This is a genomic window from Candidatus Laterigemmans baculatus (genome assembly GCF_010367455.1).
Classification (GTDB): domain Bacteria; phylum Planctomycetota; class Planctomycetia; order Pirellulales; family Pirellulaceae; genus Laterigemmans; species Laterigemmans baculatus.
In genome coordinates this window covers 1-48,553 of record NZ_WRPR01000018.1, presented here as the reverse complement: position 1 = coordinate 48,553, position 48,553 = coordinate 1, and the positions used below count along the sequence as shown (strand labels likewise).

The window sequence follows — 48,553 nt, the reverse complement described above, 5'->3', positions numbered from 1 at the left end:
TCGGCTTGCCGTTAAACGACTTGGTAGCCAACTGCTGGGCACTGCTGACTTTATGGCAATTCAGCGTGAGAAAGTGGCGCTGTCCAGCTAGGCTGGCGAGAGCCTCAACTACCGATACTCCGAAGGTGCGTTGTCATGGATGAGTCGCGCGGCGACGAGGATGAGGAGGAATTTTCGCTCGACGATCTCGGAGCCGCGTACGCTCGCGCGATGGCCGAATCGGGGATCGTTCCCGAGCCGCCTCCAGACGCCGAGGCGAGCGGTGGGGAACCGGAGTCCGAAACCGTTGCCGGGGACGATGCAGGCGAGGCCGTGCCAGCCGTCCCCGGGGCAGAGCCGGAGGAAGACGATTTAGCGATCTCGCCCGCGGCGATCGTCGAAGCGGCGCTGTTTATCGGCCACCCCGAGAATCGGCCCCTGACCGCAGCGCAAATCGCCGCGACAATGCGGGGGGTCTCCGCCGATGAGGTCGAGCAGATCGTCGACGAGCTGAATGCGGGCTATCAGCAGAACGGACACGCCTTCTGGATCGATCGCCGCGACGGCGGGCTTTGGATGGGAGTCCACGAGTCGCTTCGTTCGGTGCGAAACGCATTCTACGGAAATATCCGGGAGACGAGGCTGACTCAGGGGGCGATCGACGTGTTGGCGCTGGTCGCTTATCAACCCGGAGCGACGGCGGCCAAGATCGCCGACCAGCGGGGGAAGGACTGCGGACCGGTTCTGAACCAGCTCGTTCGCCGCGAGCTGCTGGAGATGCGCCGCGAGCCGCAGGAGCAGGGGAAGCCGATCCCCACGTTCTACCCCACCACACGGCTGCTCAATCTGCTCGGGCTGAGGAGCCTCGAAGATTTACCGCAAGTCGACGAGACCGACGTGGCACCGCGGGGTTGAGCGCCGAAGCTTTTTTCGCGGTCACACCATCAGCCGCAACGCGCTAGCGTCCGGTTTTCACCGCGTTTTCGAGAACCGGGGGCTAGCGCCCGGCGGCTGATGGATGAAAGATGAAGCGCGTTGCGATTAACGAATCCCCCACCACCCAGGATGGACCCCATGCTCAATACCGACGAAGCGCTTCAGCGGGTACTGCGATTGATGGCGATTCCCGGCAAGAGCTGCGAGGAGCAGCAGATTGCCGATGCAGTTGTCGCCGAGCTCCGCGCCGCCGGGTTGCCGAGCGAGCAGATCACCAGCGACGACGCCCATACCCGCACTCGCAAGCCGGGGGCGGTGGGGAATTTGATCGCTCGCCTTCCCGGCACTGGCGACGGCCCGACCACGCTCCTCTCGGCCCACCTCGACACGGTGCCGATCTGCGTTGGCTGTGAGCCGGTGGTCGACGGCGATTTCGTGCGTTCGGCGAACTCGGCGACGGGGCTCGGAGCGGACAACCGCGCCGGTGTGGCTGCGGTGCTGACCGCCGCGGTCGAGTTGTTGCGAAGTGGCCGGCCGCACCCGCCGTTGGTGCTGTGCTGGTTCGTGCAGGAAGAGATCGGCTTGCAAGGCTCGCGGAACATGGATCCCGCGGTGCTCGGGCCCATCGACGTCGCAATCAATTTCGACGGCGGCACGGTCGAGAAGCTGACGATCGGTGCGACCGGCGGCGAGCGGATGACGATCGAAGTCCGTGGTCGGGCCGCCCATGCGGGTGTCGCTCCGGAGAATGGAGTCAGCGCGATCACGATCGCCTCGCTCGCCATCGCGGAACTTGAGCGCGAGGGTTGGCTCGGGCGGATCGATCGCAGTGAAGGCCGCGGCACTTCGAACGTGGGAATCATCCAAGGTGGCGATGCAACGAACGTCGTCACGCCGGCGGTCCACTTGAGAGCCGAAGCGCGCAGCCACGACTCGGCGATGCGGGAGCGGATCGTGGCAAGATTTCGCGAAGCCTTCACGACTGCTGCTGCCGCCGTCTCGTCGGCCGAAGGTCACACCGGCAGCATCGAGTTCAGCTCGACTGTCGATTACGACTCGTTCCGTTTGTCCGAAGACTCGCCGTCGGTCGTCGTCGCTCGCGACGCGGTCACTGCGGTCGGTCGCACGCCCTATGCCGAAGTCGCTGGGGGTGGCCTGGACGCCAACTGGTTGTACCGCCATGGGATCGAAGCCGTTACGTTGGGATGTGGCCAGCGGAATGTGCATACGACCGACGAGCAGTTGTGCATCGCCGACTACCTCGACGCTTGCCGAATCGCCCTCCGCGTTGCTGCGGGGGAGAATAATTGAGGACTGGGAACCACGAAGGACACGAAGGTCACGAAGGAAGAGTGGAGAGTTGAACCGCGGATATTGCAGATAGCGCGGATTGTTGGTGCTCGCTCTTCCCCCTTTCATCCGCGTTCTCCGTGCTATGCGAGTTCTTTCTTTTTTTGTGCGATTCCGTGTCCTTCCGTGGCCACCATTCGTCTGCTTCGTGGGATCATTCTTTTTGAAACGAGTTTTTTTGCGGGACGGCAGCGGGCATGCGCGATGATGATGAGCTCTGCCTGTGCTTTCATGTCACGCGGCGGAAGATCCGCAATTACATCCGCATTCACCGGCCGCGGGTCGCAAGCCAGCTCAGCGAGTGTGGCGGGGCGGGGACCGGCTGTGGCTGGTGCCGCAAGATGCTCCGCAGGATGCTCGAGGAAGGTGGGGCCGAGGACGAGCGCCAGCCGGATGCGGCGATCGAGAGCTGGCCGGATGCAGAAACGTACGCGGCGGGGCGTCAGCGGCATCTGCAAGAGCGCCGCACCGGTTCGTGACTCGGTAAGCGCGTGGCGGCTGATGCCCCATCCCGACTTCGCCCCCGGGACCCGTGGCCAAAAGCGCGGCGAAACGTTAGGTTATGTGGCTGGAATTGATTCACCCAGTGCCTCCCAACGCCCGCAGCATCTATGGCCCGTCGCGTCGTCAGTCGAAAGGATCTCCGCGCCCAAGCGGAGGCCGCCGAAGCCCAGGAACAGGCCGAACCGAAGAAAAAGGCGGTCAAGAAAAAGACGACCGTTAAGCGGAAGACGAAAACCAAGGCCGCGGCCGATGTGCGGATGAAGCTCTACTGGGGCGTCTTTAGCCAGAACCTCAAACGCGTGGCGGTCTTCGAATTCGACCAGAAGGACGAAGCCGACAAGCGGGCCGAGGAACTGAGCAAGGGGGGCAAGAGCCCGCACTTCGTCCAGAAGGTCAAGGAAGAAGTCGTCGCCGAGTAAATCACCCCCCGGCGACTGGTTCAGGTCCCGCGGACGGCGCCGTACCACCGCAGATGGGCTCGGTCGCAGTAGCGAAAGCCTTGGCTCTCGCACCATTGCCGAACCCAGTCTTGCTGAGCGTCGAGCGCTTCGGGCGTGGCGGCTTGGGGCATGATCCAGACTTTCTCAGGGGGCGCGCCGAGTTCGTCGATCGCGGCCAGCACCTCCTCGGTCTCCTGCTGGCGGTCGATCACGAATTTGATCTGGTAGTCGCCCGCGCGGCTGATCAGCGACTCGATCACCTGCGGCTGCCAGCGGCGGCGATGGTGGGCTTCGATCCACCGCTCGCCGATCCGCGGATCGCGATCGGCGAACCGCTCGAGCGACGGCGCACTGCCGCTCGTCTTGGGGCTGATCGAGAGCAGATCGCAGTGGACGGGGCGATCGACGGTCGCGGCGGTTTCGATCGTCAGGTGCAGCCCAGCGTGGCGGATCGCTTGGCACAGCTCCACGACGGAGATCGGCAGCAGCGGTTCGCCGCCGGTGAGCACGACGTGCGCCGGGCCCGCCGCGGTCGCCCACTCGACGAGCTCGTCCCGCGATACCCACTGGCCATCGGGCTCCCAGGAGGCGTACGGTGTGTCGCAAAACCAACAGCGGAGGTTGCAGCCGCTGAGCCGAATGAAGCTGCTCTCGGTTCCGGTTAACGATCCTTCGCCCTGTCGACTGACAAACCGCTCACTGACCCGCAGCTGTCCCCGCCTATCGCGCAGGTCGATTGCTTGCGACAATCCCGCATCAGCCCCAGGAGTATTCACGGTGCCCAACGACCTCGACTTCAAAACCATCTTAGAAACTTTCGAAAACCCGGTGCCGGGCCGCGATTACACGATCGAGCACCACGCGCCGGAGTTCACCTCGGTCTGCCCGAAGACGGGCCAGCCCGATTACGGAACGCTCGTCTTTCGCTACGTGCCCGACCAGAAATGCGTCGAGCTGAAGAGCTTGAAGATGTATCTGCAAGCCTTTCGCAACGAAGGGATTTTCTACGAGCAGGTGACCAACCGAATCATGGATGACTTCGTCGCAGTCGTCCAGCCACGATCGGCGACCCTCGAAAGCCGCTGGACGCCGCGGGGCGGAATGCACAGCGTGATCACGGTCGCGTACCCCTAACCCGGCCCGTCCCCCGGGGCGGCAGGCTCCCGTCGCGACGTTGGATGCGTCGCGGTTCCTCACCTTTCCTCCAACCGCTTGGACCTCCGAGACATGAATTCTGCTCCATCCGTTTTGCTCTCTGGCTTTGCCGACGAATCGGCCAATGACAAGCGCGCCGAGCTGCAGTTCGCTGCGTTCGCCGCACTCGGCCTTCGCTACTACTCGATCCGCTTCATCGACGTCGGCAACGGCATTAAGAACGTGATGGCGCTCGAGGAGGGCGAGGTCGAGACGGTCAAAAAGTTGCAGTCCGATTACGGGCTCGAGGTCAGCTCGATCGGCTCGCCAATCGGCAAAGTCAAACTGCTCGACGTCGACGACGGCACGCAGAACCGTTACGTGCCGTTCGACGAATACTTGAAGAAGGATGTGGTCACCGCGTGCGACCGGGCCGAAGCCCTGGGAGCCAAGCTGATCCGCGGGTTCTCCTTCTACCACCCCCGCGACACCTCGCCCGAGGAGCACCTCGATCAGGTCGCCGATCAACTCGGCCAGATTGCCGAAGCGTGCGATGCGCGGCGACTGACGTTCGGCCTCGAGGTCGAAGCGAACCTGGTCGGCCAGTCCGGCAATTTGCTCGCCGAAATCGCTCGCCGCGTGAATCACCCGGCGATGCTGACGATCTTCGACGCGGCGAACATCGTCGTCCAAGGCTTTACGGCCGACGAGGTGTTTGGCGAATACCTGGCGATGAAACCCAGCCTCGGTTGGTTGCACATCAAGGACTACCACGACCCGTCGCCGAGCGGCCGGATCGGTCATGTCGACGAAGCATCGCTCGAACATTTTGTTCCCGCCGATGTCGGCGACTCGGGGCACGAGGCGATCCTCCGCGACTTCAAGTCGCTGATCCCGGAAATCGAACAGCGGATGTCGGCTCGCGGCGTTCCAGGGGTCTTCTTCGACCTCGAGCCGCACGTCAAAGGGGGCGGGCAGTTCGGCGGCTTCAGCGGTCCCGACGGGTTCGGCGTGGCGCTACGTGGTTTGTGCCGGACGCTCGACTATGTGGGGATCGGATACGATCTCCGCAACATGGACGACATCCGCGCGTCGCGGTGAGCCAGCGGCTGCCGTTAGACGCCATTTCATCAGCCGCCGGGCGCTAGCCCCCGGTTTCCGAAACTGCCGAGAAACCGGACGCTAGCGCGTGGCGGCTGATAGTGCGACGATCGAAGACGGTCCACGGGGCGCGACCAGCTAGCCCACGATTCTGCGATTTGGAGAGAGCTCGGCCGTGAATTTTCTCTCGCACGCGTTGCCGCATTTGGACCGACCTTACGTGGCCGCTGGAACGGCGGTCCCGGATTGGCTGTCGGTCGTCGATCGGCGCGTGCGAGCCCGCTCGGTGCTGGCGCGTCCGCTGCTCGAGGATCCCGATCCCGCGGTGCGCTGCATTGCCGAAGGGGTGATCCGCCACCACGAGGACGACCGCTGGTTCCACGCCAGCCAAGCGTTCGCCGAATTGAACCTGACGTTTGCCCTCGAGCTTCGTGGTCTGCTCGCCGGCGACGAGGGATTCCGCCCCAGTTTCTTGGGGCACATCTTGGTCGAGATCCTGCTCGACGCGGACTTGATCGCCGAGGATCGCAGCCGGGCCGATGCCTACTACGCGGCGCTCTCGGAGCTCTCTCCGGAACTCGTGCAAGCGACCGTCAATCGCTTGGCGGCGAGGCCGACCGATCGCCTGGCCGAGCTGCTGCCGCGATTCATCGCCGAGCGCTTCTTGTATGACTACGCCAGCAACGACAGACTCTTGATGCGGTTGAACCAAGTCATGCGGAGAGTGCGGTTGCCGATGTTGCCCGAGACGCTGTTGCCCTGGCTCGATTCGGCTCGGGAACGCGTGGCGAGCCGCCGTGGAGAGCTGTTGCAGCCTCCGACCGATCGAGCAGGCCTCCCCAGACCGTTCTGAATCCGCAACTGTCCTCTAGCCGCAACTGTCCCCTAGCCGCAACCGTCCTGAAGCCGCACAGGCGATTTTGCCTGTTCTCCCCTATCCTGGAAGCGAGACACCATGAAGTACGGAATGAATCTGCTGCTGTGGTCCGGAGAGCTGAACGAGTCGCTGATGCCGGTGCTCGAGCGTCTCAAGGCGATCGGGTTCGACGGGGTGGAGCTGCCGATCTTCAACCTCGACCTCGACTATGCCGACTGGGGGCGGCGGTTGGATGATCTCGGGCTGGAGCGGACCGCGGTGACGGTCCGCAACGCAGCGGACAACCCGATCTCTCCCGACGCGGCGGTGCGGGCCAAGGGGGTGGAGCTGAACCAGCGGACGCTCGATTGCTGTGCCGCCGTCGGCGCCCAAACCCTGTGCGGCCCGTTCCACTCGGCGATCGGCGAATTCACCGGGTCGGGGCGGACCGACGACGAATGGGCGTGGGGCGTCGAAAGCATGCGACAGACGGCCGAGCATGCCGGTCAGGTGGGAGTCCAGTTGGCAGTCGAGTGCCTCAATCGGTTCGAAACCTATTTCCTCAACACCCACGCCGACTCGACCCGCTTCGTCCGCGAGGTGGACCATCCGGCCTGCGGGATGATGTACGACACGTTCCACGCGAACATCGAAGAGAAGAACATTCCCGAGGCGATTCGCGCCGGCGGTGACAAGCTGGTGCACATCCACATCAGCGAGAACGATCGCAGCACGCCGGGCGAGGGGAACATCCGCTGGGATAAAAACTTCGATACGATCGCCGGGATTGGCTACGACGGCTGGCTGGTGATCGAAGCCTTCGGAATGGCCCTCCCGGAACTGGCAGCCGCCACGCGAATCTGGCGGCGGATGTTCGACAACGAGATCGATCTGGCCAAGAACGGCCTCGGTTTCATGCGTCGCCAAATCGAGATGCGCCGCCGCAACGGCTGAGCTCCACGGTCTCCGCCGGAAGCAGCCTGGCCGAAACGAGAGTCCACAAAAAAAGCCGGCCACCCAGGTTTTCACCCGAGTGGCCGGCAATATGAATCCTCCGGTCGTAGGCGGCAAAAACGGAGCCGCTGGGAGAAAAGCGTGGACCGGGCGTGCTACTGCACTAGCCACTGAGATGGTCCAGGCCTACCCGAAAAATGATCCCTCTGCCTACGGACGACCAAAGGATGTGGGCCGCGTGAAGCGTCCCACGTCTTCAAGTTTAGGCCCGCTCTCGCGGACAGCAAGGTAGTTCGGCTGCCTGCGGGGCAACGATCGAGGTTTTCTCCAAAAAAGTGGCGAAGAGTCCTCGCGTGCGACACCCGCGGTGGCCGCTTTCCTTGCTCTAAAACCCGCAATTGCTCCCGCTTCACAACACCTTTCCGCGCCATTCGACCGACCCGCTGGTTTCCCGTTTCTCGCCCCCCGCTGCCCCTCCTGCGATGGATTTAAACCGACTTTCCGAGACACTTTGCGAGGACGCGGTTCGCCGAGCGGCCGCGCTGCGAATTTCTGCTTCAAGCGTTGGTGGCGGGCAGCTGCTCGACTTCGGAATCGACGCTCCCGGAGGGCTGGCTGCCGGATGCCTCCTGGCTCGGATCTGTCTGGGGGGGCTGGCTGAGGTTCAGATCGTGCCCGAGCGGGCAGCGGACTTCGGTTCCTCGGCCGCCGTCTCGGTCGCGACCGACCACCCCTGGCTCGCTTGCCTCGGAGGCCAGTACGCGGGCTGGCCGGTCCAGGTGGGCGACTTCTTTGCCATGGGGAGCGGGCCGATGCGGATGGCCCGCGGGTGCGAGGAAGTGCTCGAAGAGTTGGGGCTGGTCGAGTCGGGGGGAAAGGCGTCGACAGCAAAAGTGGTGGGGGTCTTGGAGACCGAGAAACGGCCGACGGCCGAGGTCGTGCAGTATGTTGCCGAACAGTGTGGAGTGGCGAGCGATGCGGTCGTGCTGGCGGTTGCTCCGGTGACCTCCCTCTCTGGCGTCGTGCAGGTCGTCGCCCGCAGCCTCGAGACGGCGATGCATAAGCTGCATGCCCTCGGCGTGGACCCGCGGATCGTGCAGAGCGGTTTCGGAGTCGCACCCTTGCCTCCGCCAGCGGTCGACATGGTCGGTGGGATCGGTCGCACCAACGATGCGATTCTGTACGGTGGCCGCGTCACGTTATGGGTGGATGCGGATCAGGCGGAGATCGATCGGGTTGGGCCGAGCGTGCCGAGTGGAGCGAGCAGCGACCACGGTCGGCCGTTCGCCGAGATTTTTAAGTCCTACGACTACGATTTCTACAAGGTCGACCCCCAGCTGTTCAGTCCCGCTGTGGTGACCTTCGCCAACCTGCGGACCGGGATCAGCCGGACGTTTGGAGAGTGGGACAGCTCAGTGCTCCACTGCTCGTTCGCTCCAGCGGTTGCCGGCGCCGCCCCGAGCGGTGGAGAGTCGTCGCTGTGAGCGGCGGTCGTCGCTTGTTGGTGCTCGGCCCCGGCGAAGGCTGGCACGCCGACCGGCTTCGCAGCGCCGCCGCCCGGCGCGGCGACTCGCTCGAATTTGCTGCCTACGAGTCACTTGCCGCCGCGCTCGATCCTTCGTGTGGGCATCGGGCGAGTTGTGAGCGGGGATGGCTCGGCGATTTCGATGTGGTCCTGACGCGAACGATGCCGCCGGGGACGCTCGAGCAGATCACATTGCGGCTGAGCGTCCTGCACGCGGCGGTCGAGGAAGGCCTGCCGGTGGTCAATGAGCCGCGGGCGTTGGAGATGGCGATCGACAAATACCGCACGCTCGCCCGAGTTGCGGCGCTCGGATATCCCGTTCCCGAGACTCGCGTCGTGCAGTCGCGGCGCGAAGCGATGGAAGCGTTCTCGGCGCTTGACCGGGACGTGATCGTCAAACCGCTCTTCGGCGGCGAAGGTCGCGGCGTGATGCGGGTCCATGACCGCGAGCTAGCCTGGGTCACCTTCTCGACCCTCGAGAACCTCGGAGCGGTCCTCTACGTCCAGCGGTTCGTCCCGCCGGGTGGCGTCGACACGCGTCTGCTTGTGATCGGCGAGCAGGTCTTTGCCGTGCGGCGGACCGCCGCCGAAGGATGGAAAACCAACGTCGCGGCCGGCGCTCGGTGTGAGAAGATCGAAGTCGAAGAGTGGCATCGGCAGCTCGCCCAGCGGATCGCCGGCGACATGAGTCTGCGGATCGCTGCGGTCGATATGATCGACAGTGCGGACGGAGAGCCAAAAATCCTCGAGGTCAACGCGGTGCCAGGATGGAAAGGAGCCGAAGCGGCACTCGGCATCGATGTGGCAGAGAAGATACTGGAGGCCACGGAAGGACACGAAAAAGCACGGAAAGTTGGGGTATGTGGCTTGTTCAATAGTGAGCATCGAGTTCATTGACAGAGAATTGCAACGTTGCCGCGCGGCTGAGTCGCACGGCGCGACTGATCCCATCGGCGCTGGCGATCGCCGAGCCGGAGGGAAGGGCGCGCCCGGGGCAAGCCCGCTCGTATCGGGCGATCACTTTCGCCGAGCTCGACGACCAGACCGAGCGGATCGCCTGCGGACTGCTGCGGTGGGGAGTCGAGCCGGGGATGCGGCTCGTGTTGGCAGTTCCGTTCGGGACCGACTTCATTCGGCTGACCTTTGGCCTGCTCAAGGCGGGGATCGTGCCGGTGCTGGTCGATCCGGGGATGGGCCGCAAGAACTTGGTCCGCTGTCTCGAAGCGGCGGCTCCCGATGGCTTCGTCGCGATTCCAACCGCGCATGCGATCCGCATGGTGCTGCGGAGCAAATTCCCCCACGCCCGCTGGAATGTGACCTTCGGCCGCCGATGGTTTTGGGGCGGCGCGACGGTGGAGCAGATTTTGCAGCGCGGCGAGAACCCCGACCCACTGCCGTCGCGCAGCTCGGAGGACGATGCCGCGGTGATTTTTACGACCGGCAGCACCGGGCCGCCCAAAGGGGTGCGGTACACCCATGGCATCTTTAATCATCAGATCGACCTGATCCGCGATCGTTATCAGATTCGGCCCGGCAGCCGCGACTTGGCTTGCTTTCCGCTGTTCGGGCTGTTCGACGCCGTCATGGGCGTGACATCCATCATTCCCGATATGGATCCCACGCGCCCAGCGGATGTGAATCCCGAGCGGATTCTCGAAGCGGTCGAGCAGTGGGAGATCGATCAAGCGTTCGGATCGCCCGCCTTGTGGAACACCGTCACGCGGTGGTGCACGCGGACCGGCAATCGTCTGCCTACGCTTCGCCGAGTCCTCTCGGCCGGAGCCCCCGTGCCGCCGAGCGTGCTCTCGGCGCTGCGCGAGTGCATCCATCCGGAGGCGAATATCTATACGCCCTACGGTGCCACCGAGTCGCTGCCGATCGCCTCGATCGAATCGCGGGAAGTGCTCGACGAGACGGCGGAGGTCAGCCGCGAGGGTGGCGGGACTTGCGTGGGTACGCGTTTTCCATCGATCGAGTGGAAAGTGATCGCGATCGATGATGGCCCGCTCGCCACTCTCGACGAAGTGCGAGAAGTGCCAAGGGGAGAGATCGGGGAGTTGATGGTGACCGGACCGGTGGTGACCCGCCAGTACGTGACGCGGACCGAGCAGAACGCGCTGCACAAGGTCCGCGACGGCGACCGGATCTGGCATCGCATGGGTGACGTCGGCTATCTCGACGACCGCGACCGGTTTTGGTTTTGCGGGCGGAAAGCGCATCGCGTGCAGACCGCCGCAGGGACGCTCTACACGGTCCCCTGCGAGGCGATCTTCAACGACCATCCGGCTGTGCATCGTTCGGCACTGGTCGGCATTGGGCCGGCGCGAAATCAACAGCCCGTGCTGATCGTCGAACCCCTTCCCGAAGCGCGACCGACCACGCCGGAGGCGACCGAGCGGCTGCTCGCCGCGCTGCGAGAGCTCGCCGCAAGGCATCCTCACACGCAGTCGATCAGCGACATTCGCATCCATCCCTCCAAGCTGCCGGTCGACATCCGCCACAACAGCAAGATCTTTCGCGAGCAATTAGCCGAATGGGCGGTGGAGGGTTGAGAGGCGAGAGGCGAGAAGCGAGAGGCGAGAAGCGAGAGGCGAGCATCCTTTCTCTCGTACTCGTACTCAGCGAAGCGGTACTCGTACTCAGCGAAGCGGTACTCGTACTCAGCGAAGCGGTACTCGTACTTTCAGGGTAGGAGGCGAGTACGAGTACGAGTACGAGTACGAGTACGAGTACGAGTACGAATGGATTCTTCTCTGCTACCTGCTACCTGCTACCTGCTACCTGCTACCTGCTACCTGCTACCTGCTACCTGCTACCTGCTACCTGCTACCTGCTACCTGCTACCTGCTACTTCGACTTCCAACACTCCTCGCGCTCCGCTGGGGAGGCGGCCGGTGACATTCACTTCGGTCAACGGATAGCGGCCGGGGACCCAGCGTTGGTTGCTCTTGGTGGAAAAGATCCGCTGGGGCAAGACCAGCTCTTCGCCCGCTTTGAGTGGGCTGTCTTGGTACAGGAAGTACTGGCTGTTCAGGTCGAGCGTGAGGTTCGGAATGTCGAAGTCGGCTTTGTTGCGGACGACGATCACGTCGGTCAGCAATGCCCCTTCGCCCGAGGCGACCGGGATCGGCCGCTTGGTCACTTCGACTTCGACCGGCAGCGATTTGTCGGTCGCCGGGCCGTGCAGGATGGCGTAGCCGGTCAGCGCGATCAGCGGCAGGATGCAGGCGAGCAGCAGGGCGAGCGTCAGGCCGCGGCCGCTCAGCTTGGGTTCAGGTCGCTGCACGATTCCCTCCGCTACGGCACAACACGCGTCGCCCCTCCACCAGCAGGTCCCCGGCTGCGAATTTGCGAATCGCTTCGGGCAGCGCGCGGCATTCTTGCTCGAATACGCGAGCGGCCAACGTTTCAGGGGTGTCGTCGTCTTCGACCGGGCAGGTCCGCTGGAGGATGATCGGACCGCTGTCGTACTCGTTGTCGACGAAGTGAACCGTGCAGCCGCTGACTTTCACCCCGTAATCGAGGGCTGCCGCGTGGACTCGCCGGCCATACATCCCCGCACCACAGAAGCAGGGGATCAGCGACGGATGGATGTTGATGACGCGCTCTGTGAAATCATCCGGGATCTGCACGTGCTTTAAGAATCCGCCCATCACCACCAGGGCGACTCCCGCGGCTCGGCACGGCTCGAACATCGCCCGGCAATACTCCTCGGGCTGGCCCGCATACCGCTTCTGCTCGACGACCAGCGTCTCGATGCCCGCCTCACGGGCGAACGTCAAACCTCCGGCTGCCGGGTTGCTGCTGATCACCAACCGGAGTTCGATCGGCAACTGCCCGGCGCGCTGCAGCGCAATCAGATTCCGAAGCGTCGTGCCGCCGCCGGAAATGAAGACGGCCGTAGGGAGCATGGGGCGTTGGGAGTGGGGGTGAGGGAGGTTTTTTCGGTCCCTTCTCCCTCAAATGCTTCGCGAGAGGCTCTATCAGAAAACTACGCGGTTCCGATTTTTTGAGCCGAAGGCGCTAGCCTCGGGCCTCGCAGCCCCTGGGGGTTCCACAGCAGAACCCGCGGCTAGCGCCGTCGGCTCAGGATTTTCTGACAGATGTTCTCGCGAAGGATTCGGGGGAGAGGGGACAAATTGTTTACGGTCGTGTCGGCGTGCAGACGACTCGGATGTAGAGCTGAACGTCGTCGTCGCCGAGCGAGGCGGTCAGCGGCTCGGTCTCGGCAATCGGTTCGTACTCGAGCAAATCGGCCAGCGTCTCGTTCACGATCCGCTCGCGGTGCTCTTCCACCGCCGCACGCACTTCCTCCGAGTCGCCAACGACGGCGACTTCGATTCGGTCGGTGAATTCGCAGCCGAGCTCCTTCCGCCGATTTTGAATCGTGCGGATCAAATCCTTCGCGATTCCTTCGCGGCGGAGTTCCTCGGTGACCTCGGTGGAGAGAACGACGACCGAGTCGCGGCCTTGTGCGGCAGCCCAACCCGGGCGGGCCGAGAGACGGACTTCGACGTCCTCGCCGTCGAGTTCGAACACTTCGCCATCCACATCGAGCTCGATTTTGCTGTCTCGCTGCAGTTCGACCAGCAGACGCCCACCGTCGGCCGCTGCGAGCGCTTTTTTGACTGCCGGCATGTGGCGACCGACGCGGGGACCGAGCCGCTTGAAGTTGGGAACGACGTCGTACTGGACGTACTCCCGGCCATCGGTCGTGTAGTCGACCGCTTTGACGTTCAATTCTTCGCGGACCAGGTTGTCGTGGCGGCGCAACCACTCGGTGTGCGTATCGTCGGCGAGCACCACTTCGACGCGGGCGAGCGGCTGACGGACTTTCAGTTTGGCACTGGCTCGCGCGGCTCGTCCGAGCGAGGCGATCTCCCGCAGCACGTGCATCGCGGTCGAAAGATCCGCATCGAGGTTCGCGGTCGAAGGCTCGGGATAGTCGCAGAGGTGGACCGAATCGGGCACGGAGCTGGCGGTCGCTTCCGCATCGGCACCGCGGAACGGCGCCGTCAGGTTCTGCCACAGCGTCTCGGCCAGGAACGGAACGAACGGGGCGATCAGCTTGCTCGTCTCGAGCAGCACCTCGTAGAGGGTCCAGTAGGCATCGAGCTTGTCGGGATCATTGCGGTCGCTGGCCCAGAACCGATCGCGGCTGCGGCGGACGAACCAGTTGCTCAGCCCGTCGACCAATTCGGTGATCGCGGCACAAGCCGCATAATTGTCGTAGGCGTCCATCCGCTCGACGACCGTGCCCACCGTCCGCGCCAGTTCCGAGAGGATCCAGCGATCGATCTCGCTTCGCTCGGAAGCGGGCCGATAGGTCGCGGCGGATGCGAGCCGCTCCGGCTTCAGGTCGCCCGGGTCGCCGATGCCCGCGGTGCAGTCGAAACGATCGATCTCGGCGTAGATCGTAAAGAAGCTGAAGACGTTCCAAAGCCGCAGCAGAAACTCGGGGATCGAGTCGCGGATGGCCTGCTCGCGGTAGCGGATCTGCGTCCAAGGGGGCTGGCCGGCGAAGAAGAACCACCGCAGCGCATCGGCTCCGTACTTGTCGAAGATCTCCCGAGGCTCGCGGTAGTTCCGCTTGCTCTTGGACATCTTCGTGTTGTCCTCGCCGAGCATCAGCCCGAGCACGATGCAGTTGCGGAATGGGTGCGGATAGGAGATCGCCCCCGCTTCGGCATTCTGAGACGGCTGCGTGGCTTCCTGGAGAGCCGTTTCGGGGTCGGCCGTGCGGCCGGCGGCTTCGCCGAACAGCATCGTGCTGATCGCCAACTGGCTGTAGAACCAGCCGCGGGTCTGGTCGAGCGCTTCGCTGATGAAGTCGGCCGGGAACTGCGACTCGAAATGTTCCGCGTTCTGGTGCGGCCATCCCCACTGGGCAAAGGGCATCGACCCGGAGTCGTACCAGCAGTCGATAACTTCCGGGACCCGCCGCATGCGGGCCCCGTCGGCGAAGGGCGAGTCGTACTCGACGGCGTCGATGTACGGTTTGTGAACGCACAGATCGTCGGCGAGTTCGGGATTCGCCGCTTTGGCCTGCTCCCAAACTTCAGTCCCGCGAAGGCCCGGTTTAGCGAGCAGTTCCGCGTAGGAAGCGATCGCTTCGAACCGGCCGGTGGCCTGGCATTCCCAGACCGGCAGCGGGGTTCCCCAGTAGCGTTCGCGCGAAAGCGCCCAGTCGACGTTCGATTCGAGGAAGTTGCCGAACCGTCCGTCGCGAATGTGGGCCGGCAGCCAATTGATCTGGCTGTTGTTCTCCAGCATCGCCTGTTTGAAGGCGGTGGTGCGAATGAACCAACTTTCCCGCGGGTATTGGATCAGCGGATCCTCGTCGGCTCGCCAGCAGAACGGGTATTCGTGCAGGTACTGTTCTTGGTGGTAGAGCAGCCCGGTTTCCTTGAGGCTCCGGATCAGCGGCTTGTCGGCATCTTTGACCCACATCCCGGCGACCGCAGGGGCCTCGTCGGTGAACTTTCCGTCGGGACCCACGGCATGGAACAGGCTGGGCTGCTCGCCCTCGACGAACCGAGCTCGCTCGCGGTCGAAGACTTCGTAGTCAACTTCACCGAACGCGGGGGCTTGGTGGACCAGCCCCGTACCGCTGTCGGTGGTTACGAAATCGGCCGCGACGACTCGCCAGTAATGGTGCAGCGTCTCGCCATCGAGCGTCCGCCCGCTCGGGTCCTCGAGCCGCGTGCGGAAGTCGTCAAAGGGAGGCTGGTAGCGGAGCCCAACGAGCTCGCTGCCGCGGCAGGTTTCGAGCGGTTGGAGATCGCGCCGGGTCTTGGCCGCAAGCGACTCGACTAGTGCCGACGCGACGTAGAACTGGTCTCCGGTTTCCGCGTCGCGGCAGAGGCTGTATTCCAGCTCGGGATGGACCGCGGCGAACATGTTGCTCGGCAGAGTCCAGGGCGTGGTGGTCCAGACCAGCAAGCTGCGATCGGGCTGGTCGACCAGCGGCAACCGCACGTAGACGCTCGGGTCGGCCACTTCGCGGTAGCCCTGTCCGACTTCGCCCGCCGAGAGCGCCGTGCCTCCCTGGGCCCACCACCACACGATCTTGTGGCCGCGATAGAGCAGTCCTCGATCGAAGAGGTTTTTGAGACTCCACCACACGCTCTCGATGTAGCTTTTGTGGTAGGTCACGTAGGCCTCTTCGAGATTGACCCAGAAGCCGATCCGGCGGGTCAACTGCTCCCACTCGCGCATGTATCGCCAGACGCTCTGCTGGCAGCGCTGGATGAAAGGCTCGACGCCGTAAGCTTCGATCTCCTCCTTGCTGTGGATCCCGAGTTCCTTGCCGACCTCGACTTCGACCGGCAGTCCGTGGGTGTCCCAGCCCGCTTTCCGCTCGCAGCGGTAGCCGCGCATCGTGCGGTACCGCGGAAAGAGGTCCTTGATGGCCCGCGTCAGGCAGTGCCCTGGGTGGGGCAAGCCGTTGGCCGTGGGGGGACCCTCGAAAAAGACGAACGGAGGCGCATCGGCCCGCTGGTCGAGCGAGCGTTGGTAGACGTTGGCCTGGTCCCAGAAACGGAGGACCGCTTCCTCCTGCTCCGGGAAGTTGACGTTGGTCGAGACGGCTTTGAACATCGCGGCTAATCCTTCAGGTCGTCGTCGATGTCGTCGTCCAGGTCGTCCGCCAAGCTGTCGAGATCATCGAGCTCTTCCTCTTCTTCGTCATCCTTATCGGGACCGAGCCCGAATTCGGCGCTGATCTCATCCTCGATTTCGATTTCGTATTCGTCTTCCAGCTCTTCTTCAAAATCGTCGTCGAACTCGTCGTCAAAATCGTCCTCGTCGATCTCGTCGAACTCATCCAGATCGTCGTCGTCCTCGTCCGCGCCGGCCGGCGGATCGCCATCGCCCAATTCGCTGTCATCGTCGAACCCCGAAAGCTCTGACGAGAGCGTGCGATTGGCATCCGGATCGATCCAGCCGCCGCAAGCACCGCGGCGAGGGTCGTCGATCTCGGGGACGGGCGAGGTCCCGACCGAAGGGGAGTCGCCATGGGGCTCGGGAACGTTCCGATCCGCGGGATCGGCAACGGCACTGGAGCGATTGGCAGCGGCAGACAGGACGGCGGACATAAGAATCGTGACCGGCGGGCAGGTGGAATGCGGTACTTGAGACAAAGGGAATGAAATTCTGAGGGTGCGGTGGCAGGAGAGGGTCCGCGGAAGCTGGGGCAGTTTGCGAAAGAGATCTAGAGTTTCGCGACGTCCCCCGGTTTGTCAACGCAACGGCCGGTCGCCGGCCGAATTCTGTAGGGAGAGCGGCCGAGCGGGATTGTCGCGAGGGAGCTCTCTGGGTTACTTAGGTAAGATTCGCGGCTACCGGCCGGACGGATTATTGACACGGTGAACGGAGAATCGGTGATGGATCGCCGCGATTTCTTAAGCCTCTGCACGCTGGCCACCGCTTCAGTCGCCAGTGGCTGCGCAGGACGCCAGTACGGGCATCTGCTCTCGAGTCAGGATGTCGACATGGTCGGCAGCCATCAGGCGGGGGCGGCGGTCTGGAACCCGTTGGTCGACGAGGCCGTCGCCAAACTGCTCGGTCGCTGCGACACGGCAGCCGTGCAACCGGTGGGATTCACGCCTCACAACCCCGGCTCCCCATCGCCCGCTCTCGAAGGGCCCAGCGGCGGCCACGGCGAATTGCCACCTCCCGCGGGAGCGGTGGGGCCTGCGGCCGTCTGTTTCATCGGGCTCGAGAACAAGAGTGCCGAAGAAATGATCGACTTTAAGGAACAATTGTACGAGCGAATCGACTCCCAAGTGAATGGGGCGGCAAACTTTCGCATGATCAGCCGCCGGATGGTCGACGCCGCACTGCTCGAGACGCGGCTCCGTCCCGACTCGCTGTTCGTGCCGGCCAACCAGGCTCTGTTCTCCGCGGCCCTCGGTCGCCAGGGGAGCACGGTCGACTTCCTGCTCTACGGAAAAATCACCAGCGGCACGACCGAGCGGAACGACAGCACCCAGCGCGATTACTTGCTGACGCTCGAAATGGTCAACGTCCACACCGGCGACTACGTCAAGGAATCGGCCACGATCCGCAAAGGCTATCACAAGAGCCGCGCCGGTAAGTGGTGGAACTACGGCCCCTTCCAACAAGCGGATGGGTAGGAAGGTTTCTCTCCCTCCTACTCAGCGAAGCGGTACTCGTACTCCTACTCAGCGAAGCGGTACTCGTACTCGTACTCAGCGAAGCGGTACTCGTACTCGGTCCCCCAGCGCTGGCAGCGAGTACGAGCACGAGTACGAGTACGAGTACGAAGTGGATTGATCCGCCCCTGCAACCGCAACCTGCAACCTTCTATGCCTCGGTTCCCTCGCAATGCTGCTTGCCTTGCGGCTTGCTTGCTCGTGCTCCTCTCGGCTGGATGCCGCAGCGGATGGGCGACGCTCGAGCAGGGCCGCGGTGCGTACTACGCAGGGGATTTTCAGTCCGCGCGGACGGCGCTGACGGCGACGATCGAGCAGGACCGGAAGCTGGCCGATGTGGCTCGACTGGAGTTGGCGGTCGTCGAACTGGCCGCTGGCAATCCCCACGCCTCCGATGCACTCCTCCGCGAGTGCCGCGACGCGTTCGACCAGCGCGATCCTCCCGAGGTGGTCCCGAGCGCCGGGAGTTTGATCAGCGACGAGCGGGATATGCCGTACGATGCGGCGAGCTACGAAGACGTGATGATCCGTTCGCTGCTGAGCATCTCCAGCTTGATGAGCGACTCGGGGGACGCCGAGAGTTACGCGATGCAGGCCCAGATGCGGCAGCTGCAGTTGGCCCAGGCGGCTGAGGAACGCGGCTTGGAGAACGTGGGCGAGGTCTACCAGCCGCTGGCTTTAGCTCCCTATATCCGGGGCATGATTCGCGAGGCGACGCATCACGATTACGACGATGCGACGCGGGCTTATCAGTTGGTGGCCCAGTGGGAACCGGCGTTCGCCCCGGCCCAGTCCGATCTGCTCCGCGCCAGCCAGGGGACGCACAGTCAGCCCGGACATGGGGTGCTGTATGTCTTCGCTCTGGTCGGCCGCGGACCGCAGCGGGTCGCCGACGTGGCCGAAGCGACCGGACCGGCGCTGCTGATCGCCGACCGGCTGGTGGCGGCGACGACCCAGTACGCGATTCCTCCGACGCTCGCTCCGGTCCCAATTCCCCGCGTCGTGGTCCCCGGTTCTGCGGTGGCCGCGGTGGGAATTCAGATCCCCGGAGCCCCGCCGCTTCGGACCGCCCCGCTGACCGATGTGGGCTCTCTGGCGGTGCGGCAGATCGAGGCCGAAATGCCTTGGACGGTGGCTCGCGGCGTCGTCCGCCGGGTGGTCAAAAAGGCCATCGTGGCGACGACGGTCGATTCGGTCGGCGGCGACAACGCCGCGCTGCAGCTCGGCGGTTCGCTGCTCGGCTCGGTCTGGGAAGCGACGGAGAAGCCCGATCTGCGTTGCTGGAGCCTGTTGCCGCGGGAGATCCAGGTCCTGCGGGTCGAGCTGCCTGCGGGAAAACACCGCTTCTCAGCTGCCGCCCTCGGGGATTCGGGACTCCGCTCAGCCGTCCGCGATCCGGGAGCGGAGGCCGAGGTGGTCATTCGCGACGGGGCGAACTCTTACGTCCTGGTCGCCGCCCCCGAAGACCGCGTGACCGCGGTCGTTCTTCGCTAGCCATAGTCGCCTTTCGCTCCGCCAGAGTCGCCTTTCGCTCCGCGAAAGAAGCGGGTTCTGCGCCACTTTCGCGGAGCGGAAGGCGACTTTGCTTGCGCTACTTTCGCGGAGCGAAAGGCGACTCTGGCGACTCTAGGGCCTACATGAAATGCGCGGTTTACGCTACTTTTGCTAGCAACCAACGCCCCGCGCAGCTTAGATGGAGAGGCCGCTGGGAATATTCACTCGCGCAGGAAGCGTCACGTGCACTACGTTTACCTGGACTTCAACAGCACTTCGCCGCTCGCCCCTTCGGTCCACGAGGCGATGGAGCCGTTTTGGGCGGAGCATTTCATGCTGCCTGGCCAAAACCATGCGGGCTGCCAAGGGGTCGCCGAGGCGCTCGAGCGGGCCCGCGAGGGAGTGGCCGAACTGGTGGGCTGCGAGGCCTTTGAGATCGTCTTCACCAGTGGCGGGACCGAGGCGAACAACCTCGCCGTGCTGGGGGTGACCAACCGCTCGGCGAGCGGCCATGTGATCGTCTCGGCCCTGGAGCACGAGTCGGTCTGCAACGCGGTCGGCTCGCTGGAGCGTCGCGGCTGGCGGGTCGACGTCGCCCGAGCTGGATCCGATGGCGTCGTCGAAGCGACCGAGATCGAGCGGCTGCTCCGCGACGACACGCGGCTGGTCTGCTTGCAGGCGGCCAATCCGATCCTGGGAACGATCCAGCCGGTGCGGGAGGTCGCAGACATCTGCCACGCCCGCCAGATTCCGATCCACTGCGATGCGGTGCAGTTGTTTGGCAAGCTGCCGGTCGACGTCGGGCTGCTCCGCGCCGACACGGTCTCGGTCAGCGGCCACAAGTTCTATGGGCCCAAAGGAGCCGGAGCGCTCTTCGTCCGTCGCGGCTTTTCGCTTTCGCCGGTGATGTACGGCGAGATCCGCGAAATGGGGCTGCGGCCGGGATCGGAGAACGTCACCGGTTGGATTGGGCTCGGAGCCGCCTCGCGCTTGGCGGGCCGCTGCGCCGCCGAGGCCGCCGAGCGGATGAGCGAGTTGCGGGCTCGGTTCGTCCAGCGGCTCTGTGAGCAGATCTCGCCGCAGCCGACGATCCTTTGTGAAGCGGCCGAGCGGTTGCCGAACACCGCCACGATCGAGCTTCCCGGCGACGCCGCGCGGATCGCCCGCGTCGCTCGGCATCTGGTCCTGGCCACGCCTCGGACCGCCAAACCGGCCGACGAAATGACTCGCTGCCTCCAAGCGATCGGGCTCAGCCCCCAGCGGATCGGACGCTGCTTCCGGATCAGCCTCGGGTGGACCACCAGCCAAGAGCAAATCGACCGAGCCGCCGACCTCCTCGCCGAAGCCTGGGACACCTGCAGGGCGTAGGAAGGTTTCAGGTTTCAGGTTTCAGGTTTGAGTACTCAGTACTCAGAAGTACTCAGAGTTTGAATGGTTTCTCGGAGCCGGAGAGGGGCACGTAGCGGTAGGGCGTCTGCAGGATCAGGGCGCACATCGCGGTCGTGTAGAGCCGCCCGCCGACGCTGCCGTAGCGGTCGACGAAGTGCCACGATCCCGCCTCGTGACCCTCGGTCGCTTGGGTGGCCAGCAGATGATCGCGGAGGGTGCGTGCAAAATCCATGCGGCCAAAATGCTGGCTGTGGTGCAAGGCGAGCATCGCGTAGTAGTCGTAGTAGACGTCGGTCGGCGAAGGGCCCTTGAAGGCGATCCAGTCGAGCCCTTCGGTCATCTCCGTCTCGCCCGGCTGGTGGCCGAAGTAGAGCATCAGGACCAGGCCGATCGCGGTTGTCGAGAGTCTCGGTTCGGGCGTCTTGTAGCCGTACCGGTTGCGTTCGGGATTGGCCAGCGAGAGAACGTACTGCTTGGCTCGCGGGATCACATCGGTCGGGCTCGAGATCTCCCGCTGCTCGGCCGTTTTGAGCGCCATGATCTGCCAAGCGGTGAGGGTGATGTCGCCCGGCCCGCCCGGCTGATAACCCCAGCCCCCTTGGCGGTTCTGGGCCCACGCGGAGTACATCGTGGCACCCTCGAGCAGGTCTCGCAGGTCTTCGTCGCCGGTCAGCGCAAAGGCCTCGGCGAGTGCGAAGCTGGCGATGCCGTGCCCGTACATCGAGCCTTGGGTGGATCGCAGGTCGACGCCGTAGTCGCTCGGGAGCTGTTGACCGCGGAGAAAGTAGATCCCGCGGCGGACCGTCTCGGAATATTCGCCGGATTGGTGGGTGTGGCCGGCACCGAGAAAAGCGAGCAGCGCGAGACCCGTGGCAGCCGTTCGCGGCGTCGGGGCGTCATCGGGATTCTTGAGCGGATTCTTGCACTCGCCTTGGCAAGGCCCGTGGGGATCGTCCAAGCGGAAGGACCACCCGCCGTCGTTGTGCTGATGGGCGGCCAGCCAGCGGAGCGCGTCGTCGACCGCGGCTTCGCTTTCGAACGTCGCCGCTCCGGAGGCGACTGCCGCCGAGCGGCCTGCACCGCTACGGTCCCCCAAACGGCCACCGGCGAGGTTGACCATCAAGGACGAAGCGTCGGAGCCGCCCGAGAGGGCTCGCAGTGGCGAATCGGGGACCACCGGGTTGGGTTTGGCCGTGGGCGAGTCGACTTGCAGGGTCATCTGGTCCGGAGAGATCGCCACTTGGATCGGTTCCGCCGCGGCGGTTGCCTCATCCGCTTGCTCGAGCTCGTTCGCTTCGGACTCGAGTCGCATCAGCGGCGCGTCGCTCTCGTCGGACGTCCAGCCCAGCCGCAGCGCTTCGCCACGACCATCGCCCCCGCCGCCGACGGTCAGCATCGCCAGCAGTAGCACGACCGCCATGTGCAGGATCAGGCTGACCAGCCAAGCCGGGACGCGATCGTCGCGGAGCCAGCCCGCAGCGCGTGGCTGAGTTTCGCCCGCCGATTCCTCGCGCTCGAGCGCTGGGGCGTGAGCCGCAAGAGAAGGCGGATCGCTCGCAGGAGGAACCGCGCTTGGAGGCGTTGGCGCGGAGTCCGCAGCTGCAACGGCTGGAGGGGCTGCAACGGCTGGAGGAGGCGGAAGGTTTCCATCCGACTTCCAGCGCCGCGAGCCCGCTTCGGCGGGCAATGCGGATCGAGGCGATGGTTCGGATGGTGCGGGCATGGAGCTGCGTCGAAAAGAACACGGGTGTCCTTTCGACTATAGCTCAAGCAATCCACGGCGAGCGCGGCGGAGCCCGGAAAGCGGCGGCGGGACGGCGCTTCCTTTCTTGCTCGTACTCAGCGAAGCGGTACTCGTACTCGAAACGGCGTGATCCTGGGTCGAACCCGAGAGGGAAGCGAGTACCGCTGCGCTGAGTACGAGTACGAGTACGAGTACGAGTACGAGTACGAGTACGAGTAGGCGGGAGGCTTTTATAGCGGGAAATCGTCTTCCGCTGCCGCGTCGGCGTAGAGCGGCATGTGGCGGTAGTAGACTTCGAGGATCATGGTGGCGAACGAAGTCGAACACAGTCGGCCCCCTTCGAGCGGTCCGCGGTGGCTCTTGCTCTCGGGCCAGTGCCAGCTGCCCTGGGCGTGTCCTTCCTGAACTTGCGATTCAACCAACCAGTCGCGGAGTTCGTTGTTGTAGGATTCCCATTCGGGACCGCCGTGGTGCCGCAGGACCTGGGCGGCGTAGTAGTTGTAGTAGATGTCTTTTTCGTCGATCCCGCGGCGGGCCAGCTTCTCGACCCCCGCTTGGATCGCCGGGTGAGTCTTATCGACGCCCAGATACATCCGGCAGAGCAAGCCGATCGGCGTGCAGGAGAGGGGCCCGCTGACGGTGCTCTCATTGCTCGGCCTGACGACGTAGTGGTAATCGGCTCCGTCGGAGGCAGCTACCGAGTCGAGGAACAGATTCACTCCGGCGATCGTCCGTGGCGGGACGACGAGGTGCCCGAGGTGGCCGCTCTTCAGGGCCATCACTTGCCAACCGGTCACCGAGGTGTCGCCGGGGGTCCGCGGCGAATACCGCCATCCGCCCCCGCGGTCTTGAGCCCAAGCGATGAAGTTCAGTGACTGCTGGGCCGGGGCGAGCAGCATCGGGTCCTGAGTCATCGCGTAGGCTTCGCAGAGCGCGATCGAGGCGAGCCCATGGGCGTACATCGATCCACCCGATTCGGTGAAGTCGAGGCACAGCAGCCCTTCCTTCTGGACCCGCTTGCCGTTGGAGATCAGGAACATCAGCGCCGCGCGGACGTTGTTCTTATGAACGCCCTGCATGTGCGTCTGGCCGGCGCCCAGGAATGGCAGCACGCCGAGCGCGGTCGCACCGTTGAAGGCTCGTGCGTAGTTCGGTTTGCAGACGCCGTTGCAGCCGCCAATTCCCCGGCAGACGACGGCGTGATTGAACGTCCAAGCGCCATTAGGCAACTGGTGCACGGCGAGCCATTTGAGTGCCTTGGCCACGGCCGCTTCGCTCGCCTCGGTCCCGCCGTACCGCTTCATCAGCTTTTGCTTCATGTCCCCGGTGCGGCTCGTCAGGTCCTGCGACATTTCGGCCGAGATCGATTGCAGGAGCTGATCGGCCGGGGCGACCGAGCTGACGATGCTCGCCATTTCCGCCGGCGCGGCGATCATCGCCATGGGCTGCTCGATCTGCATCGGCTCGACCGATTCCATCGTCGCCGGGGGGGGGACCATTTCCTCCAATTCCGTCGGCTCGGTGACCTCGAGCGACCCCGGATCGACTTCGGTGAGCGTGAACTGCTCCATCTCCGGTTCGGGGGTCGTGACGTTGGCGACCGTCAAAATGTTCTGCACCGTCTTGGCGTCGGTGATCGTCATCAGCGCCAGCACCAAGATCAGCAGCATGTGCACGAGCATGCTGATGAACCAAGCGGGAACGGCCTGGAAGAGCAAGAAGTGGCGGTTGCGAGGACTCGTCTCTTCGGATGCGGCCGCCGTGGGCGGGGCCGCACCCTCGGCAAACTCCGCGGACGTGGCGGCGGTCGCAGCTGAATTGTCGTCAACCATCGCCATCGAGTGGTCAGGCTCCGAGAGAAGGGGCACTTGAGCCGCTTGCAAGGGCAGGGGAGCAACACGCACGGGCGGCTTTGGGACCGAGTATAAACCAACCGGTCGCTCTCCGTACTATCGATCATCTTCGAAATGCAAACGCACTGAAGCGGTTCGGGTACTCAAACCACGGAGTTTCGAGCCGGGCGCGGAGCGATTGCGCGGGTTAGGGTGTTGGTGCGGCCTGGATGTCTTGCAGCGTCGCGAGAAAGTGCCGCACGGCAGTCCGCACCCGATCGGTCAGCCGCACCGATTTGCTTCCCTCGGCTGGACCGACCCAACCCTCGCTCAGCTCGATCCGCAACGCCGCGGCGGCCAGGTCGGCCGGCGGCCCTTCGATCTCGATCGTGACGTATTCGGGGTTTCGCACACCCACATCGTCGACTCCCACCGGCTGCTCCGTCGTCCAGTCGTAGTGGCGTTCGTCGAGCAGCGCGTGGCGAAAGTGCCCGAGTCCCGGCGTCCCGCTCAAGTCGGTGACCGTCCCATCTTCCGGAAGGGGCGGGTCGTCTTCCAGCAGCGGACTGTCGGGCGGAAGAACCATCCGCATCGTCTCGCCGCTCTGCAGCGCAACGATTGTCTCGGGACCCCAGAACGCGCGAGTCTTTTCGAGCCGCGTCCGCCGCAGATAAACGCTGGCCGCAGCCATCACCACGGCAAAAACCAAGACGCCGATCACCAGCCAAATGCCGAGCGGCGTCAGGGCCCGCGGCCGCGGCGGCCAAGTGGACTCGGGAGCTGGCCCCGCTGCGGGAGCTGGCCCCGCTGCGGGAGCTGCCTCCGCTGCGGGGGCTGGCCCAGATGGGGGGTCTGGCCCAGATGGGGGTTGGGGAGCCTGCGGGGGCTCGGATTCAGCCATCGCGGTGCGTCGGTTTCTTGGAGGGACGAGTTCTGGGAACGAACGGGCGCCGCTGAACGGGCGCTACTGAGCGGGCGCTACTGATAAGGGGGAGTGGGGGGGAGCGAGGCGAGGTTCTTTGGTACTTTAACGCGGCAGCGACGCTCCAATGCGCGTCGCGTTGCCACCGCCCTGCTTTCTCCCCGACCGCCACCATGGTAACGAAACCCACCGCCACCGCGACTCTCGATCGACTTTGTGTGGAACTGGAGGCCGCCTCCTACCCCATCCTGATCGGCTCCGACTGGCTGCCGAGCGTCGCCGAGGAAATCCGCGCGGTCGGTGCGGACGCGAGCCATGTGATGCTGGTTTGTGACGCAGCGATCCGCGAAACCCTCTTGCCGCCGATCGCCCAGTCGCTTCACGCGGCAGGATTGCGGGTGGATCAGTGCGAAGTGCCGTCGGGCGAACCGAGCAAGTCGGTCGAGCAGCTCTCGCGGTTGTGGCAGTGGATGTTGGAATGCCGAGCCGATCGGCGAAGCGTCGTGATCGCGGTCGGGGGTGGGGTGGTCGGAGACCTCGCCGGGTTTGCAGCGGCCAGCTACCAACGCGGCATCCGGTTGGTCCAGATCCCGACGACTCTGCTGGCGCAGGTCGACAGCAGCGTCGGGGGAAAGACCGGGATCAACCTGCCGGCGGCCAAGAACATGGTGGGCGCCTTTTGGCAGCCGATGCTGGTGGCGATCGACACCCGCACGCTCGAGACGCTTCCGTCGCGCGAGTACACGAGCGGGTTAGCCGAAGTCATCAAGTACGGCGTCATCGACCGTCCCGATTTCTTCGCCTGGCTCGAGGCCAACGCCGGTGGTTTGGTGGCTCGCGACGCGGGAGTGTTGCGAGAGACGATCCGCCAGTGCTGCCAGGCAAAAGCCGATGTGGTCGCCGACGACCAACGGGAAACCAGCGGGCGACGGGCGATTCTCAACTACGGCCACACCTTCGCCCATGCCATCGAAGCTACGGCTGGTTACGGCAAATGGCTGCATGGCGAAGCGGTGGCGATCGGGATGCAGATGGCCATGACGCTCGCGGTCCAGCGGGGCATGGTTCCGGCCGAAACGCTCGAGCGGCAGCAGCGTTTGCTCGAGGCGGTCGGGCTGCCGATCCGCTGGAGCGAAGCCGACCCGGCAGCCCTCTTTGCCGCCATGCAGAGCGACAAAAAGAACGAGCACGGACGGCTCAAGCTGATCCTCCCCACGCGAATCGGAGAAGTCCGCTTCTTGGAGGGAGTCGGCGAGCAGGAAATCGAAGCAGCAATCGAGGCGTGCCGCTGAATCCGCGGGGGCATCCGTCTCTAGAGCAGAAATTTTCGCGCAGCAATATACCTGTACTCTCCCCCCGGGAGGGTCGAGCGTCAGCGAGGGGAGGGAGAGCAATCCCTCACGATAGCCCCAAGTGAAACTCACCGTTGCGGAAACCCTCCCCGCTCGTTCCTCGCGACCCTCCCGGGGGGAGGGTGCCTAGCGATTACGGCTGAACCTTCGCCCGTTCGTGGTCGAGCAGCCACCGTTTCATGGTGACGCCTCCGGGGCCGCCGTAGTGATGGAGCCGACCGCTGCTGGCGACGACTCGGTGGCAGGGGATGATCCACATCACGCGATTGGTCGCCATCGCTTGGCCGACCGCCCGAGCCGCCGCAGGACGCCCGGCCCGTTCGGCGAGCGCTCCGTAGCTGAGGGTTTGGCCAGCTGGGATCGCTCGGCAGGCTCGGTAGACTTCGCGGTAAAAAGGTGTCCAGCCGACCGGATCGATCTCGACCGTGTTGAGGGCGTCGAACTGGCCGGCGAAGTACGCGTTCAGGACCGTATCGAAGTGAGCGACCCGCTCCTCGAGCCTTTTTTCCGCTTGGGGATCGATTCCCCCCATTGCGACTTGCTGAGGGGCGTTCCATTCGATGCGAAACAGTCCTTGGGCTGTCCACTGCGACCAGAAGGAGCCGAGTGGCGTGGTATGGTAGCCCGCCGCGAGGATCGCGGCGGAGTCCGCCGGTGGTTTCGCTGTCTTCGGCATAAGCTGCTCACAGTGAAGGAGTTAGGAACGGAAGTGCGGGTCGGCCTGTGAACCCGCCGCGCGGCTCTCGGTCGTTCTGGGCGGGAGCGGCCCCGGTTGTCAATCCGTGGAAGGGGCGGTGAACGGACCGTATACTGGCGTAAAGAGTCCGACCCAGTGACTGCAAGAACTCGAATCAGCGGAGGGGATGCATGAGCGGTTACGGCACGTTCAGCGACGATTTTTACCTCAACATGAACCTCAGCACCGAGTTGGATCTGCCTCAAAACCGCGACACCGTGCTGCACTTTTTCGAGCAGATTCAGAAACGGTATCCGCGGATGGCCCACTTCTACGCCCGCGAGCGGATGGAGTATGTGCTGGAAGAGGACAAGGAGGAAGGCAATTACCGCTGGGCCTCGGTTGAGCAGAAGCGGATCAACAGCGGTCAGGTCAATCCGACCGATTTCGACGAGGCGGCCGACCAACACCGCCTGATCCTCGATCTGCTCCCCTACACGCTCTCGATCAGCAAGCTCGATTGCGAGTCGCTGAGCGTCATGTTCGGGTTTGATTATACCTATCGCGGCAACCACAACGAGTTGCTCAGCGAAGCCTTGGGAGTCATGCCCGGTTTCGACAAGTTGGCCGAAGCGGCCGGGCATCCCGTGCTCAGCTACGAGCCGTCGATCCAGTTCGCCCTCGACGAGGACTGCAAGACTCAGTGCCGGGTGAGTTTCGAAACCCGCACCAACGCCTACCACGTCCGCTCGGGCGATTACCCAGAGGACCAGTTGAGCGTCTATCTGACGGTTCGCCGCTACGAGAGCCTCGGCCCCGGGGAGTCGTATGTCAGCGAGTTCGATCGGCTGGCCGGACTCTGCCGCGATATGGTCGATGGCTACCTGATCGAAAACATTCTCCGTCCGCTGCAGCAGACGATCTCGCTCAAGTAGTTCGCCATTGACCCGGGGGGTGGCCTCGGCGTAGTTACAGCCGCATGACGCAGGTATGTCGGGCCATTCCCTTTGATCGGGCGATTCCCCGGGCTGCCCTTGCTCGGTTCGCCAGTGCCCGAGCTGCCAGTGCCCGTGGGGTGTGGATGTTCGCCATCGCGATCGCGACGGCGACCTGGAGTGGCTGTGCGCAGTGGAAGTCGGAACCGCCGCCGGAGCTCGCCCGCGGGGGGCTACCGCCGGCTCAGGTTGCAGATGAAGTGGCGATCCTCGAAGTCGCCTTCGTCCGGCTTCCCGAAGCGTCGCCGGCGCTTCCCGAGACGCCTGGTGCCGCGTCGTTCGTCGACCGCCTCGACGAAACGGTCGTGCCCGGCGAGATGCGGGAGCGGCTGGCGACGAATGGAATCCGCGTCGGTCGGCTGTTGACGATCGAGCCCGGGCAGATGGGCGAAGCTGCGCCTGCCGACGAGGCGACGCGGTTGATGGAGGAGGCGAACGTCGTCTCCGATTTTGAACAGCGTCGCCGTCGGATCAGCTGTCGCGACGGCCAGCCCTACACGTTGGCCGTGCGCCGCCCCAGCGGAGAGCGCGTCTCCACGCTGATTCGAACTTCCGAAGGCGTAGTGGGGAAGTCGCTGAGCGATCCGCAGTTTATGCTGATCCTGCGGACCCGCATGCTCGACGACGGTCGGCTCGCCGTGCGGTTGACTCCGGAGGTCCAGCACGGCGAAGTGCGACAAAACTATGTCTCGAGCGATCTTGCGATCCGGATGGAGTTTCAGCGCGACCAGTGGACGTTGCATGAGCTGATGTGCGAGGTTCCGCTCAGCGAAGGTCAGGCGATCGTCTTGATGCCGCAGAAGGAGGCGTTCGGGTTGGGCAAACAGATGTTCGTCGGCGAACGGGCGGACCTGTCCCAGGAGCGGATCGCCGTGGTCTTGCGACTGCAGCGTCGACCGCAGCACGGCCTCGGCTCGTAAATCCAAGTCAGAGCAGATGGCAAAACGGCTTTTGGTGACCGGCTACGGGGGCTTTTTGGGCTCCGAGATCACGCGCCAGTTGACGGCCCGCGGCGACTCGGTCGTGGGCTTCGGTCGCCGCGAGTACCCGCATCTGAAGGGGCTCGATGTGCGCCCGGTCGTGGGCGATATCTGTGACTACGACGCAGTGCTGCGGGCGAGCGACGGGGTCGACGCGGTGATCCATACGGCCGCCTTGGCGGGCGTGTGGGGGCCCTGGAGCGAGTACTTTGCGATCAACTTTGGTGGCACGCAGAACGTGATCCGGGCCTGCCAGCAAGCGGGCGTCCCAGTGCTGGTCTACTGCAGCAGCCCGAGCGTGACCTTTGACGGTTCGGACCAGTCGGGGATCGACGAGTCGGTGCCGTACCCTGAGCGGTGGCTGTGTCACTACCCCCACACGAAAGCTCTCGGCGAGCGGGCCGTGTTGGCCGCACACGATCCGCCGCGATTGGTTACGGCAGCCCTGCGTCCGCATCTGATCTGGGGAGCGGACGATCCCCATTTATTCCCGCGGCTGATCGCTCGGGCGCGAAGCGGTCGATTGTGGATCGTCGGCGAGGGGACGAATCGCATCGACACGGTCCACGTCCGCAACGCGGCGGCTGCCCATCTCGCCGCGGCTGATCGCTTGGCCGAGGAAGTGTCCGCAGCCGACGGCTCCGCTGCGATGAGTGCCTCGGAGCGAGGTATCTCCCCGCGGGTGGGGAGTGGATCTCTGGCTGGAGGCCGGGCCTACTTCATCACAAGCGATGAACCGGTGAACTGCTGGGACTGGATCGGCGAAATACTACGGATCGCCGATGCACCGGTGCCGACGCGGCGGATGAGTTTTGCGGCCGCTTGGCGGATCGGGCAGGTGCTCGAGACGGTTTATCGAATCAGTGGCCGCCGCAGCGAGCCGCCGATGACGCGGTTCGTCGCAGCACAGCTGGCTCGCGATCATTTCTTCGACATCACGGCGGCCAAAGAGCGGCTCGGCTACCGACCGGTCGTGAGCAATCAGGCGGGGCTCGAGGAGCTTCGCCGCCAGTGGTGAATGCTGCTTGCCAGAATACGGTTGTGGGCTTAGCTTGCTTGCAACTGCTGTTGCTCCCCTTTTGGCCTTCAAACGGATCTGATCAGAGTGCCCGCTACCGACCGCGCACGCTCGCTTCCCGACGACCAGCGGATTGTGATCACGGGAGTCGGTCTGACCGCTCCCAACGGCAACGACTGGGATAGTTTTCGCCAAGCCTTGCTCGAAGGCCGCAGCGGCGTTCAGCCCTACGAGATCCGCTACTTCGGATCGACGTTGGCGGGAATCTGCGATTTCGACACCCGCCGCTACCAGGCTCGCAAGGACATTCGCCGGGGGACCCGCGCGGGCAGCGTCGGTGTCTACGCGGCCAATGAGGCGATTCGCCATTCGGGAGTCGACTGGGAGAACGTCGATCGAGCGCGGGTCGGGATCTACGTCGGCGTCACCGAGCACGGCAACGTGGAGACCGAGAACGAGATCCACGAAATCAAGGGCTACGACTACAACACCGACTACTGGTCGCACCACCATAACCCGCGGACCGTCGCCAATAATCCGGCCGGCGAGATCGCACTTAACATGGGGATCACCGGCCCGCATTACACGATCGGGGCCGCTTGTGCCGCGGGCAACGCCGGGGTGATTCAGGGGGCCCAGATGCTTCGCCTCGGCGAATGCGATCTGGCGCTCGCCGGAGGTACCAGCGAAAGCATCCACACGTTCGGGATTTTCGCCAGTTTCCACAGCCAAGGGGCGCTGGCGACCCACAGCGATCCGGCGCGAGCGTCGCGACCCTTTGATGTCGACCGCAACGGGATCGTCGTCGCCGAAGGAGGTTGCGTGTACGTGCTCGAACGACTCAGCGATGCGCGGGCTCGCGGGGCGGAGATTTACGCCGAGTTAATCGGCTACGCGATGAACACCGATGCGACCGATTTCGTGTTGCCCAACCCCAAGCGGCAAGCGGAGTGCGTACAGTTGGCGCTTGGCCGAGCGGGGCTCGAGCCCGAGCAGATCGATATTGTCAGCACCCATGCGACCGGCACTTCTAGCGGCGACGCCCAGGAATGCACGGCTCTTCGCGAAGTCTTCGGCGACTGCAAAACGGTCCACTTCAATAACACGAAGAGCTACATCGGGCATGCGATGGGAGCCGCCGGAGCGCTCGAGCTGGCCGGCAACCTCTCGGCGTTTCGCGATCGCGTCTGCCATCCGACGATCAACGTCGATGCCCTCGATCCCGAGTGCGCTCTCCCGGGGCTGGTCCTCAACGAGCCGAAGGAGCTCAGCCGCGTCGACTACATCCTCAACAACTCGTTCGGGATGCTCGGAATCAACTCGGTCGTGATCGTCGGCCGCCCCAGCTGAGGGGGCCGGTTGCCGGCCGCTTAGACCTCCTCACCCCAACCCTCTCCCCCAAAGAGAATCGCGAAAGGGTTTGGGGGTGAAGGTCGAGCGATTGCCGCAATTCCCTTCGGGGGAGGGGGGGCTAAAAACTGCACGACCTCCGAGTGGGAACGGGTAAAATTCGCGCAACGCGTGTTTGGGTTTTGCAAACTTCCGGAACTTCGCGTGGGCCTTGGGCCATCGAACCTGAGGAAGCCGAAGGTGGCCGGTTAAAGGACAGCCGGACTTCGGTTACAACGTGGCGATGATTGACGCATCCACCCCCGGGCTAGCCGCTTCTCCGTGCGAATCCCGGCGATCCCCTTGTTTGTAGACGCTAAGGAACTCGGCCGATGAGCCCTGCCGAAATTCGTGAAGAGATTCTGGATATCCTCGCTGACATTGCTCCCGACGAGGACTTGGGAGAGCTCAAGGACGAGGTCCCGTTCCGCGAGCAGCTGGAACTCGACAGCATGGACTTCTTGGATATCGTGATGGAATTGCGGAAGCGGCACCGCGTGCAGATTCCGGAAGAGGACTACCACCATCTGGCCAGCATGCAGTCGACGGTGACGTACCTGGAACCAAAGATGAAAGACATTGTCCGCAGCTGACGTGTACGACACGATCATCATTGGCGCGGGGATGAGCGGTTTGGCCGCCGGCATCCGGTTGGCCCACTTCGATCGCCGCGTCTGCATCCTGGAACGCCATTACACGATCGGCGGTCTCAATTCGTTTTACCGCATGGGGGGCCGGGACTACGATGTCGGGCTCCATGCGGTGACCAATTTCAGCGAGAAAGGAGCTCGCCACGGCCCGCTGGCAAAGCTGCTCCGGCAACTCCGGCTCCGCTGGGACGATTTCAAGCTCGCCCCGCAGCTCGGCTCCTCGATCCGCTTCAGCGACGCGGAGTTGAACTTCGGCAACGACATTGCGCTGCTCGAAGCAGAGATCCGCAAGCAGTTTCCCGGCCAGATCGACAACTTCCGACGGCTGGTCGCGAGCCTGCTGGATTACGACGATCTCGACGGCGACGATCCGCGGTTTACCCGGTCCTCACGCGAAGTCCTCGCCGAGACGATCAGCGATCCGCTGCTCCGCGAGATGCTGCTCTGCCCGTTGATGTGGTATGGCAACGCGCGCGAGCGGGACATGGATTTCGGCCAGTTCTGCATCATGTTCCGGGCGTGTTACCTGGAAGGCTTTGGGCGGCCGCTCAAGGGCGTTCGGTTGATCCTCAAGCACTTGGTGCGGAAGTTCCGTGGACTCGGCGGCGAGCTAAAGCTGCGGAGCGGAGTCTCGCGGATCCACGTCGAGAATGGGCGGGCCGTGGGCGTCGTGCTCGACGATGGCACCGAATTGCAGGCGCGGCGGATCCTCTCGTCGGCCGGAGCCATCGAAACGATGCGGCTGTGCGACGACATTACCGAAGTCGATGCGGCCCGGGCTGGCCAGTTGTCGTTCATCGAGTCGGTTTCGATCCTCGATTGCCAGCCGCGAGAGCTCGGTTTCGACCGCACGATCGTGTTCTACAACGACAGCCCCGAGTTCCACTGGGAGCGTCCCGAGAATGCGCTCTGCGATACCCGGACCGGCGTGATTTGCTCGCCCAACAATTACGCGTACGCCCCCGAGGAAGGGGAGCTGCCCGACGGCGTGATCCGGATTACGACGCTGGCCAATCATGATCGATGGTGCGAGCTGAATGAGCCGCAGTACCGAGCAGCGAAGCTCGCCCAGTACGATCGCGCCGTCGAAGCGTCGGTGCGGTTCATGCCCGACTTCCGCAGCCGCGTGATCGACACCGACGTCTTCACGCCCAAGACGATTCGTCGCTTCACTTGGCACGATAACGGTGCCGTTTACGGAGCGCCGGACAAGCAGCTCGACGGCTCAACGCATCTCGAGAACGTCTTTCTTTGCGGCACCGATCAAGGCTTCGTTGGTATCGTCGGTGCGATCGTCTCGGGGATCAGCATGGCCAACCGTTACTGTCTCCAAGATCCGTAATTCAGCTGGCGTCGTCGTCGTCATCATCGTCGAGGGCGATCGCCAGCGGAATGGCGATCGCGGCGGCGATTACCAAGCCCAGGAACCAGGGGTTGGTCAGCCACGCTCGGGCATTCTGACCGCGTGCGATCATTGCCGGCTGAGAGACTTCGATCGACTGGACGGCTTTCTCGGGCGCGTCGGTCGCAGGAAAGACGTCAACCATCGCTACCGCTTCGGTCGTAGCCAACTGGTAGCGGCCCGGCTTGAGCGGACCGAAGGTGAAACGGCCCTGCTCGTCCGCGATCACCCGTCCCACCGGCTTGCCGTTGACGCCCAGCACGACGGTCGCTCCGGAGGCCGGCTTGCCCTCGACCGTTTTGGCCTCGCCCCGCATCTGGCGGTCGGCCGAGAGACGTACCGGGACGGCCTCCATCTCCATCAGGCCCGCCGGCGGAGCGTCGTTGGAAGCTTGGGGAGCAGTCGTCGTCCGCCCCGGATCACTAGCCAGTAAGCGGCTCGGCGCACCCCAGAGGGGCGTGGCAGCGGCTAAGGCGATGCACAGACTCTTGCGGAACAGAATCAACATCTCAGTCATCCAATTGACAGGTTCGAGTGGATCGATCGCAGCGTGTCGTTCCGCGGACCATAAGCGATATCGCCAAAGCGACGCCAGAGCGATTCAAGGCAAGAAATTTCTCCCCCGTATTCGTACTCGTACTCGTCCTAAAGCAAGCGTACCCCGGTTGCGCATCTTGCGATCGGCGCATAAAAAAACTCGAAATCACCAGCGGTTTGCCGTGTCAAGTTTGCAACGGCCCGGCAACCCGCCTCGCATTGGATTTGGAGATTTCGAGTGAAGCGAATTAAAGCAAAACTGATCGAGCGACGCAAACGGCGGATCCAAAGACGGCTTGCCGATTCGGGCTCGGCTGACCGCGGATCGCCGATGATCGCTGGCGGCAATGTTCGCTATGAATTGGCGAAAAAGGCTGGCGGCACTGCCGTTGGGGGAATGGCAGCTGTCCATGCCTTCGTGCAGAAAGTAGGCCTTCCTGAGGCGATCGACCGCCACTTGAAGATCTTCCGCAGGCATGCTCCGTACCACGAATCGGACCACGTACTGAACTTGGCGTACAACGCCCTCTGCGGCGCGGCGGCTATTCAGGACATCGAGATGCGCCGCAACGATGAGCACTTCCTGAACTCCATTGGTGCCGAGCGAATCCCTGACCCGACGACGTCCGGCGACTTCTGTCGCCGGTTCGAAGAGGCCCATATCGATCAGCTGTTTCAGGCGATTGATGAAGTCCGGGTGCAGGTCTGGAAGCAGCAGGACAGCGAGTTCTTCGACGAAGCGGTCGTTGACATGGACGGCACAATCGTCGGCACTTCCGGAGAATGCAAAGCGGGCATGGACCTCAGCTACAAGAACATCTGGGGCTACCATCCGCTGGTCGTCACGCTGGCCAACACCGGAGAGGTCCTGCGGCTGATCAATCGCGGCGGCAACAGTCACAGCGCCCGTGGAGCGTCGGTACAGGCGAATCAGGCGATAGAGCTTTGTCGCAGCGCAGGTTTTCGGCGGGTCAAGTTGCGCGGCGACACGGCGTTCACGCAATCCGCGGCGCTGGACGGCTGGGACGAAGAGGGGGTGAGCTTCGTTTTCGGAATCGCCGCGCATCCGAATCTCGTGGGCATTGCCGAAGATGCGGCAGAGACAGACTGGCAGCCGCTCTCTCGAAAACCAAAGCGCGACCCTGCGAAGACTCGTCGAACTCGTCCGGAGAACGCCAAGCTTAAGGTGGTTCACGAGCGCGGATACCAGAACCGTCGCCTCAATTCAGAATCCTTCATCGAGGTGCCCTACCAGCCCCAGAAGTGCAAAAAGACCTTCCGCTTGGTGGTGATCCGCAAGAAAGTCGACGTTACCAAGCAGGGACGACTCTTCGAAGAGTACAAGTACTTCTTCTACCTGAGCAACCTGTCTCGCGAGAGCCATACGTCAGCCGACATCATCGGTGAAAGCAACCAGCGCTGTGACCAAGAGAACGTTATCTCTCAGTTGGGTCAGTGCCGCGCCCTCCATGCTCCGGTCGACAATCTGACTTCGAACTGGGCCTACATGGTCATGACGTCTTTGAGCTGGACGCTCAAGGCATGGATCGGCTTGAGCATCCCGGTCGACGGCCGCTGGAAGGAGAAGCACCGGGAGGAACGAAAGCGGGTCATTCGCATGGAACACCGCACGTTCGTCGATCACTTCATTCGGATCCCAGCTCAGGTGGTTCGTGGAGCCCGACGGCTAACCGTCCGGCTACTCTCGCTCACCGAGGACCTGCACGTCTTCAATCGCTGGCTTCGTTACGCACTGGAATGACGTCCCAGCGATGGAGAAGCCGAGGCACGTAAGGCTCGGTACCGCATTCACGCCAAACCGCCCCGAGGGCACCCAGCAGTCCGATGTCCCACGCCTCCCTCCGGCCCACCGCACCACCCGTCGGGTGTGCGGTGGCCGCTGCGCCGGCCGAAATCGGCCGCGCCGCAACCGGCGAAAGCTTATTTTAGGACTCGTACTCAGCGAAGCGGTACTCGTACTCAGCGAAGCGGTACTCGTACTCGGGCCGTTAGCGTTGGAAGCGAGTACGAGTACGGAAAGCGCCGGGATAAACCGGTTTGAAGTTGAGAATGCAAGAGTCTCACAGTGAAATCCTAGCCAGATGCGCTGGCCCCGAGTCGTACGCTGACGCTGGTAACAGCGTGGGTGTAGCCACGGCAGGGGTACGCCTAGGCCCGGAGATTGAGTCCCGAAATGTACATCGTCCGGTGAGCCGACCTGCTCGTACACAGGGAAGGCAACACCCGGCCGCTCGTCATGGCAAGAGCGTTCGCGGTCACGGCGGGATCTATGGCCCGGGCATGGGCGGAAACTTCAAACGCGAGAACCGGGAGACCCTGTTACGCCTGTCGGAGGAAGTCGCCGACAGCGGTCCGAAAACCTCTCTGAGGGTACGCCGGGCATGAACGCGGACAGGGAGTCAGATGGTCGCGTAGTACCGGCGACGCCGGCGAACAACGGTGGAACTGAACCACCCGCGGAGTCGGTCGAGGGAAGGCGACCAGCAAGGAGGAACACCGAACAGCCCAGCCTCGTCCGGACGCCGAAGCCGGAAAGACGAAGGTCACATGGACTGGCCGGTGTGCGTGAGGCGGCCCGCAAGGACCGCTCGCTCAAGTTCACGACGCTGCTGCACCACATCAACCCGGAGCTGCTGACTTCAAGCTTCTATGACTTGAAGCGGCATGCAGCCCCGGGCGTCGACGGGGTGACGTGGCACGAATACGAGCAAGACCTGGAGAATCGGATCGCCGACCTCCACGGTCGCATTCACCGCGGAGCCTTCCGAGCGAAGCCCTCCAAGCGGGTGCACATCGAGAAAACCGACGGACGCAAACGGCCTCTGGGGATTCCCTCCCTGGAGGACAAGATCGTCCAGCACGCGCTGCGTGCGGTCCTTCAGTGCATCTACGAAGCGGACTTCCTCGGTTTCAGCTACGGCTTCCGGCCCGGACGCAGTCCGCATCAAGCGCTTGATGCGCTCTACGTCGGGATCACCGAAAAGCGAGTGAACTGGATACTGGACGCCGACATCGAAGGGTTCTTTGACAACATCGACCGTGACTGGTTGGTGCAGTTCATCGAACATCGAGTCGCAGACAAGCGGATCGTTCGACTGATCCTCAAATGGCTGAACGCCGGGATTATCGAAGGAACCGACTGGAGTGACAACGGCAAAGGGACTCCCCAAGGAGCGGTGCTCTCACCGCTGCTCGCCAACATCTTCCTCCATTACGTGTTCGATCTGTGGATCGACCAGTGGCGCAAACGCCACGCAACTGGGGACTGCATCGTCGTTCGCTACGCGGATGACTTTGTGATCGGCTTCGAGCACCAGTCGGATGCCCAAGCGTGTCTGGACGCCCTCCACGGGCGGCTCGGCAAGTTCGGTCTCCGGCTGCACCCGCAGAAAACTCGGCTGATTGAGTTCGGTCGGCGGGCCTCGGACCGCCATCGTCGCGAAGGCACAGGCAAATGCGAAACGTTTGACTTTCTCGGGTTCACGCACGTCTGTGCGCGGACCCGTCGGGGAGACCGTTTCGTGCTCCGCCGCCTGACGATGGCTAGCCGCATGCGTGGTACGCTCGCACGGATTGGAGAGGAACTCCGCCGCCGCCGACATCACTCGATCGGGGCAACGGGGCGCTGGCTCGCCAGCGTCGTCCGAGGATGGCAGGCGTACCACGGGGTCCCCCTGAACTTCGCTCGCTTGACCCAGTTTCGCGAGGCCCTGTTCCATCTCTGGCTGGGCCAGCTGCGCCGGCGTAGCCAGCGTGGCAGTCGCACCTGGACGCACGAGCGCATGGGGCGGTTGATGCGCAAGCACCTGCCGCCACCGAAAATCACTCACCCATGGCCCTCTATCCGGCATCACGCCAGACTCAGAGCAAGAGCCGTATGAGTAAATCGCTCACGTACGGATCTGTGCGGGGGGCCACCGGAAACGGTGGTCCCTACCGTGATAGTACGAGTACGAGTACGAGAAGATTCTTCCCTATACTCTTAAACCTGAAACCTGAAACCTAACTCCTATCGCTCCCCGATCAAATAACTCATCAGCCCCACCAGCGTCTTTCCGTCTTGGATCGTACCGTCGCGGAGCCAGTTGCGGATTTCATCCCAGGTAGCCAGCTGGTTCTCGATCTGCTCGGTGACTTCTCGGTCGGGTTCGCCGGCGACTAACCCGCGTGCGAGAAACAGATACATCGCTTCGTCGCAGATTCCTGGCGAGGCATAGAACTTCCTTACGAGTTGAAGATCCGCCGCCCGGTAACCGGTTTCCTCGATCAACTCGCGGGCCGCGGTCTCTTGCGGCGAATCACCCCGCTCGATCGTGCCGGCCGGAAGTTCCAGCAAGGTTTCGCCGATGGAGACGCGGTGGTTGCGAATCATTACCACGCGATCGTCCGAGGTGATCGGCAGCAAGACGACCGCTCCCGGATGGCGGATGATGTCGCGGCTATGCACGCGCCCATCGTTTCCCGTGCGGCGGACGCGCTCGATCGAGTAACGGTCGGCGTGAAAGACGATCTCCGGGGAGTGCGGCATGCTTCGCGTCGGCTGGAGGAAAAGTTGCAGGAGTGCCGGTTACGATTGCGATTCGATCAACCTCAGGCAACCGCTAATCGCTCGCCGGTCTCGTGGTTCGCCGCGGCCTCAACGAGTTCAAAGACGGAATTGATTTTGTCGCAGTAGACCTCGCGGTACCCCGCGTTGAGGATCTTCTGGCGGACGCGGCTAGCCGACTCCGACAGCTTCGCATTCTCACTGAAGTCGGGATGAGCGTCACATAGTTCGACAATCATCATCGTCGGTCTCCAGCGGCGCACGTCGAAGCCGCTGAAAACATTTTCTTCAAAACCTTCGACATCTACGACTAAAATGTCGAAGCCGACGTCAACACAGCTCGTTTCCAGGATCGAGTCGAGGGTTCGGATCTCGGTTGTTTGCCGCTGGAAATCCTTGTGCAGGCGGGGCTTAGCCCACTCAATGCGGCCGTACTCGTCGAACGTTTCCTCGCACATCGTGCTCAAAGAGCCGACCTGCATGAGCGTTGCTTCGGCGTTCTTCTCGCCCGCGGCTACGTTCAAGACTGTGACGTTGTTGAGGATGTGGCGGAATCGGCACCACCGCGAAAACTGCCGAGAGGGTTCGATATAGATCCCCCGCCACCCACTGTCGGCGAGCCACGAAGTATTGGAGAATCGCTCGCCGTCATAAGCCCCGACCTCGACAAACGTTCCCGGCCGGTCTGGGCAGATGCGCTCGTCAACCAACTGCTGCAGGCCCGGGATCTGGCACGTTCTCGTCGGCCTCCGGTACCCGAGTGACACGGCGGCTTTCTTCTTGACGGCACAGGCTAACGAACTCGCCGCGCGCCAAACCGGCTTCACGTTCTGACTGAAAAACGACATGGGAATCCTTTCACGGTAGGCTGTGTGGCACGGGGGCCTATGTAGCAGGGGGCGCGACTAAGCGGCGGCTCGCATCAGATCCTTGCGCAGGAAGAGCATATCCCCATGGCGCCTCGGGGTCGACACCGCAACAAACCCCTGGGCGGTGAGGAAGGCGTTCAGCTCCTCGAACAGGACTCCTCCTTCGTAGTAGGGGACCGTTGAAACCTCGCAGACGACCGCCTTGACCCGAGACAGTGTTTTGAGGCCGCCTTGAAGGACGAGGAGTTCGGCACCCTGGACGTCGACGACCAAAACGTCGCACTGATCGGCGAACTCGGTGGTTGCAAGGAACGAGTCGAGCGTGACTGATTTCGATCGTTGGGTTGCGCCTGTCTCTTTGACGTCAGGCCAGCGAGCGGCCAGTTGTTGGCTTGGTGGAAAAATCGAATTCGACATTCCGTTGTTGCTGTAAGTCCGAAGCTCGACCTCTTGGTCGTCTTCGTTCGTCAGCATTGCACAGCGTGCGCTGTGCGTGGCTGGCCCCTCGTGCTGTGCGAGCAACTTCCTCAGCTCCTCGTAAACCGTGGCCGATCCCTCCACCCAGAGGATCTTGCGGAATCCGTGCTGCTCATAGTGGTGCCGTTCCTGAGCCAGATGAGCACCGATGTGGACGATCGACGTGAGGCTGGTCGATGCCGGCGCGACGCGGCTTAGCAGCTCGATCGGATCAGCCTTGCGTCGCAGGTACTTGAGAATAGGCTGCAGCATCATGGTTTCTCGCAGAAGGGGCTAAATCCGAAGCCACCGCTCGGGAATGATATCACTGTCGTCGATCGTCGGATCGTTAAACCACTTTCGAGGGGCAATCTTCAATCCCTTGCCCGCGTCGGCCAACCAGGCGCCCCACCAACTGAAGGAAGAATTGGCGATGATGTGGTGATCCGCGTGGGTCATCAACCACAGGTCGCGAAGGCCGGCATTCGCCAGCTTTTGATGGTTTGATCCCTCGCCGACGAAGACCAGCGGTTTGGAGGAGCGGAGATTCTTTCGAGCCCACGGAATGTCATCCGAAAAAACGAACACCTCGCCCCGGCTGGGAACGCGATCGATCGCCTCCTCGTAATACTCGAGGCTGCACGACCAGAAGCGTTCGCTGGCGTTTTTGTTTGTAACGTAATCGCCGCGGCGGACATGCAGGGCAGTGCTCTCGGTGGATGCCATGCGCTGCTTGAGTTCGAGCGACCCCGCATCCGAAAATTCCGGCGGAGTCAGCTCGCTCCGAATCGTCTCGGCGTGATCGGAAAAATACTTTTCCGAAAAGAAATACCCGTCGAGGCGAACGGGAGCCTCCAGCGACCGAATGCAAGGGTCGAAGGCTTTGCTCGATTCCCGGTACACCGTCGCCGCGGGGTCGGTTTGTCGAAAGGCGCGGCCCAGAATTCGCTGCCAGCCGCGGTTGCTGGGTCTGCGATGGGCATGGATTGGGAAAGCGCTGAGCTCGAAACTCCGGTGGCGCTTACGGTCATAGAAGCTTAGGTCCAGCTCCAGAGGGCAACCGCATCGGAGCGAGACGGCTCGACCGGCCGCGTACTGTAGCATCTGGTTTCCCAGCCCGCCGACAATCTTGACAACGCAACTTGCAACACCGGCGGCCCGGTCCGTGGGGAGTGCGTGGATCATGTGGAGGCTACGCTGCTTTACGGATGCCGTAGGGCGTGAAAGTGGAGCGTTCGCGGAGGGTCGCTTCGCGGATGGCAAGATTATCTTGCAGATCCTTCTCGTTCATGTAGCCACGGTCGTGGTCGATGTGCAGGCAGATGGCTTTGAAGCGGATCTGCTTGCCTTTGATTCCCGCATTGTTGAGGCGAAGTCCCAGTTCCCGATCGAGACCGCCGTACCGCATTCGTTCGTCGAATCCATTGACGGCTTCGAGATCCGATTTCCAGCCCGACGCGTTGCACCCATTCCACGTGGGATGGGTCGTCGTTAGCCGGTTCAGGATACCAGCGAGGGTCTTGTATGGAGTCAGCCGGAGGGCTTTCCGCGATCGGGGCAGACCGTGGCTTCGCAGCCACTTCAGTTGAAAAGCCTCGCCCGAACCAACGGTACTCTCGGTAATGATCTCGGCGAACGACGGCGGGAGGTTGTTGTAGGTGCCGGAGAGAAAGCGTCTGGGCTCAGCTTCATTGTGGTGCACGGAGACGAAGTCGGGCCGCGGAATGCAATCGCCATCGGTGAAAATTAAGTAATCGCCGGTGGCGGATTCGATCGCTCGATTGAGGATCTCGCACTTACGAAAGCCGCGATCCTCATGCCAGACGTGGATGAGGGGCAGATCCGACTCCGCTCGGAACTCATCGATCACCGTCGCTGTATCTGCCCCCGACCCATCATCGGCGACGACCAGTTCAAAGTCCCGCCGTGTCTGGAGGTCGAACGCCTTGAGCGTCAGACGCAATGCATCGGGGGAGTTGTACGTCGTGATGATTACGCTGATGTGACGTGGTTTGATTGGTGCTGGCATTGATTTGTTGAGGAGGCGTATGCTGCGGCATGCAGTCGATTGCCGCGAGTGCGATACGTCTACACCTGCTCGAAGCAGAGAGGACGGCGCGAGGCTACAAAGCTGGAGTAACATGCTCGCGTGTGCAGTAGCAAGAGCGTTCAGCCGGCGGCGCGGATGGTCGGGCTGCAGGCATGTTCGGTTTGCGGCGAGTCCAGGGCGGATCGGAACTGTCGGCCCGCTGTCCGCTCAACCGCCTGGGCGACAGCGGCGTCGGGAAAAGCTCGTGGAATAGTCGCGTTGCGCTGGCCAATCAGGGCTTGTTTGCTCGACACGAGCTGTTTCAAGCGGTGCAGCAGGGTGGGGCTGCAGTAGTGGGCCAGGGCCTGCAAATCGAGGCATTCCGGCGGGGCTTGGTGCATCGCCGCGTGCCGTTTGGCGTATCGGCTGGTAGGGTTTTTGTCGAGCCGGTAGTTGCCAAACCCCATGTCGGACTTGAGGTATTTCAAGTGCCAGTAAAGGAATCCGCAAAACCGTCGCCTCGCACCTCCGCTTCTGAATCGTTCAAACCGCCGATCCTTGGAGAAGTAAGTGTTGGGGGTCACGCGGAAGAACCCGATGTCGCCGCTGCCGGAGATCGGATCCCGTTTGAGGACGGCGAGGCTTCCGTCGGGGCGGTGGAAGAGGTTGAGCCCCGAGAAGCAAAGCATCTCTTTCGGATCGGTCTCACCCGATCTCAGGGAGTCGGTCGCTCGCCGGGTCGTCTCGCGGATCGCGAGGTGGTCGTCGTCGAGCTTTGTCGCAAAGCGGTATCGCGTCGAGGCGAGGGCGAAGTTGTAGTAGTTGACGAGGCTGTGGGGCGAGTGCGGGTCGGTGCGGATGTGCCCCGAACTGCCCGGTGGAAAGACTTCGTCGGCGTAGTGGATGACGCGAAGTTTCTGGGGGCCGAACTCCTCTTGGAGCCGCGTGAGGATCTGTGGCGTTTCGTCGGTGCAGTTGTTGTGCACGGCAACGATTTCATCGAAGAACTCGATGTGGCTGCGAATCGTCAGCTCGAGGAACTCGGCTCCGTTGCGGATCCGCATGAACGCGCTGATGCCAGGCTCTCGCTGGTCCACCCGCAGATGGCTGCGGTCGAACCGGTAGCCTGAAACGGTTTCCGGTGCTTTGCGTTGAAGCGACTGGCGGTTCATAGGCCGGCCTGAAATGCTGCGGCTGCTGCTGAATTGTGAGCTGGGTTACCCATTACCCGCGTTGCCGGTTCGCGTGCAAGATCGGCTTGGGCAATAAGGATTCACGGCCGGTAGTCACCCTCCCCGCTCGTTCCTCGCGACCCTCCCGGGGGGAGGGTGTCTTCTGGGGCTGACAGAGCCTCGGCGGATGTCTTGACGCTGAGGCGGTCCCTTGCCTACCGTTCCGCCACCATGATCCGAACCTGGTTCTCTATCGGAGCGGCATTTTCTTGGCTGCTGATGAGCGTCGTCCGCGGCGGCGAGCCGGCGGTCGAGCCCGGCTACGTGTTGCTCCGCGACTTGGCGGTCCTTCGGGGGACCGTGGAAGAGGAACCGGGGCGGGTGATCGTGCGCTTCCAAGGCTCCGAAGTCCGCCTGTCACGCGAGAAGGTCGCTTGCTGGGCCGAGTCGCTCGACGGGCTGTACCAGTACCAGCTCGACCGGCGACGTGTGTTCACGGTCGAATCGCACCTGGAGACCGCGCGGTGGTGTCTGCGGCACGGGCTGTGCGAACGAGCGGCAGCGGAGATTCAGGCCGCCAAACGGATCCGCCCCGACGCCGTCGCAATCTTGCGAGCCGAGGCGGAGTTGCAGTTGACGATCGAGCAACAGGCTGCTGCCCGCGGTGCGGGAGCGCCGAGTGCCGCCGGGGCACCGGAGTCGCTCGCCACTGGGACAGAGGGGAAAGAGCCGCCGCAAGCCGCTGTGCCGAAAGCCGCTGTGCCGCAAGCTGAAGGTGGCTCGCACTCCCTCGACGGGCTGGGGCCCGAGGAGCTGCGGGAGTTCAATCTCCGCATCCAGCCGCTGCTGGCCAATCGCTGCAGCGCGACCGCTTGCCATGGCGGCGGAGCGGCGACCGGTTGGGTGCTGAGCGATGAGCGGGTGGTGGGTCGCCGCCCGAGGGCGGCAATGACGCGGGAAAATCTCGCCGCGGTCCTTCCCTGGATCAACCGCGAGCATCCCGCTGCCAGTCCGCTGTTGGTGCGGGCACTCAAGCCGCATGGAGGCGCCGAGGAACCCCCCTTGGGCCCCCGCGACCAAGAAGCGATCGAGAATCTGCGGCGGTGGATCGAGTCGCTGCCGCGAGATGAAGAGTCTGCGGACCGCAGCCTCTCTCCCTTGGCTTCAGGGCAGACGCAGGATGCTTCGCCCGGGGCTCCCGGCGGAAGCACGGTCGGAATGATGGGGTCCCAGCCGGGGCAGCCGGTGCGACTGCCCGATGTGGCTGATCCGTTTGACCCCCAACTGTTCAACCGTCGCTTCCATCCCGAAGCCCGCTGAGGTCTTACCAGATACGGACGCGGTTCTCCGGGGCGATATACATTTCATCCCCCGGCTGAATGTTGAACGCGTCGTAGAAGACGTCCATGTTGCTCACGATGCCGTTAACCCGATAGCGGCTCGGCGAATGGGGGTCGGTGAGCAGACGCTTCCGCAGTTCCGGTTCGCGGTACTTGCGGCGCCAGATCTGGGACCAGCCGAGCAAGAACCGCTGGTCGCCGCTGAGCCCTTCGATCACCGGGGCCGGCTTGCCCTCGAGCGACATTTGGTACGCCCGATGGGCGACGCTCAGGCCCCCGAGGTCGCCGATGTTTTCGCCCAGCGTCAGTTCGCCATTGACGTGCATGTCTTCAAACGGCTTGTACTGGCTGTACTGCTCGACCAATTTCTGGGCCCGAGCTTCAAACTCTTGGCGATCCTCTTGCGTCCACCAATTGCGAAGATTTCCGTGCCCGTCGTACTGGCTCCCTTTGTCATCGAAGCCGTGGCTGATTTCGTGTCCGATGACCGCCCCGATCGCCCCGTAATTCACTGCGTCATCGGCTGCGAGATTGAAGAACGGTGGTTGGAGGATCGCTGCAGGGAAGACGATTTCATTCATCAACGGGTTGTAGTAGGCGTTGATCGTCTGCGGCGTCATGAGCCACTCGTTGCGGTCGATCGGTCCGCCGAGCTTGTCGATTTCCCGCTGGTATTCGAAGTTCGCCGAGCGGAGTAGATTTCCCGCCAGATCGTCGGCCTTGATTTCCAGCTTGGAATAATCTTTCCACTGGTCCGGATAACCAATCTTGGTGTTGAACATCGAGAGTTTTTCGAGCGCCTGCTTCTTGGTGCCCGGCCCCATCCACTCGAGTTGCTCGATTCGTTCGGCAAAGGCCTTTTTGAGATTCTCGACCAACTCCTCCATGCGAGCTTTTGCTTTGGGAGAGAAGTGTTCGTCGACATAGAGTTTGCCGACGACCTCGCCCAGCGTGCTGCCAGTGCCTTCGACCGCTCGCTTCCAGAGCGGTTTTTGTTCGACGATTCCGCTCAGCGCCGTGTCGTGGAATTCGAAGTGCCGCCGTTCGAGCGATTCGGTCAGGGCGGGAGCGTACGCGTCGATGACGCGAAAGCGAAGGTAGTCCTTCCAGGTTTCCAGCGGGACGTCCGTGAGCAGCTCATTGACGCGGCTGATGAAGGTCGGCTGGCGGACGATGAAATGCGACTGGTCGGCGATTCCCGCCTGGTCGGCAAAATCTTTCCAGGGGAGCGCCGCGAGGGTCTCGCGGATTTCTTGGGAGGATTGCTTGTTGTAGGTTTTCACCGGATCCCGGTTTTGAACGTTCGTCCACTGGGCTTCGGCCAACTGGGTCTCCAGGCCGACGACCTCCGCCGCAGCCGCTTGTGGATCCTCGACGTCGATCGCTGCCAGCAGATCGCTCGCGTAGTCACCGAGCTGCGTGCGGAGCGCCTGGTATCGCTCCTCATCCTCGAGGTAGTAGTCGCGGTCCGGGAGGGTGATTCCGCTCTGATAGACGTAGACGGCGTACTGATCGCTGCTGCGGGCGTCGGGAGAGACGTAGGTCACAAAAGGACCGCCGACGCCGCTTCGCAGTAGCTTCGCCAGCACCGCCCCGAGATCCTCCCGCGAATCGATCTGGTCGATCGTCTGCAGCAGCGGCTGAATGGGGGCGGTTCCCGCGGCGTTGCGGGCTTCGTAGTCGGTGTAGGAGCGATAGAAATCTCCGACCTTCTGGGTGTTGCTGCCTGGAGCCGCCTCGGTCTCGGCGGCCGCTTCGATCAAGCTCCGGACCTGCTCTTCCGTGCGGTCGCTGAGGACCGTGAACGTGCCGTAGTCGGATCGGTCGCCGGGGATCTCGGTTTTACGGAGCCAGCCGTCGTTGACGTGCTGGTAGAAATCGTCACCCGGAGCGACCTGCTCGCTGAAATACTCCTGCTCGATCCCGGAGAGGGCGGATCCGGGAGCGTCGGGAGTCGGTTGTTCCGCAGCAGCCGGCTGCGGAGCGACGTGACCGAACGCCGTCGCGGAGAGGAGCAGTGCGCAGAAGGAGATCCGTCGCAGCGTACGAGGCATGACCAGCACCTTGGGGGGGAACGAGTGAATCGACCGGGCAGTCTGTAATGGGTACCGCTTTGGGCTAGCGGCGGCAACGACCCCGAGCGGGCACTCTCGGGAGGGAGAGGGAAATTTTTTCCGAAAATTTCTTCCCTTCGGGCGAGCGAAACCGGGACTGTGGGGAGAACGCTTCGAGAGAATTGTGCGTAATTCCTTTGGTATCAGCTGTTCCGCGCCAGCCTAGCTGGGGCGGGTCGGCGCGGTTGCCACAAAGTTACCGCTTGTTCGTATTCAAACACGCTAAAGGTTAACCCCGGTTTGAATCGAAACTAAGTGCGGGAGAATCACCGCAGTCCCCGTGCCCGATGGGTTTTCGAACGCATCGAGACATTCACACAGGGCTGCGGTTGTTTTCCCACAGGGGGGAATCTGGGCAGCGGCAGCCGCGGCACGTGAGTGCGGGCTGTCTCCGCTGGACGCACGACTGGCATGCCTTCCGGAATCGAGGGGCTCTTCGCAGCGAAGGGCTCCGCACCGGGAGAGCCATCGAGCGGCCGCGTCTCTAGCCTCGAATTCGCCCCGAACCGCTGGCGCAAGTGCGCTGGTACCGCCACCGCAAGTGCGGCGGCATTGGCCCGGTTCGTCGGATCGCGATCTCACCGAGCGGAACTTTGGTTTCGCTCGGAGGCGTCAAAGTCTTCCGAGCCACTATTACCCGAAACCGCGAGGATCCCACCCCGGACTGTGTCGCAGGACGCAACCGGAACGGCCCCAGACCCAGCCGTTTACTTTGCCAATTCTTCGTGTCGCCCCACCGACCGAAGACGACCGTTCAGGCCGGTTGTTGGCAGCGGACGAGTAAACAACGAGTGGGCCGATGTGTTGACGGTTACCGACGCACCGTCAACCAAGGGAAAAGTCAACGAGGCGTTATGGAGAACCTGATATGAAGGTCTTCACGACTGGACAGGTCGCTAAGATCTGTAAAGTCGCTCCACGAACCGTGTCAAAATGGTTCGATTCGGGGCGACTCAAGGGATATCGTATTCCGGGCTCGCAGGATCGTCGCATCCCCCGCGAGTACCTGATTAAGTTCCTCAAGGAACACGGCATGCCCTTGGGGGATCTGGAAGACGAGGCGATGGCCAAAGTGCTGATCGTCGCGCAAGACCAAGTTTTGATCGAGAACCTGAAGCGAGAGCTGCCCCCGGAGAAAGCGTTCAAAGTGGCCGTGGCCGCGAGCGGTTTCGAAGCGGGAATTCAAGCCGAGAGTTTTAATCCCGACTGCATCATCGTCGATTTTTCGATCGGCAAGGTCGAGGCAGTGCAAATCTGCCAGAACCTCCGCAAGAACATCGATTTTGCTGAAATCATCCTGATCGCCTTGCTGCCCGATGACGGCCAGCCGATGAGCTTCGACCGCTCGGCGATCAACGAAACCTTCAAGAAGCCGTTCGATGCCCACTTGCTGGCCGAACGCCTTCGGACCTTGATCGGCGTCAAGAAAGAACTGGTCTGAGCCTTCAGCCCGGTTCCCCCTCGTTGACCCCGGAGAGGATCCTCGATCTCCGCATCGGAAGAAGAAAGCGTCGCACGCTCCCGCCGTGCGACGCTTTTTTCGTTTCTGCGGCAAACGCCTATAATTTTGAGTCGACGCTAGCTGGACAGCGCCACTTTGGATTGGTTCGGAGCGGGACGGCTCGCAGAAAAATCGTTTAACGGCAAGCCGAAGGCGACTGCTTTTTAAAA

General features: G+C 63.2%; 42 protein-coding genes. 25 read left to right on the top strand and 17 right to left on the bottom strand.

All coding sequences use genetic code 11. From position 1 onward, the window contains the following. The first annotated feature begins 135 nt into the window (after nucleotides 1–135). From GNK13_RS03955 to GNK13_RS03940, 4 genes are all read left to right on the top strand, one after another. A complete protein-coding gene (locus GNK13_RS03955) occupies nucleotides 136–894 on the top strand; it encodes an SMC-Scp complex subunit ScpB (RefSeq protein WP_164101141.1) in 759 nt (252 codons plus the stop codon). A gap of 159 nt (nucleotides 895–1,053) precedes the next feature. Further along, complete coding sequence (locus tag GNK13_RS03950) at nucleotides 1,054–2,226, top strand: M20/M25/M40 family metallo-hydrolase (RefSeq protein WP_235934761.1); 1,173 nt, start codon at nucleotides 1,054–1,056, stop codon at nucleotides 2,224–2,226. Between the two features lie 236 nt (nucleotides 2,227–2,462). Then, complete coding sequence (locus tag GNK13_RS03945) at nucleotides 2,463–2,744, top strand: (2Fe-2S)-binding protein (RefSeq protein WP_164101139.1); 282 nt, start codon at nucleotides 2,463–2,465, stop codon at nucleotides 2,742–2,744. 132 nt (nucleotides 2,745–2,876) lie between these two features. Continuing rightward, the gene (locus tag GNK13_RS03940; protein ID WP_164101138.1) at nucleotides 2,877–3,188 is read left to right on the top strand and encodes a hypothetical protein; all 312 of its coding nucleotides are present in this window, start codon (nucleotides 2,877–2,879) and stop codon (nucleotides 3,186–3,188) included. Between the two features lie 20 nt (nucleotides 3,189–3,208). On the opposite strand, the gene GNK13_RS03935 is transcribed toward GNK13_RS03940, so the two are convergent. Further along, nucleotides 3,209–3,958: a 7-carboxy-7-deazaguanine synthase QueE gene (locus GNK13_RS03935; protein ID WP_203545335.1), complete on the bottom strand. Its 750-nt coding sequence runs from the start codon at nucleotides 3,956–3,958 to the stop codon at nucleotides 3,209–3,211. Nucleotides 3,959–3,986: 28 nt separating this feature from the next. On the opposite strand from GNK13_RS03935, the gene queF reads away from it, so the two are divergent. The 7 genes from queF (at nucleotide 3,987) to GNK13_RS03900 (ending at nucleotide 11,331) form a co-directional block, all read left to right on the top strand. Then, entirely contained in the window at nucleotides 3,987–4,343 is a 357-nt protein-coding gene (gene queF, locus GNK13_RS03930; protein ID WP_203328913.1) for a preQ(1) synthase, read from the top strand. A gap of 93 nt (nucleotides 4,344–4,436) precedes the next feature. Continuing rightward, nucleotides 4,437–5,444: a sugar phosphate isomerase/epimerase family protein gene (locus GNK13_RS03925; RefSeq protein WP_164101135.1), complete on the top strand. Its 1,008-nt coding sequence runs from the start codon at nucleotides 4,437–4,439 to the stop codon at nucleotides 5,442–5,444. 175 nt (nucleotides 5,445–5,619) lie between these two features. Further along, complete coding sequence (locus GNK13_RS03920; RefSeq protein WP_164101134.1) at nucleotides 5,620–6,297, top strand: hypothetical protein; 678 nt, start codon at nucleotides 5,620–5,622, stop codon at nucleotides 6,295–6,297. A gap of 102 nt (nucleotides 6,298–6,399) precedes the next feature. Further along, a complete protein-coding gene (locus GNK13_RS03915; RefSeq protein ID WP_164101133.1) occupies nucleotides 6,400–7,254 on the top strand; it encodes a sugar phosphate isomerase/epimerase family protein in 855 nt (284 codons plus the stop codon). 482 nt (nucleotides 7,255–7,736) lie between these two features. Further along, nucleotides 7,737–8,738, top strand: a complete 1,002-nt coding sequence (gene mch / locus GNK13_RS03910) for a methenyltetrahydromethanopterin cyclohydrolase (protein ID WP_164101132.1) — start codon at nucleotides 7,737–7,739, stop codon at nucleotides 8,736–8,738. Beyond that, the gene (locus GNK13_RS03905) at nucleotides 8,735–9,676 is read left to right on the top strand and encodes an ATP-grasp domain-containing protein (protein WP_235934760.1); all 942 of its coding nucleotides are present in this window, start codon (nucleotides 8,735–8,737) and stop codon (nucleotides 9,674–9,676) included. The genes mch and GNK13_RS03905 overlap by 4 nt, the downstream gene beginning before the upstream one ends. Further along, complete coding sequence (locus GNK13_RS03900; RefSeq protein ID WP_164101131.1) at nucleotides 9,673–11,331, top strand: fatty acid CoA ligase family protein; 1,659 nt, start codon at nucleotides 9,673–9,675, stop codon at nucleotides 11,329–11,331. The genes GNK13_RS03905 and GNK13_RS03900 overlap by 4 nt, the downstream gene beginning before the upstream one ends. Nucleotides 11,332–11,612: 281 nt before the next feature. On the opposite strand, the gene GNK13_RS03895 is transcribed toward GNK13_RS03900, so the two are convergent. The 4 genes from GNK13_RS03895 to GNK13_RS21415 all read right to left on the bottom strand — a co-directional run bounded on the left by GNK13_RS03895 (nucleotide 11,613) and on the right by GNK13_RS21415 (nucleotide 16,875). Further along, complete coding sequence (locus GNK13_RS03895; protein ID WP_235934759.1) at nucleotides 11,613–12,065, bottom strand: hypothetical protein; 453 nt, start codon at nucleotides 12,063–12,065, stop codon at nucleotides 11,613–11,615. Continuing rightward, nucleotides 12,052–12,690 (bottom strand): phosphoribosylglycinamide formyltransferase, encoded by a 639-nt coding sequence (gene purN, locus GNK13_RS03890; RefSeq protein WP_164101130.1) that lies wholly within the window; start codon nucleotides 12,688–12,690, stop codon nucleotides 12,052–12,054. The genes GNK13_RS03895 and purN overlap by 14 nt, the downstream gene beginning before the upstream one ends. Before the next feature lie 232 nt (nucleotides 12,691–12,922). Further along, complete coding sequence (ileS, locus tag GNK13_RS03885) at nucleotides 12,923–16,378, bottom strand: isoleucine--tRNA ligase (RefSeq protein ID WP_164101129.1); 3,456 nt, start codon at nucleotides 16,376–16,378, stop codon at nucleotides 12,923–12,925. A gap of 5 nt (nucleotides 16,379–16,383) precedes the next feature. After that, complete coding sequence (locus GNK13_RS21415; RefSeq protein ID WP_203328911.1) at nucleotides 16,384–16,875, bottom strand: hypothetical protein; 492 nt, start codon at nucleotides 16,873–16,875, stop codon at nucleotides 16,384–16,386. Nucleotides 16,876–17,163: 288 nt separating this feature from the next. Here GNK13_RS21415 and GNK13_RS03875 point away from each other — a divergent pair, with 288 nt between their 5' ends. From GNK13_RS03875 to GNK13_RS03865, 3 genes are all read left to right on the top strand, one after another. Then, nucleotides 17,164–17,916 (top strand): penicillin-binding protein activator LpoB, encoded by a 753-nt coding sequence (locus GNK13_RS03875; protein ID WP_164101128.1) that lies wholly within the window; start codon nucleotides 17,164–17,166, stop codon nucleotides 17,914–17,916. Between the two features lie 192 nt (nucleotides 17,917–18,108). Further along, entirely contained in the window at nucleotides 18,109–19,449 is a 1,341-nt protein-coding gene (locus GNK13_RS03870) for a hypothetical protein (protein ID WP_164101127.1), read from the top strand. 243 nt (nucleotides 19,450–19,692) lie between these two features. Then, nucleotides 19,693–20,817, top strand: coding sequence for a cysteine desulfurase family protein (locus GNK13_RS03865; protein WP_164101126.1), 1,125 nt, complete (start codon nucleotides 19,693–19,695; stop codon nucleotides 20,815–20,817). A 52-nt stretch (nucleotides 20,818–20,869) separates the two neighbouring features. Here the strand turns inward: GNK13_RS03865 and GNK13_RS03860 are convergent, their stop codons facing one another. The 3 genes from GNK13_RS03860 to GNK13_RS03850 all read right to left on the bottom strand — a co-directional run bounded on the left by GNK13_RS03860 (nucleotide 20,870) and on the right by GNK13_RS03850 (nucleotide 25,315). Beyond that, entirely contained in the window at nucleotides 20,870–22,561 is a 1,692-nt protein-coding gene (locus GNK13_RS03860; RefSeq protein ID WP_164101125.1) for a hypothetical protein, read from the bottom strand. Between the two features lie 251 nt (nucleotides 22,562–22,812). After that, the gene (locus tag GNK13_RS03855) at nucleotides 22,813–24,420 is read right to left on the bottom strand and encodes a hypothetical protein (protein WP_235934758.1); all 1,608 of its coding nucleotides are present in this window, start codon (nucleotides 24,418–24,420) and stop codon (nucleotides 22,813–22,815) included. Nucleotides 24,421–24,622: 202 nt separating this feature from the next. Continuing rightward, nucleotides 24,623–25,315 carry a hypothetical protein gene (locus tag GNK13_RS03850; RefSeq protein ID WP_164101124.1) on the bottom strand — a complete coding sequence of 231 codons (693 nt, stop codon included), beginning with the start codon at nucleotides 25,313–25,315 and terminating at the stop codon, nucleotides 24,623–24,625. A 194-nt stretch (nucleotides 25,316–25,509) separates the two neighbouring features. Between GNK13_RS03850 and aroB the strand changes: the two genes are divergently transcribed. Then, on the top strand, nucleotides 25,510–26,628 hold the full coding sequence (aroB, locus tag GNK13_RS03845; RefSeq protein ID WP_164101123.1) for a 3-dehydroquinate synthase: 1,119 nt from the start codon (nucleotides 25,510–25,512) through the stop codon (nucleotides 26,626–26,628). A gap of 193 nt (nucleotides 26,629–26,821) precedes the next feature. On the opposite strand, the gene GNK13_RS03840 is transcribed toward aroB, so the two are convergent. Continuing rightward, nucleotides 26,822–27,364: a methylated-DNA--[protein]-cysteine S-methyltransferase gene (locus GNK13_RS03840; protein WP_164101122.1), complete on the bottom strand. Its 543-nt coding sequence runs from the start codon at nucleotides 27,362–27,364 to the stop codon at nucleotides 26,822–26,824. Between the two features lie 191 nt (nucleotides 27,365–27,555). Here GNK13_RS03840 and GNK13_RS03835 point away from each other — a divergent pair, with 191 nt between their 5' ends. From GNK13_RS03835 to GNK13_RS03810, 6 genes are all read left to right on the top strand, one after another. Further along, a complete protein-coding gene (locus tag GNK13_RS03835) occupies nucleotides 27,556–28,299 on the top strand; it encodes a hypothetical protein (protein WP_164101121.1) in 744 nt (247 codons plus the stop codon). Nucleotides 28,300–28,445: 146 nt separating this feature from the next. Continuing rightward, entirely contained in the window at nucleotides 28,446–29,279 is an 834-nt protein-coding gene (locus GNK13_RS03830) for a hypothetical protein (protein ID WP_164101120.1), read from the top strand. A gap of 16 nt (nucleotides 29,280–29,295) precedes the next feature. After that, nucleotides 29,296–30,357 (top strand): NAD-dependent epimerase/dehydratase family protein, encoded by a 1,062-nt coding sequence (locus tag GNK13_RS03825; protein ID WP_164101119.1) that lies wholly within the window; start codon nucleotides 29,296–29,298, stop codon nucleotides 30,355–30,357. Nucleotides 30,358–30,444: 87 nt separating this feature from the next. Further along, entirely contained in the window at nucleotides 30,445–31,707 is a 1,263-nt protein-coding gene (locus tag GNK13_RS03820; RefSeq protein ID WP_164101118.1) for a beta-ketoacyl-[acyl-carrier-protein] synthase family protein, read from the top strand. Between the two features lie 371 nt (nucleotides 31,708–32,078). Beyond that, on the top strand, nucleotides 32,079–32,339 hold the full coding sequence (locus tag GNK13_RS03815; protein ID WP_164101117.1) for an acyl carrier protein: 261 nt from the start codon (nucleotides 32,079–32,081) through the stop codon (nucleotides 32,337–32,339). Between the two features lies 1 nt (nucleotide 32,340). Beyond that, nucleotides 32,341–33,738 carry a phytoene desaturase family protein gene (locus GNK13_RS03810; RefSeq protein WP_164101142.1) on the top strand — a complete coding sequence of 466 codons (1,398 nt, stop codon included), beginning with the start codon at nucleotides 32,341–32,343 and terminating at the stop codon, nucleotides 33,736–33,738. A 1-nt stretch (nucleotide 33,739) separates the two neighbouring features. On the opposite strand, the gene GNK13_RS03805 is transcribed toward GNK13_RS03810, so the two are convergent. Beyond that, nucleotides 33,740–34,315 carry a carboxypeptidase-like regulatory domain-containing protein gene (locus GNK13_RS03805; protein ID WP_164101116.1) on the bottom strand — a complete coding sequence of 192 codons (576 nt, stop codon included), beginning with the start codon at nucleotides 34,313–34,315 and terminating at the stop codon, nucleotides 33,740–33,742. Between the two features lie 258 nt (nucleotides 34,316–34,573). Between GNK13_RS03805 and GNK13_RS03800 the strand changes: the two genes are divergently transcribed. Both GNK13_RS03800 and ltrA read left to right on the top strand, forming a co-directional pair. Next, nucleotides 34,574–36,097 (top strand): IS1380 family transposase, encoded by a 1,524-nt coding sequence (locus tag GNK13_RS03800; protein WP_164101115.1) that lies wholly within the window; start codon nucleotides 34,574–34,576, stop codon nucleotides 36,095–36,097. Nucleotides 36,098–36,917: 820 nt separating this feature from the next. Beyond that, a complete protein-coding gene (ltrA, locus tag GNK13_RS03795; protein ID WP_390622489.1) occupies nucleotides 36,918–38,237 on the top strand; it encodes a group II intron reverse transcriptase/maturase in 1,320 nt (439 codons plus the stop codon). A 128-nt stretch (nucleotides 38,238–38,365) separates the two neighbouring features. Here ltrA and GNK13_RS03790 read toward each other — a convergent pair whose 3' ends face one another. The 6 genes from GNK13_RS03790 to GNK13_RS03765 all read right to left on the bottom strand — a co-directional run bounded on the left by GNK13_RS03790 (nucleotide 38,366) and on the right by GNK13_RS03765 (nucleotide 43,428). Then, on the bottom strand, nucleotides 38,366–38,884 hold the full coding sequence (locus GNK13_RS03790) for an NUDIX hydrolase (protein WP_164101113.1): 519 nt from the start codon (nucleotides 38,882–38,884) through the stop codon (nucleotides 38,366–38,368). Between the two features lie 62 nt (nucleotides 38,885–38,946). Beyond that, nucleotides 38,947–39,750: an FkbM family methyltransferase gene (locus GNK13_RS03785; RefSeq protein ID WP_164101112.1), complete on the bottom strand. Its 804-nt coding sequence runs from the start codon at nucleotides 39,748–39,750 to the stop codon at nucleotides 38,947–38,949. Nucleotides 39,751–39,807: 57 nt separating this feature from the next. Continuing rightward, nucleotides 39,808–40,500, bottom strand: a complete 693-nt coding sequence (locus tag GNK13_RS03780; protein ID WP_164101111.1) for an FkbM family methyltransferase — start codon at nucleotides 40,498–40,500, stop codon at nucleotides 39,808–39,810. Between the two features lie 21 nt (nucleotides 40,501–40,521). Then, nucleotides 40,522–41,331, bottom strand: coding sequence for an alpha-1,2-fucosyltransferase (locus GNK13_RS03775; RefSeq protein WP_235934762.1), 810 nt, complete (start codon nucleotides 41,329–41,331; stop codon nucleotides 40,522–40,524). Nucleotides 41,332–41,419: 88 nt separating this feature from the next. Next, nucleotides 41,420–42,256: a glycosyltransferase family 2 protein gene (locus GNK13_RS03770; RefSeq protein ID WP_164101109.1), complete on the bottom strand. Its 837-nt coding sequence runs from the start codon at nucleotides 42,254–42,256 to the stop codon at nucleotides 41,420–41,422. A gap of 140 nt (nucleotides 42,257–42,396) precedes the next feature. Continuing rightward, complete coding sequence (locus GNK13_RS03765) at nucleotides 42,397–43,428, bottom strand: glycosyltransferase family A protein (protein ID WP_235934756.1); 1,032 nt, start codon at nucleotides 43,426–43,428, stop codon at nucleotides 42,397–42,399. 231 nt (nucleotides 43,429–43,659) lie between these two features. On the opposite strand from GNK13_RS03765, the gene GNK13_RS03760 reads away from it, so the two are divergent. Next, nucleotides 43,660–44,748 (top strand): hypothetical protein, encoded by a 1,089-nt coding sequence (locus tag GNK13_RS03760; RefSeq protein ID WP_164101108.1) that lies wholly within the window; start codon nucleotides 43,660–43,662, stop codon nucleotides 44,746–44,748. A gap of 4 nt (nucleotides 44,749–44,752) precedes the next feature. On the opposite strand, the gene GNK13_RS03755 is transcribed toward GNK13_RS03760, so the two are convergent. Further along, a complete protein-coding gene (locus tag GNK13_RS03755; RefSeq protein WP_164101107.1) occupies nucleotides 44,753–46,822 on the bottom strand; it encodes a M13 family metallopeptidase in 2,070 nt (689 codons plus the stop codon). 928 nt (nucleotides 46,823–47,750) lie between these two features. Between GNK13_RS03755 and GNK13_RS03750 the strand changes: the two genes are divergently transcribed. Continuing rightward, nucleotides 47,751–48,323, top strand: a complete 573-nt coding sequence (locus GNK13_RS03750) for a helix-turn-helix domain-containing protein (RefSeq protein WP_164101106.1) — start codon at nucleotides 47,751–47,753, stop codon at nucleotides 48,321–48,323. The last annotated feature ends 230 nt before the right edge of the window (nucleotides 48,324–48,553 follow it).

Coding starts and splice junctions, on each gene's coding strand:
- GNK13_RS03815 (WP_164101117.1), top strand. CDS start 32,079: ATGAGCCCTGCCGAAATTCGTGAAGAGATTCTGGATATCCTCGCTGAC.
- GNK13_RS03940 (WP_164101138.1), top strand. CDS start 2,877: ATGGCCCGTCGCGTCGTCAGTCGAAAGGATCTCCGCGCCCAAGCGGAG.
- GNK13_RS03765 (WP_235934756.1), bottom strand. CDS start 43,428: ATGAACCGCCAGTCGCTTCAACGCAAAGCACCGGAAACCGTTTCAGGC.
- aroB (WP_164101123.1), top strand. CDS start 25,510: ATGGTAACGAAACCCACCGCCACCGCGACTCTCGATCGACTTTGTGTG.
- GNK13_RS03805 (WP_164101116.1), bottom strand. CDS start 34,315: ATGACTGAGATGTTGATTCTGTTCCGCAAGAGTCTGTGCATCGCCTTA.
- GNK13_RS03835 (WP_164101121.1), top strand. CDS start 27,556: ATGAGCGGTTACGGCACGTTCAGCGACGATTTTTACCTCAACATGAAC.
- GNK13_RS03770 (WP_164101109.1), bottom strand. CDS start 42,256: ATGCCAGCACCAATCAAACCACGTCACATCAGCGTAATCATCACGACG.
- GNK13_RS03955 (WP_164101141.1), top strand. CDS start 136: ATGGATGAGTCGCGCGGCGACGAGGATGAGGAGGAATTTTCGCTCGAC.
- GNK13_RS21415 (WP_203328911.1), bottom strand. CDS start 16,875: ATGTCCGCCGTCCTGTCTGCCGCTGCCAATCGCTCCAGTGCCGTTGCC.
- GNK13_RS03850 (WP_164101124.1), bottom strand. CDS start 25,315: ATGGCTGAATCCGAGCCCCCGCAGGCTCCCCAACCCCCATCTGGGCCA.
- GNK13_RS03780 (WP_164101111.1), bottom strand. CDS start 40,500: ATGCTGCAGCCTATTCTCAAGTACCTGCGACGCAAGGCTGATCCGATC.
- GNK13_RS03915 (WP_164101133.1), top strand. CDS start 6,400: ATGAAGTACGGAATGAATCTGCTGCTGTGGTCCGGAGAGCTGAACGAG.
- GNK13_RS03755 (WP_164101107.1), bottom strand. CDS start 46,822: ATGCCTCGTACGCTGCGACGGATCTCCTTCTGCGCACTGCTCCTCTCC.
- GNK13_RS03945 (WP_164101139.1), top strand. CDS start 2,463: ATGCGCGATGATGATGAGCTCTGCCTGTGCTTTCATGTCACGCGGCGG.
- GNK13_RS03790 (WP_164101113.1), bottom strand. CDS start 38,884: ATGCCGCACTCCCCGGAGATCGTCTTTCACGCCGACCGTTACTCGATC.
- GNK13_RS03775 (WP_235934762.1), bottom strand. CDS start 41,331: ATGCTACAGTACGCGGCCGGTCGAGCCGTCTCGCTCCGATGCGGTTGC.
- GNK13_RS03825 (WP_164101119.1), top strand. CDS start 29,296: ATGGCAAAACGGCTTTTGGTGACCGGCTACGGGGGCTTTTTGGGCTCC.
- GNK13_RS03860 (WP_164101125.1), bottom strand. CDS start 22,561: ATGCCCGCACCATCCGAACCATCGCCTCGATCCGCATTGCCCGCCGAA.
- GNK13_RS03750 (WP_164101106.1), top strand. CDS start 47,751: ATGAAGGTCTTCACGACTGGACAGGTCGCTAAGATCTGTAAAGTCGCT.
- mch (WP_164101132.1), top strand. CDS start 7,737: ATGGATTTAAACCGACTTTCCGAGACACTTTGCGAGGACGCGGTTCGC.
- GNK13_RS03840 (WP_164101122.1), bottom strand. CDS start 27,364: ATGCCGAAGACAGCGAAACCACCGGCGGACTCCGCCGCGATCCTCGCG.
- GNK13_RS03785 (WP_164101112.1), bottom strand. CDS start 39,750: ATGTCGTTTTTCAGTCAGAACGTGAAGCCGGTTTGGCGCGCGGCGAGT.
- GNK13_RS03830 (WP_164101120.1), top strand. CDS start 28,446: ATGTTCGCCATCGCGATCGCGACGGCGACCTGGAGTGGCTGTGCGCAG.
- ileS (WP_164101129.1), bottom strand. CDS start 16,378: ATGTTCAAAGCCGTCTCGACCAACGTCAACTTCCCGGAGCAGGAGGAA.
- GNK13_RS03925 (WP_164101135.1), top strand. CDS start 4,437: ATGAATTCTGCTCCATCCGTTTTGCTCTCTGGCTTTGCCGACGAATCG.
- GNK13_RS03870 (WP_164101127.1), top strand. CDS start 18,109: ATGCCTCGGTTCCCTCGCAATGCTGCTTGCCTTGCGGCTTGCTTGCTC.
- GNK13_RS03855 (WP_235934758.1), bottom strand. CDS start 24,420: ATGGCGATGGTTGACGACAATTCAGCTGCGACCGCCGCCACGTCCGCG.
- GNK13_RS03950 (WP_235934761.1), top strand. CDS start 1,054: ATGCTCAATACCGACGAAGCGCTTCAGCGGGTACTGCGATTGATGGCG.
- GNK13_RS03760 (WP_164101108.1), top strand. CDS start 43,660: ATGATCCGAACCTGGTTCTCTATCGGAGCGGCATTTTCTTGGCTGCTG.
- GNK13_RS03875 (WP_164101128.1), top strand. CDS start 17,164: ATGGATCGCCGCGATTTCTTAAGCCTCTGCACGCTGGCCACCGCTTCA.
- purN (WP_164101130.1), bottom strand. CDS start 12,690: ATGCTCCCTACGGCCGTCTTCATTTCCGGCGGCGGCACGACGCTTCGG.